42 protein-coding genes, 1 tRNA gene and 3 pseudogenes are annotated in these 49,622 nt (G+C 47.3%); 10 read left to right on the forward strand and 36 right to left on the reverse strand.

Translation table 11 applies throughout. From position 1 onward, the window contains the following. The 5 genes and pseudogenes from GGR07_RS14215 to GGR07_RS06260 all read right to left on the reverse strand — a co-directional run. Window positions 1-478: pseudogene (locus GGR07_RS14215) on the reverse strand (helix-turn-helix domain-containing protein); the annotation flags it as partial. A 123-nt stretch (window positions 479-601) separates the two neighbouring features. Beyond that, entirely contained in the window at window positions 602-1,666 is a 1,065-nt protein-coding gene (locus GGR07_RS06245; RefSeq protein ID WP_034543577.1) for a DUF1848 domain-containing protein, read from the reverse strand. A 116-nt stretch (window positions 1,667-1,782) separates the two neighbouring features. Next, window positions 1,783-2,412 (reverse strand): GIY-YIG nuclease family protein, encoded by a 630-nt coding sequence (locus GGR07_RS06250; protein ID WP_034543578.1) that lies wholly within the window; start codon window positions 2,410-2,412, stop codon window positions 1,783-1,785. Window positions 2,413-2,527: 115 nt separating this feature from the next. After that, window positions 2,528-4,099 carry an RNA-binding domain-containing protein gene (locus tag GGR07_RS06255; protein WP_122056454.1) on the reverse strand — a complete coding sequence of 524 codons (1,572 nt, stop codon included), beginning with the start codon at window positions 4,097-4,099 and terminating at the stop codon, window positions 2,528-2,530. Next, the gene (locus tag GGR07_RS06260; protein WP_034543606.1) at window positions 4,059-4,310 is read right to left on the reverse strand and encodes a helix-turn-helix transcriptional regulator; all 252 of its coding nucleotides are present in this window, start codon (window positions 4,308-4,310) and stop codon (window positions 4,059-4,061) included. Before GGR07_RS06260 ends, GGR07_RS06255 begins: the two co-directional genes overlap by 41 nt. A gap of 501 nt (window positions 4,311-4,811) precedes the next feature. On the opposite strand from GGR07_RS06260, the gene GGR07_RS06265 reads away from it, so the two are divergent. Then, window positions 4,812-5,462, forward strand: coding sequence for a DUF4377 domain-containing protein (locus GGR07_RS06265; protein WP_051990643.1), 651 nt, complete (start codon window positions 4,812-4,814; stop codon window positions 5,460-5,462). 126 nt (window positions 5,463-5,588) lie between these two features. Here GGR07_RS06265 and GGR07_RS06270 read toward each other — a convergent pair. The 4 genes and pseudogenes from GGR07_RS06270 to GGR07_RS06285 all read right to left on the reverse strand — a co-directional run. After that, a pseudogene (locus GGR07_RS06270) lies at window positions 5,589-6,089 on the reverse strand (plasmid pRiA4b ORF-3 family protein); the annotation flags it as partial. A gap of 1,010 nt (window positions 6,090-7,099) precedes the next feature. Then, a complete protein-coding gene (dprA, locus tag GGR07_RS06275; protein ID WP_034543580.1) occupies window positions 7,100-8,218 on the reverse strand; it encodes a DNA-processing protein DprA in 1,119 nt (372 codons plus the stop codon). Next, entirely contained in the window at window positions 8,215-8,616 is a 402-nt protein-coding gene (locus tag GGR07_RS06280; protein ID WP_034543581.1) for an acyl-CoA thioesterase, read from the reverse strand. The genes dprA and GGR07_RS06280 overlap by 4 nt, the downstream gene beginning before the upstream one ends. Window positions 8,617-8,631: 15 nt before the next feature. Continuing rightward, window positions 8,632-9,927 (reverse strand): peptidase U32 family protein, encoded by a 1,296-nt coding sequence (locus tag GGR07_RS06285; RefSeq protein ID WP_034543582.1) that lies wholly within the window; start codon window positions 9,925-9,927, stop codon window positions 8,632-8,634. A 195-nt stretch (window positions 9,928-10,122) separates the two neighbouring features. Between GGR07_RS06285 and dusB the strand changes: the two genes are divergently transcribed. Next, window positions 10,123-11,106, forward strand: a complete 984-nt coding sequence (dusB, locus tag GGR07_RS06290; protein WP_021644610.1) for a tRNA dihydrouridine synthase DusB — start codon at window positions 10,123-10,125, stop codon at window positions 11,104-11,106. 308 nt (window positions 11,107-11,414) lie between these two features. Here the strand turns inward: dusB and GGR07_RS06295 are convergent, their stop codons facing one another. The 4 genes from GGR07_RS06295 to GGR07_RS06310 all read right to left on the reverse strand — a co-directional run bounded on the left by GGR07_RS06295 (window position 11,415) and on the right by GGR07_RS06310 (window position 15,129). After that, window positions 11,415-11,936, reverse strand: coding sequence for an isoprenylcysteine carboxyl methyltransferase family protein (locus GGR07_RS06295; protein WP_034543584.1), 522 nt, complete (start codon window positions 11,934-11,936; stop codon window positions 11,415-11,417). Window positions 11,937-12,218: 282 nt separating this feature from the next. Further along, a complete protein-coding gene (locus tag GGR07_RS06300; RefSeq protein WP_021644614.1) occupies window positions 12,219-13,190 on the reverse strand; it encodes a phosphatase PAP2 family protein in 972 nt (323 codons plus the stop codon). Then, window positions 13,181-14,188, reverse strand: coding sequence for an NAD-dependent epimerase/dehydratase family protein (locus tag GGR07_RS06305; protein WP_034543610.1), 1,008 nt, complete (start codon window positions 14,186-14,188; stop codon window positions 13,181-13,183). The genes GGR07_RS06300 and GGR07_RS06305 overlap by 10 nt, the downstream gene beginning before the upstream one ends. Before the next feature lie 38 nt (window positions 14,189-14,226). Then, window positions 14,227-15,129, reverse strand: coding sequence for a cation diffusion facilitator family transporter (locus tag GGR07_RS06310; protein ID WP_122056453.1), 903 nt, complete (start codon window positions 15,127-15,129; stop codon window positions 14,227-14,229). Between the two features lie 319 nt (window positions 15,130-15,448). Here GGR07_RS06310 and rnr point away from each other — a divergent pair, with 319 nt between their 5' ends. After that, the gene (gene rnr, locus GGR07_RS06315) at window positions 15,449-17,605 is read left to right on the forward strand and encodes a ribonuclease R (protein WP_034543586.1); all 2,157 of its coding nucleotides are present in this window, start codon (window positions 15,449-15,451) and stop codon (window positions 17,603-17,605) included. Beyond that, window positions 17,602-18,081: a pyridoxamine 5'-phosphate oxidase family protein gene (locus GGR07_RS06320; RefSeq protein WP_034543588.1), complete on the forward strand. Its 480-nt coding sequence runs from the start codon at window positions 17,602-17,604 to the stop codon at window positions 18,079-18,081. The genes rnr and GGR07_RS06320 overlap by 4 nt, the downstream gene beginning before the upstream one ends. Before the next feature lie 42 nt (window positions 18,082-18,123). Here GGR07_RS06320 and cysK read toward each other — a convergent pair whose 3' ends face one another. Then, window positions 18,124-19,071, reverse strand: coding sequence for a cysteine synthase A (cysK, locus tag GGR07_RS06325; RefSeq protein WP_034543590.1), 948 nt, complete (start codon window positions 19,069-19,071; stop codon window positions 18,124-18,126). Between the two features lie 476 nt (window positions 19,072-19,547). Between cysK and GGR07_RS06330 the strand changes: the two genes are divergently transcribed. From GGR07_RS06330 to GGR07_RS06350, 5 genes are all read left to right on the forward strand, one after another. Further along, window positions 19,548-20,963 (forward strand): alpha/beta hydrolase family protein, encoded by a 1,416-nt coding sequence (locus GGR07_RS06330; protein WP_122056681.1) that lies wholly within the window; start codon window positions 19,548-19,550, stop codon window positions 20,961-20,963. A gap of 226 nt (window positions 20,964-21,189) precedes the next feature. After that, window positions 21,190-22,293 (forward strand): redox-regulated ATPase YchF, encoded by a 1,104-nt coding sequence (ychF, locus tag GGR07_RS06335; protein ID WP_027326512.1) that lies wholly within the window; start codon window positions 21,190-21,192, stop codon window positions 22,291-22,293. Between the two features lie 197 nt (window positions 22,294-22,490). Next, complete coding sequence (lgt, locus tag GGR07_RS06340) at window positions 22,491-23,315, forward strand: prolipoprotein diacylglyceryl transferase (RefSeq protein WP_172545169.1); 825 nt, start codon at window positions 22,491-22,493, stop codon at window positions 23,313-23,315. Between the two features lie 181 nt (window positions 23,316-23,496). Further along, entirely contained in the window at window positions 23,497-23,760 is a 264-nt protein-coding gene (locus GGR07_RS06345; RefSeq protein WP_051990645.1) for a hypothetical protein, read from the forward strand. Window positions 23,761-23,769: 9 nt separating this feature from the next. Continuing rightward, window positions 23,770-24,615, forward strand: a complete 846-nt coding sequence (locus tag GGR07_RS06350) for a DUF4852 domain-containing protein (RefSeq protein ID WP_051990647.1) — start codon at window positions 23,770-23,772, stop codon at window positions 24,613-24,615. A 487-nt stretch (window positions 24,616-25,102) separates the two neighbouring features. Here GGR07_RS06350 and GGR07_RS06355 read toward each other — a convergent pair. The 8 genes and pseudogenes from GGR07_RS06355 to GGR07_RS06390 all read right to left on the reverse strand — a co-directional run bounded on the left by GGR07_RS06355 (window position 25,103) and on the right by GGR07_RS06390 (window position 31,478). Next, window positions 25,103-25,173, reverse strand: a tRNA-Gln gene (locus GGR07_RS06355). 949 nt (window positions 25,174-26,122) lie between these two features. Beyond that, window positions 26,123-27,415, reverse strand: a complete 1,293-nt coding sequence (tyrS, locus tag GGR07_RS06360) for a tyrosine--tRNA ligase (RefSeq protein WP_027325121.1) — start codon at window positions 27,413-27,415, stop codon at window positions 26,123-26,125. Between the two features lie 153 nt (window positions 27,416-27,568). Then, window positions 27,569-28,120, reverse strand: a pseudogene (locus GGR07_RS14065) (TatD family hydrolase); the annotation flags it as partial. 427 nt (window positions 28,121-28,547) lie between these two features. Then, on the reverse strand, window positions 28,548-28,769 hold the full coding sequence (gene yidD, locus GGR07_RS06370) for a membrane protein insertion efficiency factor YidD (RefSeq protein ID WP_034543612.1): 222 nt from the start codon (window positions 28,767-28,769) through the stop codon (window positions 28,548-28,550). Between the two features lie 167 nt (window positions 28,770-28,936). Next, the gene (gene rnpA / locus GGR07_RS06375; RefSeq protein ID WP_034543592.1) at window positions 28,937-29,320 is read right to left on the reverse strand and encodes a ribonuclease P protein component; all 384 of its coding nucleotides are present in this window, start codon (window positions 29,318-29,320) and stop codon (window positions 28,937-28,939) included. Window positions 29,321-29,336: 16 nt separating this feature from the next. Next, window positions 29,337-30,083 carry a uroporphyrinogen-III synthase gene (locus GGR07_RS06380; protein ID WP_021644634.1) on the reverse strand — a complete coding sequence of 249 codons (747 nt, stop codon included), beginning with the start codon at window positions 30,081-30,083 and terminating at the stop codon, window positions 29,337-29,339. Between the two features lie 4 nt (window positions 30,084-30,087). After that, entirely contained in the window at window positions 30,088-30,894 is an 807-nt protein-coding gene (locus GGR07_RS06385) for a DUF4271 domain-containing protein (RefSeq protein ID WP_021644635.1), read from the reverse strand. Continuing rightward, complete coding sequence (locus tag GGR07_RS06390; RefSeq protein ID WP_021644636.1) at window positions 30,891-31,478, reverse strand: LOG family protein; 588 nt, start codon at window positions 31,476-31,478, stop codon at window positions 30,891-30,893. The genes GGR07_RS06385 and GGR07_RS06390 overlap by 4 nt, the downstream gene beginning before the upstream one ends. A gap of 145 nt (window positions 31,479-31,623) precedes the next feature. Here GGR07_RS06390 and GGR07_RS06395 point away from each other — a divergent pair, with 145 nt between their 5' ends. After that, window positions 31,624-32,112 carry a hypothetical protein gene (locus tag GGR07_RS06395; RefSeq protein WP_034543593.1) on the forward strand — a complete coding sequence of 163 codons (489 nt, stop codon included), beginning with the start codon at window positions 31,624-31,626 and terminating at the stop codon, window positions 32,110-32,112. A gap of 295 nt (window positions 32,113-32,407) precedes the next feature. Here the strand turns inward: GGR07_RS06395 and GGR07_RS06400 are convergent, their stop codons facing one another. From GGR07_RS06400 to GGR07_RS13785, 14 genes are all read right to left on the reverse strand, one after another. Next, entirely contained in the window at window positions 32,408-33,814 is a 1,407-nt protein-coding gene (locus GGR07_RS06400; RefSeq protein ID WP_122056452.1) for an LptM family lipoprotein, read from the reverse strand. A gap of 179 nt (window positions 33,815-33,993) precedes the next feature. Further along, window positions 33,994-35,286 carry a methionine adenosyltransferase gene (gene metK / locus GGR07_RS06405; protein ID WP_021644639.1) on the reverse strand — a complete coding sequence of 431 codons (1,293 nt, stop codon included), beginning with the start codon at window positions 35,284-35,286 and terminating at the stop codon, window positions 33,994-33,996. A 752-nt stretch (window positions 35,287-36,038) separates the two neighbouring features. Next, a complete protein-coding gene (locus tag GGR07_RS06410; protein ID WP_021644642.1) occupies window positions 36,039-37,370 on the reverse strand; it encodes a TlpA family protein disulfide reductase in 1,332 nt (443 codons plus the stop codon). Window positions 37,371-37,382: 12 nt separating this feature from the next. Then, on the reverse strand, window positions 37,383-38,930 hold the full coding sequence (locus tag GGR07_RS06415; protein WP_172545168.1) for a PKD-like family lipoprotein: 1,548 nt from the start codon (window positions 38,928-38,930) through the stop codon (window positions 37,383-37,385). 24 nt (window positions 38,931-38,954) lie between these two features. After that, entirely contained in the window at window positions 38,955-39,632 is a 678-nt protein-coding gene (locus tag GGR07_RS06420; RefSeq protein WP_172545167.1) for a DUF4843 domain-containing protein, read from the reverse strand. A gap of 22 nt (window positions 39,633-39,654) precedes the next feature. Next, the gene (locus GGR07_RS06425) at window positions 39,655-41,088 is read right to left on the reverse strand and encodes a RagB/SusD family nutrient uptake outer membrane protein (RefSeq protein ID WP_122056451.1); all 1,434 of its coding nucleotides are present in this window, start codon (window positions 41,086-41,088) and stop codon (window positions 39,655-39,657) included. A 12-nt stretch (window positions 41,089-41,100) separates the two neighbouring features. Continuing rightward, the gene (locus GGR07_RS06430; protein ID WP_081724049.1) at window positions 41,101-44,409 is read right to left on the reverse strand and encodes a SusC/RagA family TonB-linked outer membrane protein; all 3,309 of its coding nucleotides are present in this window, start codon (window positions 44,407-44,409) and stop codon (window positions 41,101-41,103) included. A 276-nt stretch (window positions 44,410-44,685) separates the two neighbouring features. Continuing rightward, window positions 44,686-45,825 carry a FecR family protein gene (locus GGR07_RS06435; protein ID WP_021644647.1) on the reverse strand — a complete coding sequence of 380 codons (1,140 nt, stop codon included), beginning with the start codon at window positions 45,823-45,825 and terminating at the stop codon, window positions 44,686-44,688. A gap of 67 nt (window positions 45,826-45,892) precedes the next feature. Continuing rightward, window positions 45,893-46,429 carry an RNA polymerase sigma factor gene (locus tag GGR07_RS06440; protein WP_051990655.1) on the reverse strand — a complete coding sequence of 179 codons (537 nt, stop codon included), beginning with the start codon at window positions 46,427-46,429 and terminating at the stop codon, window positions 45,893-45,895. A 70-nt stretch (window positions 46,430-46,499) separates the two neighbouring features. Next, complete coding sequence (gene folK, locus GGR07_RS06445) at window positions 46,500-46,973, reverse strand: 2-amino-4-hydroxy-6-hydroxymethyldihydropteridine diphosphokinase (RefSeq protein ID WP_034543600.1); 474 nt, start codon at window positions 46,971-46,973, stop codon at window positions 46,500-46,502. A gap of 24 nt (window positions 46,974-46,997) precedes the next feature. Beyond that, window positions 46,998-47,300: a hypothetical protein gene (locus GGR07_RS06450; protein ID WP_021644650.1), complete on the reverse strand. Its 303-nt coding sequence runs from the start codon at window positions 47,298-47,300 to the stop codon at window positions 46,998-47,000. A 32-nt stretch (window positions 47,301-47,332) separates the two neighbouring features. After that, window positions 47,333-48,391: a tRNA preQ1(34) S-adenosylmethionine ribosyltransferase-isomerase QueA gene (queA, locus tag GGR07_RS06455; RefSeq protein ID WP_021644651.1), complete on the reverse strand. Its 1,059-nt coding sequence runs from the start codon at window positions 48,389-48,391 to the stop codon at window positions 47,333-47,335. Window positions 48,392-48,399: 8 nt separating this feature from the next. Next, window positions 48,400-49,125, reverse strand: a complete 726-nt coding sequence (gene truB / locus GGR07_RS06460; protein ID WP_034543601.1) for a tRNA pseudouridine(55) synthase TruB — start codon at window positions 49,123-49,125, stop codon at window positions 48,400-48,402. A 300-nt stretch (window positions 49,126-49,425) separates the two neighbouring features. Beyond that, window positions 49,426-49,622 (reverse strand): hypothetical protein (locus tag GGR07_RS13785; protein ID WP_221213949.1); only part of this gene is annotated, 197 nt, incomplete at its 5' end.

Consider the following 49,622-nt stretch of genomic DNA (forward strand, 5'->3'; position numbering starts at 1 on the left):
TACAATCATCTATGGCCGTGAACTGGTATGCTCCGTTTCGTACTTTCATTACATCCAGCTGAACCCTTTCCCCGGGAATTTCTTTACTATATCGGATATAGTCTGACTTTTTACGCCGTTTCACAACAGCTTTGACCTGATGCTTTTTCAGCACACGCCACACCGTCATAGCTGAGAGTTTTATTCTCTTCCTAAGCAGATAGTTGGCAATCCGTTGCGCTCCCTATCTTCTCGTCTCACGCAGATTAAGGATAATGGTTTCAATTTCAGGTGTTATCTTCATGTTGGCAAGTCTTGATGGACGTTTAGACTTATCGGACAATTCCGACTTGCCTTGTTCTTTCTCGCGATTTATCCAACGGTATAACGTGGAACGGGCAATCCCGCACCGAAGGGCAGTTTTTGTCACAGAACCCGTTTCGGCGTATAGCTCAAGCCATTTTTGGCGCATCCGTATTTTCCGTATATCTTCTTTCATGCAACGAAGATACGGATTAAGATTTGCCTACGAAAAGAAAAAGTGTAGCGTATCTATTGATACTTTACAAAATAATGTCATCAATATTATTACATTGTTTTATGTCTTCTGCATATGGCATAATTATCTTCCTGTTATTGTTTCTGCAAATTTATTCTCCAGGTGTTGCTTCCAATTTTGCAATGCCAATTGTTTGGTGGTGTTAGCATAACAGTATTCGCAAAGATGTGGACAGGTGTTGTACTCACCAATGTCCTTAGAGGCCATGCACTCACAGAATTGCCGCTGGCCTTGGTCTTTCTTGTGCTTACTGATGAAGTAATGGTTATGAGGCAGGAGTATTGCTCCTTTGGGCAATTGGGGGTCGCCAAACAGCGTTGGTGCAGGAACTTTCTCTATCTTTACTTTCATGAAGTCCATCAGTTCCTCGTCGTCCCAAGCCAAACGAGTGATGAGGTCTCCATCTATGCAGCGATTATGCTGAATGCCATATTTTGAGATGTCTATTTTTTCACCACAAGTCGCGAGTTGGAAGTTCCAGCCACGCTCACGATTCATAATAGACAGTTTGTCGGCAAACTCTTCCATTTGCTCTGTATCCCACTCATGGTATGATATGCCACTGACTTCAAGATTATGTTTTACCTTCCTATACATGGCAATGTCAGCATAGCTGAATACCAACTTCTCTGTGTAATCTTTCAGTTGGTCACCAATATTCTGAACTTTCCAAAGCAAATCATCCACAGATATGTCATCTGTCAGCATCATGGGGTCAAACCGCCAGATAACAGCACCCTTGCCAAGTTGTTCAACAAGCAACTTGAATGTTTCTATGCGTTTAACAAGAGAAGGCACTTTTTCTAACTTCTCCTGTTCATAGTCATTCAGGGTATATTGAACATAGCATTTAATGCTACGCTCTTTAAGAATATGCAAATATGGCAACAATGGTCGTGGATTCTTTGACCAAAACACAATGAAGCGAGTTTTCTCATATGAAACATACGACTTTACGCCATTGAACGGATTCGTCCATGCGGAATACCCCTTCTGTAAACGATGGAATAACCAATCAGCATAGAATGCCGGAATGTCGGTACTCCTACTTGCAGAAACGATGAGGGGAGCCTGTGCTTTCACAGGCAACCCATCAACGATGATGTCTGTATGTTGCCAGGTTGCCATAATACATTAGAATCTTTTGAATGTTTCGTTTATCTTTTTTTGTTTTGCTTTTCTCCTGCTCTTGGCATATCCTTGCCACACTCATGAGCAAGCTTAGAGGCAGCCTATATATGTCTTCACTCTTCAAATGGATACGTTTCGTCATAGATTTCACTTAGAGGACGGTCGTTGAAAAACCAGTGCGGTGTGGGCTGTATATGCTTGACCTTATAGCCTTTTAGCTTAGCAGAAAGCGCACTAATAGAAGTTTCTTCTCCTTCATAACACACTTTACGCTCTGAAAGAATGGTAACAGAAATTGATGGGGCATCTTTCCATATGAGAATATCGCCTTTCTGCAACCCCATCTCATAGAAGTTGAGTGGTGGACGTTTGGCTTGTGCTTTTGTGCTGGCAGCTTTGTCCTCATCAGTGAGGTCATTTTGTATCTCATCCGTCACTTCTTCCGTCACATCTTCATGATGGAAAAGTTCGAGGATGGCTTGTGCCTGCTCCACGTTGATACGGAAGAACTCACGGTTCTGGTTGATGCGCTGAGGATCAAAAGCTTTATGAAGGGCTTTCTCAATTTTGAGACAATCACTTTTCTTGACCTTGCACGCAAACTTACACTCAAACGGAACAGGAACTCCTGTGGTATAAAGTTCCTTCATCCGTTTATCAATGTCTTCCTGTGTGGTCATGCCTATTTTTACAAGTCCTGGCATCACAGGGTTTGTCAGAAGATAAACTATTCCGTATTCCATATCGTTGTGTTTTTAGAGATATTGTACAGTTTGTCTTTGTTTGTAATGAAATCAAGAACTCTTTCAAATTCGCGCATCAGTGTGTTGCCGTTCTTGTTGGTGAATATATGTGAGTTCATTTTTTACTTCGCCTATATTTTTGATTGCTTGCATTGGGATGCTCAGGATTGGTCATCTCAAGATAACCAGCCTCAACAAGAGCCATGATGTATGTCTGAATATTCTTGCTATGATATGTCACACCTGCCCTTTTAAGAATTTCTTTGCTGCTACGTGGCACACTGCAGAAGTTTACTATATCCCTCTGCTTGTTCGTTATTTTAGGACGTCTAGTGTCAGAGTTGGTATCTAAGCCAGTGTTAGAGTACCTAAGTTTGGTGTCAGAGTTGGCGTTAGAAGTGTCAGAGTCAGTGTCAGAGTATCTAAGTTTGGTGTCAGAGTCAGCATTGAATTGATTACTTTCCGGCCTATTTATAGTGATCACGAACTCATTAGTCCTGTCGTTGTTAGTGAACGAGACTTTCACGTCCTCCGACAATGCACGAAGCATACCACTACCTGCTCCTGTGTAGGGAAGCAAATGAATGGCATTTGTAAAAAGGAACATATTGCGTGGCATGGAAGTTCCCACAACAATATCATCTACAGTAAGTCCATTAGGGAGAGTTCCAGGGCTGTGTATCTCAACCCTGTCGTCAAAGATAAAGATGCGTATAGGAGCTTTCGCATTAAGTGAGCGATGTACCAAAGCATTTACGGTAAATTCAACAAGACTGGTATATGGTATCTCCAATACTCCCTTCGAGTTAAACTCATCCCCAACCTGTATATGACGCAAGTTTCGGGTGAAGAAATCCATAATAGTCTCAAACTGATGAAGCAGATTGCCCTCAATGTCGGCATCATTCACTTTATCACGAAACTGTGTACCACCAAGATTGTTACCCACAAAGCAAATACATTTTGCCGTCATTACTGGAAGCCAACGCTGAGTGTATTTGCCAAACAATAACATGGCAGCCACCGTGATTTTTCCATCGGGACGGATGAAACGTAGGTTACGCAATAGTTTCTCTCCATTGTGCCCACTGGCGATAGCGAAACAGACAGTATCTAAAGAGGCTTCGCGGAATGCATCTCCCACCAAGCCTTTTCTTGTTAGTACCTTTTCGAACTTATTGCCTAGGAAGATTTTGATGGTACTCTCGTCTAAATCTTTGATGGTGGCATCTCTTACTCCTGCTTCATCAGGCGAAAAACTGCCACAGTCAGTCATCATCTCGGCAAGTTCTGCATTGTCGAACACTTTACGTTTGTCTGCACCGTTCTTCACCCACACAACTCCTCGATTGTCATGGTAGGGCTTATTCAGTCCTTCCTTAATATGAGCCACAACAAGGCTTCCGCCATCCACAGAAATTGTTTCCACATCAACAAGGATGGCAGGAACAACATTTTCTGATGCGATATTGCCAAGTGTATTAGTGGTTTCCTGTACTTCCTGATACGATAAAGGATTGACGCTACCAGTTTTGTCCTTCACGCCAACAACCAGTGTACCACCACGTGCATTGCTGAACGCCACCAGTTCGCAACCAATATCATAGTTATCAAGGATCCGCTCTTTGAACTGCACCTTACTGACCTCACCAAGTTTTATCTGTTGGATAATATCTACTTCCTTCATTGTTCAAATGTTTTTGGTTAAGCAGTCTGCCTGCATCAATATTCAAAGCCTCTGCTATACGTAGAAGATTTCTTGCGTCTGGCTGCATGGTATTCGTCACCCATTTGGAAACTGTAGCCCTGTCTTTTCCTAATTGTTCTGCCAGCCATTTACTACTTTTTTGTTCTTCGGCAAGCACAATCTTCAGCCTGTTAATCATTTCTCTTTCCATAAAAGACTCCTTTTCGATGTAAAAGTACAAATAAACCATGAGAATCACGAAGAAATACGCCAAAAAAGAGCATCTTTTTACAAATAATTGGCAATAACATCAATCACATTTCTTGTTTATAGCAGAATATGTGAAAAGGATGGGATTCTATATCTCCCATTCAAATGAGGCAATAACAATATCTACTTCCCTTCATTCCTTCTCTCAATTCTGCGTAAACAATGCGTAAACAAACGATTTCAGTTAGGGGTATTTAGTGAGTTTCATAGAGATAGCAAATTTTGCAACTACTTGATATACAATCAAAATTAATAAAATGAACTGTCACAGACTATCATTTTATCGTTCTCATAATCTGGAGGCCGACGTTTCAAGTCCGGGCTGACCTACGCTGAAAGTTAAGCACTTACAAATCTTTTGCAGGTGCTTTTTTCGTTAAATACGAAAAATTTTGTAGCTTTACACAGTATATTGTTAGTACTTAATTAAAAGCAATCCGTTATGGTTACTAAGATTAAAACAGCATTGCTGGCATTGCTTTCAAGCAGTTTCGTGTTAGTCGGTTGTTTAAGTGATGAAGGTATCGCTGACAAGGTAGATGAAGTTAGAGCTGAGGTTTCAGCAATGACTGCTGTGACCCGTGCCTTGTTTACTGCATATCCCATTGAGGGCATGTTGGTAAAATACAATGGCAGTAGCGACTATGATTACCTCAATTTCGGAGGAATTGAAAATTTCAAGTACGAACGTGGAAATGAATACCGGCTCCGACTTGCAAGAACTACGTTAGCAAACCCGCCTGCAGATGCAAGTATTTACAAATATAAACTTATCGAGGTCCTGTCTAAACAGAAAAAGGGAAACCGAAAAACCATCCGTCTGCTTATTTCTTCAGAAACCGGAGAGTACAAAGGGGGAGAGTTGACTCAGGATATGCCGGCTCCGGGAATGAAAATTAAAGAAGATACAGACGAAGAATGGAGTGTTGTGCCCTTTAATAAAATTGACGGGTTCGAGTATGTGAAAGGTTATAATTATGAGTTATCCGTAGAAAAGATTAGTTTAGCACCTGCCCCTAACGGGAAGCCTCAATGGCAAACCACGCAATATGTATTATTGAATGTCATCTCAAAAATTAATGCTGTCCGGTAAAACTTTCCTTTACGCTGCTATAACTATGGGTAAAGGTAGCTATTTTACCGGATAGCAATAATAACAATTCCGACAGCAAGTGTCAGAAGACACAAATTTATGGATGATGCCTTTTAACTGAAGCAATCACAGCTCCTTCAGGTAATCATTCACCTCGTCTATATCGAAGTTGGTGGGGTCCCAGTTCTCGCCCTCTTCCAGCCCGAGCCATTCCCGGTAACTTTCAACTTGTTCGCCCGACGATTCACGGAAAATCGCTTTCATGTTTTCGTATCCGTACACGCCTCCACAGTCTTCCGGCGGACAGGCGCCTTTCCCTGAAAGGCAAACGGCTTTCTTCTGCTTATCTTCGGAAACAACCTCCAATGTGATTTCATGCACCCAGTCGTCGCCGAAGTCGTAGACATACAGCAGTTTGCGAAGGTTGTCCGAAAAGATGTCGGACAGCTTTACTTTAGAGGCATCCTGAGGCTCGTTGAAGAAGTCGAAGCCTTCTTCTTCGGGCATGGATATGCAAAGACGATGACCGTATTCTTTATCCACAAAATGGAACAGATGATAGTCTTCCCAGCCGAAAGCCGCTTGTATGACCTCATGAAACTTCAGGAAAGTGAAGTTTCCCGGAACGGCAACTTTTCTCTATACGGGAGGTTTGGTTATGCCTTTGATCTGAATTTTAAACTGATATATCATGGCATCGTATTTTGTCCCGCAATATACTGTTTTTCTGAAAGAACTGTGCAATTTCTCTCCTTTTTTTTAACCGTGAGACCATTGCAATTTTCTGTAAAGAAGCTCAAGGCTGATGGTTTTCTCTGCTGTAGTTCACGATTTAAACAGATGTACGGTTGCATTACTCCCTCTACAAAGCCAAGTTTTCGAGATATCTTGGTAGACAGGGTGTGGGCTTCCGGCGCTTACTCCCTGTGCAAAGTCAAGTTTTCGAGACTTCCCGCCGTTGTTTAAAACAGATGTACGGTTACATTACTCCAAGAGCCTAAGGCGAACGCAGGTTTCAAGGACTTCAGTTTAAACAGATATACGGTTATTACGCTACTCCCTCTTGTGACTTCTCCTTCTCCCAATCCATCGTTAAAGAGATGTACTGTTATATTACTCCTACCTGCGCCGCGTTTAAACTGCCGGGGTATCGCTATCCAGTACGGATATGGAGTTTATAGCTCCTACTTGCCTCGCATTTAAACTGCAGGCCGTTACGACTCATGCTTTGGGCAGATGTACGGTTACCTCCGCTTTTCCGCTAAATATCCTGCCATGCACCCCTGCGCTGCTATCCATGATATATTTTCACCGCGAGAACCATATATACACGCAGTCGTAGTCATATATACACACCATGGTAGCCATATATACACACCATGGTAACCATATATACACACCACGGTATCCATATATACACACTACGGTAGCCATATATACACACCACGGTAGCCATATATGCACACCACGGTAATCATATATACACACCACGGTAACCATATATACACACCACGGTAATCATATATACACACCACGGTAGCCATATATGCCTACCGCGGCGGATATATATACCCACCGCAGCGGCAAAGCATACCCGCCGGAGAAGCATACGGCGCAGCTTTTCTATGAGATAATAGTTATAGCAGTTGGTACATTCCTCCGGCCAATACACGGATAATTCCCTTCATCTCCAGCTCGAACAGCAAAGCGCTCATTTTGTGTACGGGGATATCGGCTTCCACCACCAACGTGTTGATTTGAAGCGCTCCTTGCCTTTGCAGGATACGGACAACCGCCTGCTCTTCTTCGGTGAGTTCGGGGAACAAGGCACGCTGAACATTCTCCGCTTTATCTTGACGGACGGGCACGCCCCACCCCATCGCCGACACGAAGTCTTCTGCCGAAAGCAGCAGCGAGGCCTTGTTATCGCGAATCAGCCGGTTGCATCCCTTGGAGTACTCATCGCCTACCCGGCCGGGGAAAGCAAAGCAATCGCGGTGGTAGCTTTCGGCAAGCTCGGCAGTTATAAGTGAACCGCCTTTCTCTGCCGACTCTACTACGATGGTGGCATCGCACATGCCGGCAACGATGCGGTTGCGGCTGACGAAGTTGTGGCGGTCGGGGTTCGTGCCGGAAAGGAACTCCGTCAGCAAGCCGCCATGTTGCAGCATGTCGACGGCGGTTTTACGGTGCACATGCGGATAGATGCGGTCTAACCCGTGAGCGAGGACGCCCACCGTAGGCAGTTCATTCGCCAATGCGGCACGATGGGCATGGATGTCGATTCCGTAGGCCAGTCCGCTGACGACCAGCACATCGGGACACAAGGCTTTCAGGTCGCCCAGAAAAGCATCGCAAAGCCCCTTCCCGTAATCTCCGGCATGCCGTGTTCCCACGAGATTGATGACGCGGAGGGCGTTCAAATCGGCTTCTCCTTTATAAAAAAGAACGACCGGGGCATCCTCGCACTCGCGCAAACGCGAAGGATAGTCTTCGTCGTTCAGCGTCAGACAGCGAATCCGGTTCCGGACGATGAACTCCATCTCGCGCTCGGCACGGGCAATCGCTTCGGGACAGTCCAGCGCTTGCACGATCCTCTCGCTGACCTCCGGCATACGCCCGGGTATCTCCTTACGAAGACGGAACACATCAGCGGCGCTGTGCATTCCGTCCATCAATCTTTTCGCTCCGATATGCCCCACTCCGGGAATCATTGTCAGAGCAATGCCATAGAGTTGTTCTTCTTCCGGGTTCATTTCAGGTAAGGAGCGAAGTAGCTGTCAAACAAGTCGCTGGTATTCAGGCGCCTGTTCACCACGCAAACAGTTTCCACGATGCCCTTCACCACTACCTTATTATCGCTTTTGCGGAAAATATCCTGATAGAACACATACTTGATGCCTTCTTTCTGCAGATAGAGCTTGCACACGCATTCGTCTCCGCTCTTCAACGGAGTCTTAAACGCCATATTGATGCGAGCCACCACAGGGTCTACGCCTTGCCGGTGGAGTTCGGCAAAGTCGATTCCCACAGAGAGCAGGAATTCGTGACGCGCGTGTTCCAGATAATGTTGATAGTTTGCGTTATTCACAATGCCTTGCAGGTCGCACTCATAGTCGCGCACCTTCAATGTCAGTTCGTAGATGTATTCCATTCTTTCTTTATAAAATTATTGTTTCGCTGCCTCCTTGTCGCTTTCCGGGGCAATTCCTTTAAATCTTTTCAGCTCAGCGGTAGAAACCAGTTTGTAGAGTTTGTCGCTCGGACGTATCTTGTCGAGCTTCATCGAGAAATGTTGGCCTTTCTTTACTGTCTGCACCGGCTTCAGCTCCACGCGGGCCTCATCAAGGGTAGCAAACATGGCTCCGGTGGTAGGTCCGGTAATCAACAGCTTATCGCCCACGTTCAGCTCGGCCGCTTCCACCAGAAACTCCGCCACGCCGATGTTCGAGAAGTATTTGATTCCCCGTCCCACGTATATCTTACGCTCCGTAGCCTCCGAGCCGTAATTGCGGCTCCATTCGCCCAGCCGCTGTCCCAGGTAATAGCCGTTCCAGAATCCGCGGTTGAATACCGTCTTCAGCCGTTCATCCCAAGCGGCTATCTTCTCATCGGTAAACGTGCCTTCCAGATTGGCTTTGATCGCCTCTTTGTAGCATTCCACCACCGTGCGCACATATTCGGGACCGCGCGCGCGTCCTTCGATCTTGAACACGCGTACGCCCGCGTCCATCATCTTGTTCATGAAGTGGATAGTCTTCAGGTCTTTGGGCGACATGATGTATTCGTTGTCCACATCCAGCTCTACATCCGTCTCCTTGTCGCGAACGGTATAGCCCCGCCGGCATACCTGCATGCATGCGCCGCGGTTGGCCGAATGGTTCATCTCGTGAAGCGACAGGTAGCATTTGCCCGAAACTGCCATGCAAAGCGCTCCGTGACAGAACATCTCGATACGGATCTGTTCGCCGCCGGGACCGCAGATGTTCTCTTCTCTGATGACACGGTAGATTTCCGCCACCTGCTCCAGATTCAGCTCGCGAGCCAGCACCACGACATCGGCAAACTGAGCGTAAAACCTCAGCGCTTCCGTGTTCGATATGTTCAACTGAGTAGACAAGTGCACCTCCTGCCCGATACGGCGGGCATAGTTCATCACCGACACATCGGCAGCGATCACAGCGGAGATACCCGCCTCTTTTGCCGCGTCGACAATGGTACGCATCAGCGGAATGTCTTTGTCGTAAATAATGGTATTCACGGTGAGATAACTTTTCATCCCGTGCGCGTCGCATGTCTGCGCTATTTCCCGTAAGTCGTCGATTGTAAACGTGTTGGCCGATCTGGCTCTCATGTTCAGATTTTCGATACCGAAATAGATCGAATCGGCGCCTGCCTGAATGGCTGCCGCAAGCGATTCGCGCGAACCTACCGGAGCCATTATTTCAAAATCTTTTATATTCATTCTCTGTGTCAGCAATCATTTAAGCATAAATAATGATACAAAGGTACGAATTTATCCGTATTTTTGCGGAAAATAAATCTGAAAGAAGAGTTTGCAAAAAGGCAAAAGAATCTGCAATCTCCCGTAAGCAAGAGCATTGCGACCTAAAGCCAGAGACAAGGCAACAGACAAAGACGCTAATAAACAAAGGCTTATATGAAGATAAACCATATAGATTTGGGCGAACGGCCGCTGCTGCTCGCCCCGATGGAAGATGTGACCGATCCGGCATTCCGGCTGATGTGCAAAAAGTTCGGAGCCGACATGGTGTACACCGAATTCGTGTCGAGCGACGCACTGATACGTTCCGTGAGCAAGACAGAGCAGAAGCTCAACATCAGCGACGAGGAACGCCCCGTAGCCATACAGATATACGGAAAAGACACCGCAACCATGGTGGAGGCCGCCCGGATAGTGGAACAGGCCAAGCCCGATATTCTCGACATCAACTTCGGATGCCCGGTGAAGCGGGTAGCCGGAAAAGGCGCGGGTGCAGGCATGCTGCAGAACATTCCGCAAATGCTCGATATCACACGCTCGGTAGTGGATGCCGTACAGATTCCGGTGACGGTGAAAACCCGTTTGGGATGGGATGCCGACAATAAAATCATCGTCGATCTGGCCGAACGGCTACAGGATTGCGGCATTGCCGCCCTTACCATTCACGGACGCACGCGGGCGCAGATGTACACCGGCGAGGCGGACTGGACGCTGATAGGCGAGGTGAAGAACAATCCGCGCATGCACATCCCCATCATCGGCAATGGCGACGTCACCACTCCGCAACGCTGCAAGGAATGCTTCGACCGTTATGGCGTAGATGCCGTGATGATCGGTCGTGCCAGCTTCGGACGCCCGTGGATATTCAAAGAAATCAAACATTATCTCAGCACGGGAGAGGAGCTTCCCCCGCTCAGTTTCAAATGGCGCATGGATGTGCTGCGTCAGGAGGTGACAGACAGCGTGAATCTCCTCGACGAACGCCGGGGCATTCTGCACGTTCGCCGTCATTTGGCTGCCAGTCCGCTATTCAAAGGCATACCGAACTTCCGCGACACCCGGATCGCCATGCTGCGGGCAGAGACCCAAGAAGAGCTGTTCCGTATATTTGATGGGATAGAGCAGCTCGGGTTGGAGTGAGGTGAGGATGATCTTTCTTTAAAGATGGACAGACTGCAAATTAAAAACTGAGAGACCGGCTTTTCGGGCAGTCTCTTTATCCATTGCAACGGCATTACTCCCTTATAATGGATTTGCCTCCTTTTGCTTCTGCACGTAACCGGAAGCTGCATACTCGACAGTAAGATTCCAAGATTTTGCCGCCTAAAAGAGGCGGTATATTCGATAAGAGGAAACGGGCGAATTCAGTAAGAAGAGTCAGCGCATTGGATAAAGAGAGCCAATAACAGCCTTTCGTCGCTATCCGCACCTACGATAAACGGAGATTATCACAAACTATCGCCCCAAAGCCCTTTCATGGCGTTCTCTTCCTGCCGGATGCGGATGGCGAGAAATATGCAGTACACGGGCAACCCCGCAGCCAGCGTATACCACGCATTACAGAGCAGAGCCACCCCGATCAGTTCGGGGACAATATTCAGATAATAGTTGGGATGCTTCACCACACGAAACAAGAAACTCTTCTCGATGCGATGATCGGGAAGGATGTAAAGCTTCACGGTCCACACATCATGCAATTTTGCAACGACATAAAACAGCATAAGGTAGGCGAACGCCATCACCGCAACTCCTATCCATGAAGTTTGGTTGAAGCTCACTCCCGTCGCATACGCCTCATATAATGCCGAAAAATAATAAGCGATGTGAGCCAGAGTAAGGCAAAGCGAATTGGTTTTTCCATACTGAACCGCTCCTGCCTGTACGATTCTTTTCTCGTTCCGGATGGAGTAAGATAAAGAAACCAGGCGAAGCACAAAGAACAATGTAAAAGTAATGATTATGTACGTCATGTGACAGTTGTTTATTGATTATAATCCGATTATACAGCTGCTACTCTTTGCAATCGAACAGCAGAATAGCTTACAAAAAGTTTTCAGCCCGCAAAAATATAAAAAATAAAAGAATTCCCAAGCAGATACTCAAAAACCGGGAAACGGAACAAATAATGTATAGGATGCAAATCGGTAACACAACAAGGTCTCGGAATAGACTGCGCCACGATCGTAACAAACAGCAGCGGTAAAACAACAAGGACTTGCCATCCGTTGTGAAAGTTGTTGTGGCTTGATTTCTCACTTAAACATCGGCGTGGCAAACCAGCGTTTGTACATCCACGTCACCACCACGTAGAAAAGGAAGGCGGTGAAGAAACCTACCACGGTGTCGATCACATAGTGCGCCTGAATGTACACCGTAGCGCCGCACAGCAGCATGTAGAAGGGAACCAGACAGAAGAACAGTTTCCGGCTGGCACGCCACGACATAATCATGAGGATGGTGGAGATGCCTACATGCGAACTGGGGAAAGCGGCGGTGGGACGTTCGCCCACTTGCTGCGAACTTTCTACCAGATTGTAGAAAAAACCGTGCTGATAGCCCGGACCGGGAAGCAATTCCTGATGGTGGTTGAAATAATCGCCGATGGAAGGAAACACGCCGTTCGCCACATTGTCGAAACCGATGGCGGGGAAGTAGAACTGCGGGCCCGCCACAGGCACGAATATATAAATAAGGTAGTAAATGAAAAACGAGGTGACGAGCACGAAAGACATCTTTTCGAACCACTCGAAACGGAAAAGGAAGTAGTAGAGCGCCACCACCAGTATCATGGGGTAATAGAAGAAGTATCCCATATTGAAGGCCTCACTCACCACCAGATGCGGAAACGTGTGGCAGAACCAGATAGCGGGCTGGCCGTTGAAGATGAACTGTTCGACGGAAGCAAACAGATGATCGAGATTCGGGAAGAAGCGATTGAACTCGAACGTATCCGGATACCAGTACGAAAGCAGGCTCATCTGAATGGCTATGCGGATAAAAGCCGAGAATTTACACGGTGCCAACCGGTAAAGATACATCAGCAGGAATGTCATGGCGGCAATCATCGCCCTGTCGAGCAGCATATGCCAGGGATGATCCATCCGCTGAAACAGGAACAGAATCAAGACAGAGGTCAACAAGGTGTAGATGAGTGTCGCTTTCTCTACGGCAAACAACCCTTTACGGGATTCCACACGCTTAAACAGGTCCAATACTAAAGCCATCCTTCTTTTTTATACCAGGCAATGGTTTCGCGAACGCCTCTCTCCAAATCGTACTCGGGACGATAGCCCAACTCATTGATGGTGGGAGAGATATCGCATTGCCAGTTGCGTTGTTTCATTATCTTATACTTGTCCGAATTCAGGGTGCTGCTCTTTCCCGAGCGCGCTGCGATGAATTGAGCGAGCAAAGATACTATTTTTAATACAATCAACGGACATTTCACCCGAATAACAAACGGATTGTCCAGTTCTTTCCGTATCAGATCGGAAAAAGCGCGGCTTCGATACACCTTCCCGTCGGTAAGGAAATAAGCCCTGCGCGACACGCCTTTCTCTATGCCGAGGAAGATGGCCTGCACCATGTCTTTCACATACACAAAGGTCAGGTCTTGCCGGCGGAAACCTACGGAAAAGTCGACATGGCTGCGGATAGACTTCGCCATCAGGTAATAGTCGGATTCGCGCGGGCCATACACGCCGGTAGGGCGATAAATGACATAAGGAAATCCGGGAATGCTGCGGATATATTCCTCTGCCCGGAGCTTGCTGCGCCCGTATGCGGTGTCGGGCATCGGCGTGTCGGTCTCACGGATGGGCGAGTAATCGGCTTCGCGTATGGGGCCGAACACGCTGAGCGTACTGATATGGATAAACTGACGCGGAACCATGTCGAGCTCGCGCAGGGTATCTGCAAACAGGCAGGTCTGCCGGTAGTTCACCTCATCGAACATTTGCTCGTCGGGGCATTTGGTCACCCCTGCGCAGTGCACCACATAGTCGAACGCTCCGTTCGCGGCTTTATGCGCCGCCAAGCAAGCCTTGAGCTTATCGGGACGGGCAAAATCGAGTTCCATGAAGTTCAGCGCGGAGTCTTTCAGGTATCTCCTGCTGCTCGTAGACCGTACTCCCGCCCATGTGGTGAACCCTCGCCTCAACGCCTCCTCTACAATGAAGCTCCCAATAAAACCGCTCGCTCCCGTCACTAAAATACTTCTCATATTTACGTCTGTTTTTTTATCGCTTACTTTAATCTGTTTCATTTCAACGGCTCCACGTGGATATTGATCAGCGTCGACCGCCCGAACATCTCCTTCAGCCTGCATTCGATGGCGGTGGTCTTGTCATGAGCTTCCTCCAGAGACATCCGCCCGTCCATCCGCACATGCACCTCGATGGCGTAATAGCTGCCGATGCGGCGGGTGCGGAGATGATGCGGCTCGCTCACTCCGGGAAACGAGAGCAACGTCTCTTCGATTTGTTGTTCCACTTCATCGGGCAGGGATTTCTCCAACAGCTCTTCCACCGAGGGAACCAGCAACTCGACCGATACTTTCATGATGAAGAAGCTCACAACCAGAGCCGCCACAGGGTCGAGCACCTGCCAGCCATCACCCAACAGAATGGCTCCGCCGATACCGATGGCCGCACCCACCGACGAAAGCGCGTCGCTCCGGTGATGCCAGGCATTCGCCACTACCGCCTGCGAGTCGACCTTTCTGCCCACGCGCACGGTGTACCGATACAGGCCTTCTTTAAAAAGGATGGATACAAGCGCCGCAATGAGGGCCACCATGCCCGGCTCGCCCGGCGATTCGCCTTTGACGAAAAAAGCGTAGATGGAAGAAGCGGCAGTCCACAACAGCCCGAACCCCACCGCAAGCAGCAGCAAGCCGATAATGACGGTAGCCATCGTTTCGTATTTCCCGTGTCCGTAGTCGTGCCCCTTGTCTTGAGGTTTGTTGGAAATCCGCACGAAGACAATCACAATCACATCCGTCACGAAGTCCGACAGCGAATGAACGGCATCGGCAATCATAGCGGCACTATGCCCCACGATACCCGCCGTGAATTTGAATACGAGCAACAGCAGATTGACTACGCTCCCAACGATGGTCGCCTTGTAAATCTCACGTTCCCGAACCTGCTTTTCTGTCTCCATGCTGCGATATGATTTGATAAGATAAGGGCAAATGTACACAATTTCCGCACTGCAACCATCAAGTTGCAATCAAAAACAAGCGCCGCCCTTCACTTTTCACCCCATTTGAGTTCATAAACGGGAAAATATAACTATATTCGCCATTGAAACCTCTTCGGGACTTCCGCTTTCGGTATCCGTCATTCCGGCGGGAAGGTTGCCGCAGGCATTTCCCGAATGTTCCGCACCGAACCGGACTCTCCGTTTCCCGCCATCGCGCGTTCATCGGAAAGGAAGAAGAGCCGGTCGGATTGAACTACATAACAGAATCATTTTTATTATGGCAAAGAAGAAAGAAAAGAGAGAGAAAAAAGCAGGCAAGAGAATGGGTAAAAAACAACTTACCGCACTGCTATCAGAGCTTTTCCATGCCAAGACGGGCGAAACCATGAGCATGAAACACATTTTCTCGGAGTTGCGCCTCACCACTCATCCGCAGAAAATGCTCTGCGTCGATATCCTGCACGACTTGGTGGCAGACGATTACCTCAGCGAAGTGGACAAAGGCAAATTTCGCATCAACATGCACGGCACCGAGATGACGGGAACCTTCCAGCGCAAGAGCAACGGAAAGAATTCTTTCCTTCCCGAAGACGGAAGCGACCCTATCTTCATCGCCGAGCGGAACTCCGCCCATGCCATGAACAACGATAAGGTAAAAATCATGTTCTACGCCAAACGGAAACACCGGGAGGCGGAAGGCGAAGTGATAGAGATACTGGAACGCGCCAACGACACCTTTGTGGGCACGCTCGAGGTGGCTAAGTCGTACGCCTTTCTGGTGACGGAAAACCGTACGCTCGCCAACGACATCTTCATCCCGAGAGAGAAACTGAAAGGAGGAAAAACGGGTGACAAGGCCATCGTGAAAATAACCGAATGGCCCGACAAAGCGAAGAACCCCATCGGACAGGTGATAGACATACTGGGGCGTGCCGGAGACAACACTACCGAGATGCACGCCATTCTTGCCGAATTCGGATTGCCCTACGTATATCCCAAGGCGGTGGAGAAAGCGGCGGACAACATTCCGGCGGAGATCACTCCCGAAGAGCTTGCCAAACGCGAAGACTTCCGTAAGGTGACCACCTTCACCATCGACCCCAAAGACGCCAAAGACTTCGACGACGCTCTCTCCATCCGCCCGCTGAAAGAGGGGCTGTGGGAAGTGGGCGTACATATCGCCGATGTGACTCACTACGTAAAGGAGGGAGGAATCATCGACAGAGAGGCGGAGAAGCGGGCCACATCGGTCTACCTGGTCGACCGCACCATCCCGATGCTCCCCGAACGGCTTTGCAACTTCATCTGCTCGCTGCGCCCCGACGAAGAGAAGCTGGCGTACTCCGTCATATTCGACATCACCGAGAAGGGAGAAGTGCAAGCTTCGCGCGTGGTGCATACGGTGATCAAATCCGACCGCCGGTTCACGTACGAGGAGGCGCAGCAGATCATCGAAACCAAGCAGGGAGACTTCAAAGAGGAGGTGCTGATGCTCGACACCATTGCCAAGGCATTGCGCGAGAAGCGTTTCGCCGCCGGAGCCATCAACTTCGACCGCTATGAGGTGAAGTTCGAGATAGACGAGAAAGGGAAGCCCGTGAGCGTCTACTTCAAGGAATCGAAAGACGCCAACAAGCTGGTGGAGGAGTTCATGCTGCTTGCCAACAAGACCGTAGCGGAGAAAGTGGGGCGTGTGCCGAGAAACAAAAAGGCGAAAGTGTTGCCCTACCGCATTCACGACCTGCCCGATCCGGAGAAGCTGGAAAACCTGTCGCAGTTCATCGCCCGCTTCGGCTACAAAGTACGCACCAGCGGAAGCAAAACCGACATATCGAAATCCATCAACCACCTGCTCGACGATATCCACGGCAAGAAGGAGGAGAACCTCATCGAAACCGTCTCCATCCGCGCCATGCAGAAAGCACGATACTCTACCCACAACATCGGGCACTACGGACTGGCGTTCGAGTATTACACCCATTTTACCTCGCCCATCCGCCGTTTCCCCGATATGATGGTGCACCGCCTGCTTACGAAATACATGGACGGAGGGCGCAGCGTGTCGGAACAGAAGTACGAAGCGCTTTGCGAGCACAGCTCGAACATGGAGCAGACGGCTGCCAATGCCGAACGGGCTTCCATCAAGTACAAGCAGGTGGAATTTATGAGCGAACGCCTCGGACAGGTGTACGACGGGGTGATCTCCGGAGTGACGGAATGGGGGCTTTACGTGGAACTGAACGAAAACAAGTGCGAGGGCATGGTTCCCATACGCGATCTGGACGACGACTACTACGAGTTCGACGAAAAGAACTACTGTCTGCGCGGACGCCGGAAAAACCGCACTTACAGTTTGGGAGACGCGATTACGGTGCGTGTGGCGCGCGCCAACCTCGAGAAGAAGCAGTTGGACTTTGAGCTGATCGAGAAATGAGAACTTTTGCGATAGAAGAAAAGGAGCGGATCGAGTCCATCATCCGCCAGTCTGCCGTATGCCATGTAGGCATCACCGATCCGGAAGGAAATCCGTACGTCATCCCCATGAACTTCGGCTACGAAGACGGCATCATCTACCTGCATTCGGGACCCGAAGGCGGCAAGCTGGAGATGCTCGAACGGAACAACCGGGTGTGCATCACCTTCAGCCGGGGGCACGAGCTTGTCTACCAGCACCCGAAGGTGGCTTGCAGCTACAGCATGCGCTCCGAAAGCGCCATGTGCCGAGGGCGGGTGACCTTCATCGAAGACATGGAAGAGAAGCGGCGCATTCTGGACATCATCATGCACCATTACACCGACAACGAGTTCGGATACTCCGAGCCGGCATTGCGTAACGTGAAGGTATGGAAAGTCCCCGTAGAACGAATGACCGGCAAGGTCTTCGGACTACGGGGACATGAGAAACCCTGAAAGCGTCTTGTTTACCACAACTTCACAGCTTGACATCCCGTTTTACAGCGGATAATCCTCGAAAGCGTAGAGAAGGGTAGACAGGTAACGCTCTCCCGTGTCGGGAAGCAGGGCGACAATCGTTTTCCCTTCATTCTCCGGCAGCCGGGCAAGTCGTGTCGCTGCAAATACGGCCGCTCCCGAAGAGATTCCGACCAGCAGGCCTTCCGTACGAGCCAGTTCGCGCCCGGTACGGATGGCTTCGTCGTTCTCCACCCGAACCACCTCGTCTACCACCGCCGCATTGTATGTTCGAGGCACAAACCCCGCTCCGATTCCCTGAATCTTATGCGGTCCCGGCTTTCCTCCCGACAGCACCGGAGAGTCCGCCGGCTCTACGGCAACTACCTTCACCTCCTTCTTGTGAGCTTTCAGCGCTTCGCCCACTCCGCTCACCGTACCCCCCGTGCCTACGCCCGCCACGAAGATGTCCACCTGTCCGTCCGTATCCCTCCAGATTTCCTGTCCGGTGGTACGCACGTGCACGCTCGGATTGGCCGTATTTTCGAACTGCTGAAGGATTACAGCGTCCGGTGTAGCCGCCCTCAGCTCTTCGGCCTTGGCAATGGCGCCCTTCATGCCCTCCGCACCGGGAGTGAGCACCAGCTCCGCCCCCAGCGCCTTCAGCAGGTTACGCCGCTCCATGCTCATCGTGTCGGGCATGGTCAGTATCAGGCGGTAGCCCTTGGAGGCGGACACGAAAGCCAGCCCCACTCCGGTATTCCCGCTGGTGGGTTCGATAATGGTCGATCCGGCGTGCAACACCCCTTTCATTTCGGCATATTCGATCATAGACAGGGCGATGCGATCTTTCACGCTGCCGGCAGGGTTGAACGACTCTATCTTCACCACCAGACGCGCTTTCAGCCCGTTTATTTTGTTGTAGTTGCTCAGCTCCAGCAAAGGAGTATTCCCGACGAGCTCGGTGAGCCTTTTTGCAATCTTTTCCATATTTCTTTAGTTTTCTTATCTTAACCGATTGCAAAGATAGGGAAAGCTCCGCCCGCCGGAAATACCACAGATGTGGTAAATTCGTACTACAAACAGGGGGCACATACCCGCCTTTGTCGACTAAATACCCGCATATACATACCGACTGAATACCCATCGCGTCGACTATATATATTCACCGTGGTAGCCATATATATTCACCACGGTAGCCATATATACTCACCGGACTGACTACATATACCCACCGAACCGGAATATACATACCCGCCGTTCCGGCTACACATCCCCCGTTGCGGGCATATGGATATACCCCACCATATATCTGCCGCGACAACAGAAGTTGATTTCTCAAGCGGGATTCACTGTTTTTTTCGGGAGCGGGCAAAAATTACCGCCAAAGAAAACGGGGATATCTTTCGGAAAAAACTATATTTGCGGATATTCACCTGAAAAAAAGACTTATACGTATGAAACACATGAAAAAACAGATGAAAAAAACATCTCTTTTCATCATCCTCATCGGACTGATGGCAATGGCAGGTCTTCCTTCGCCGGCACAGGCGCAAGACATTACGGGAAGTTGGCACGGAAAGCTGAAGCTGCCCGTAGGTTCGCTCAGCATCGTTTTCCACATCAAGCAGGCTCCCGAAGGCGGATACACCGCCACGCTCGACAGTCCCGACCAAGGGGCGAAGGGAATCCCTACGGAGAAAACAACCTTCGAGAACTCCACGCTCCACATCCGCATACCCACGATCGGGGCATCGTACGAAGGGAAGCTGACGGAGGAGGGAAAGATTACGGGCACATTCACACAGGGGGTTGCCCTCAAGCTCGACCTTGAGAAAGGAGAAGCTCCCCGCCCGAAACGTCCGCAGGAACCCCAACCTCCGTTCCCCTACAAGAGCGAGGAGGTGAAGGTGAGAAACGAGCAGGACGGTATCGACCTGGCGGGCACGCTGACCTTACCCGCCGAAGGACGGAACTTTCCGGCGGTGGTTCTGCTCACGGGAAGCGGGCCGCAAAACAGAGACGAGGAGCTGATGGGGCATAAACCCTTTCTGGTCATTGCCGACCATCTCACCCGGAACGGGATTGCCGTGTTGCGGTGCGACGACCGGGGCATGGGCGCTTCGCAAGGCGACTACGCCTCCACTGCCAATACCGGGTTCGCACGCGATGCCGAAGCAGCCATCGGCTATCTGCGCCACAGAAAAGAGGTCGACTCGCGGAAAGTCGGAATCATAGGGCACAGCAACGGGGCACTGATAGCTTTCGGCATAGGGGCGAAAGACCGTGAGCTCGCATTCATCGTCTCGCTGGCAGGAAGCGCCGTGCGGGGCGACAGCCTGTTACTGAAGCAAACGGAGACCCTCTCTAAGCTGTCGGGAATGCCCGACGCCGGCTGGCAGAACCTCAAACCTATTTTGCGCGAACGCTACACGCTGCTGATGCAGGCCGGAAAGACTCCCGAAAAGCTGCGGGAAGAGCTGCTCGCCCATGTCTACTCGTCAATGCCGCAGCAACAGGCGAATGAAGCGGTTCGAAAGCGGGCGGAAGCCGAAGCGGCAGCCATGACATCGCCTTGGTTTCTGGAATTCCTCAAACACGATCCCGCCGCAGACCTGAAGCGTGTGAAGTGCCCGCTTTTCGCCCTGAACGGAGAGAAAGACGCGCAAGTGGATGCCGAGACAAACCTGAATGCCATCCGCCTGCATACAACGGAAGGTGGAAACAAACGGGTAACGATGAAAGCGTATCCCGGACTGAACCACTTGTTTCAGCATTGCACCACCGGAGCCGTGAACGAGTACGCGCAGATAGAGGAAACCATCAGCCCCGAAGTGCTGAAAGACATCACAGAGTGGATACTGGGCATCACCGCCCGTTAGTCGTGTGACGGTGTCTTGCATCCACAAGCAGCCGGTTCGTGGATAGCCGGCATCGCCGCCTGTTAGCCGTGTGACGGTGAGTTGCATCCACAAGCAGCCGGTGCGTGGATAGCCGGCATCGCCGCCCGGCAGCCAAGAAAACCTGTGCCGAAAGAACACAGTTTGTAAAAGAATGGCTATCTTTGCATGCACAAATTTGAGTTTAAATAAATAACAAAAGATATAAATGGCATTGCAATGTGGTATCGTCGGACTGCCCAACGTGGGTAAGTCGACTCTTTTCAACTGTCTGTCGAACGCAAAAGCACAGGCGGCAAACTTCCCTTTCTGTACAATCGAACCGAACGTAGGCGTCATCACCGTTCCCGACGAACGTCTCAACCGCTTGGCGGAACTGGTTCATCCCCAACGCATCGTTCCCACGACGGTGGAAATCGTAGACATCGCCGGACTGGTGAAAGGAGCGAGCAAAGGCGAAGGATTGGGAAACAAGTTTCTGGCAAACATCCGCGAGACGGACGCCATCATCCATGTGCTCCGCTGCTTCGACGACGATAACGTGACTCACGTAGACGGCAGCGTAAATCCCGTCCGCGACAAAGAGATCATCGATTACGAGCTTCAGCTGAAAGATCTCGAAACCATCGAGAGCCGCATACAGAAAGTGCAGAAGCAGGCGCAGACGGGTGGTGACAAAGCAGCCAAGCAGACGTACGACGTGCTTGTGCGCTACAAAGAGGCGCTGGAACAGGGACGGTCGGCACGCACCGTGACTTTCGACACGAAAGACGAACAGAAGATAGCCCGCGAGCTGTTTCTGCTCACAAGCAAACCGGTGATGTACGTGTGCAACGTAGACGAGGCAAGCGCCGTGAAGGGCAACAAATACGTAGAGATGGTTCGCGAAGCCGTGAAGGACGAGAGTGCCGAGATACTGATCGTGGCTGCACGCACGGAAGCGGATATCGCCGAACTGGAGACGTACGAAGACCGCCAGATGTTTCTCGCCGAAGTAGGACTGGAGGAGTCTGGCGTGGCACGCCTCATCAAGTCGGCCTATAAACTGCTGAACCTCGAAACTTATTTCACCGCCGGTGTTCAGGAAGTGCGCGCATGGACTTACGAAAAAGGATGGAAAGCTCCCCAATGCGCCGGAGTGATTCATACCGACTTCGAGAAGGGATTTATCCGCGCGGAGGTCATCAAGTTCGACGACTTCATCCAATACGGCTCGGAAGCGGCTGTGAAGGAGGCGGGAAAGTTGAGCGTGGAAGGAAAGGAGTATGTGGTGCAGGATGGAGACATCATGCACTTCAGATTCAATGTGTAAGCATGCAAGCCCGATGAAAACATTGAAAGGACGGCACGATTTCCAAACTTCAGATTCAATGTGTAAGCATGCAAGTACGATGAAAGAACGCAAGCCCTTCCCGGAGCAAACGCCGCCGGCATTGCACGGATGAAGGGTTGAGATATAAAAACAGAGGCCGCTCGCCGGCCCGAAATCAATTACCAATCAATAGTCTTATGTTACTATCTATTCACTGGAATCCCAATCCCGAACTCATCAACCTGTTCGGTATCTCCATCCGCTATTACGGATTGCTGTGGGCGGTAGGCATCTTTCTGGCCTACATCGTCGTTCACTATCAGTTCCGTGACAAGAAGATAGGCGAGAAGAAATTCGAACCGCTCTTCTTCTACTGTTTCTTCGGTATCCTCATCGGCGCCCGGCTGGGGCACTGCATCTTCTACGACCCCGGCTATCACCTCACCAGCGGTAGAGGCATTCTGGAGATGCTGCTGCCCGTGAAGCTGCTTCCGGGAGGAGGATGGAAGTTTATCGGATACAAGGGGCTGGCAAGCCATGGCGGTACGCTGGGACTGATTATCGCGCTCTGGCTCTACTGCCGGAAAACCAAATTGCACTATGTGGATGTATTGGACATGATTGCCGTAGCCACTCCCATCACCGCCTGCAGCATTCGCCTGGCCAACCTGATGAACTCGGAAATCATCGGCAAACCAACCGATGTACCCTGGGCGTTCGTCTTCGAACGCATCGACATGCAACCCCGTCACCCGGCACAGCTATACGAAGCGTTGGCCTATCTCGCGCTTTTCTTCGTGATGATTTACCTGTACAGGCGCCACAGCAAGGAGTTGCATCGCGGCTTCTTTTTCGGACTCTGCTTGGCGGCAATCTTCACCTTCCGCTTCTTCATCGAATTTGTGAAAGAAAACCAGGTGTCTTTCGAAGAGCAGATGACGTTCAACATGGGGCAATGGCTCAGCATCCCGTTCATCATCATCGGCTTTTACTTCATTTTTGCTTACGGGAAGAAGAAGTAGACGTTTTTACTCTATAGTTATATAGCGTGGCAGGCACTCTTTTGCCTGCCTGATGAAGAAGAAGTAAATGTTTTTACTTTGTAGAGGTTTTTTAGGCTTAGAAAAGAATAATCATTACAAGCTCTCTTATCCTTAATAAGGAATAGCTTATATTTGTGTACGTTTAATTAAAACTTTGCTTATGGTACTTAAGTATTTAAATCTTTTTATGGCTTTTATGGGCAGCTTAGCCATATCGGAATCTTATGCTCAAAGCTATATTACAGGGTGTAATGGTAAAAATTATGGCATAGGTGATACGCTTGTTGTAGGCAAGCCTGCACTATCAGGGTATTTATTTATACGTACTGTCAACGAACAAGGCGATTTGTCTCCAATGCCTGACAGAGATATTGCAGGTTTGAAAGTGACTATTACTTCTATACCGGAATACGATGAACAATAATATCAGGATATGGGGATTTACGAACAACCCGAAAATTTACAGATTGTCATGGCTGAAGGTGGAGGCAATCATTTCTGTATCAGCCTAAATAAAGCGCTAAGCTGTGGAAATATAATGTCCGATTACATGATTTCGTCTGTTGACGGGGCAGTGGATTTGACACCCTCTATTTTGTATGTGTACGCGCTAAAACTTTATCAAAAAGCTGTTGATGACAAGGTTGTTGATAAATATGCCTCATTATGTGTACCTGATGAATTTAAACAAGCATCCGAAGATCCTTTTGCATTAGATGCTATGCGTAAATCTTACAGAGCTAAATTGCAACAAGAATTATGCAATGCCGACTTTTCAAAGATATTTCGTCTTAAATGCTTATCAGAACTTCAGCCATATGATATGGTAAAAGAATGTTTCCCTTTATCAGAATTTTCTTGTGTTGATGTGCAAACTAAACAGGAAGATGAACTGAGCAGGCTCAAATATTGCTTGTGGGGAGAATGTGCTTTTCTTTTTGCCAATGCTTCTCTCTTTATGTCCTTACCTTCAGAAAAAACACGAGCCAAAGGCTTCTATGGGATGCGGAAATACGCCGGCGTTCCTTCTTATAACGAACCAATGGCTAGCCTGTATGTATATGTTAAGATTAAGAAACAGCCGGTAAAATTGCCGGAAAAGAAAATTTTAGTCTTTTCTGAAGGCCGTAATTTTGATTTTAATTGGTCAACACTGAATAAGGTTTATGGTGAGAGGTCTCTTAATATGGATATTGTTCGAATTGATGCGTATAACGATTTGCTTCCTTTCGTGAATGGTGAAGTAGTCTATAATTACTTAGGCAGCATTGTTTTATAAGATAATTTCGGGGAAACTTACTGGGTGGTGAACATAGCCCTCGGCAAACCGAATTGTTCTATAAGATAATTTGGAGGGAAAACTTACCGGGACACATATATGGCAAAGGTACATAAAATCCCCGGAATCCAACCGGCTTTAGGTTTTACTGAATATCCCGATTTACGTCTCTATATCACTCTTATCATATTGTCTGTGCGACCATCGAATAACATTGGCGGGCAGAGCACGCAGCTGGTCAATAGTCTGTTGAAGATTACGCGCGACTACCATAATGTCAAAACACTCCAACAGGTCAGGAGGGAGCCTTAGACGAACTAAGGCTAAAAGAGTATCATAAGTAGTCACGAGATTTTTTTTGAGGGCAAAGATAGGAGTTTTAGAGAATCCCCACATTAGTTTACTGCTGAGCCCGCTTTGGGTCCCCCAATAAATAAGAGGAAAGCCCCGAGAATTTTGTTTCTCAGGGCTTTTCTGCAATCAGTTGTTGGACTACCAGGATTCGAACCTAGACAAACAGAACCAAAACCTGTTGTGCTACCATTACACCATAGTCCAAACTTATGCGCTTTCTGTTAAAAAGCGGTGCAAAGATAGTGTTATACCAATAAACATCCAAACATTTCACTGATTATTTTCGATTTCTTCACCAATAGTCCGCCATTGCTTCACTGATTATCTTCGATTATTTTACCGATTGGGCTCGATTTCTTCATCCATGACATTCGATTATTTCAAAGATTGCGTTTGATTGTATCAGCGATTGCAAAAAAAGAGGAGGTCTTACGGCCAAATGAAAGAAACGTTACCGGACAATCTGCCTGAAGTGGAACGAGAAGATTTTTGCCCCTTTACTACGAACCGGATAGCAAACCCTTGCAACCATAGATTCTGTACGATACTCTTAAAAACCGAAGACATAACGACGACCTTCCGTTTTTCATACCTTTGCAACCATAGATTTTGACCGATATTCTTTTGAAGTGTTCTGTGATTCGTAAGCAAATCACAGAACACTTCGATGGGCGCACGGGAACGAACCAAATGGTTCAAGCGGGTTCGATTCCCGTACTCACTACAATCATAATGGTTTAGATACTAATATAAAAAATAACACCCAAAGAGATCTCTGAATGTTTCAATGAAAAGCTGTAGTTAATGGCTCAAAGAGACTAAATTGAAAGTAAATCACAACTAAACAGCTCTTGCGGTGTGCCATATTGCTGCTGTACTCAATCGTTCAAAGAGACTAAATTAAAAGTAAATCACAACATATTTTCATTATTTGTAATGGATTGTCCTTAGCTGCACTTAATATAAATTGAACAATAATGACCTTGCAACCGGCAAATCGGCACGGCTCCGATAACAGGTTCCCTACAACAGGCGAACAACTATCCTCACGTCAACGAAGCATGAAAGACAAACAAGCAGTGAAATCGCATCAAGATAAGCCGTGGCGAATGCTTCCTCAAACAGGCAGGCATTCGCCAACAGCAAGCAGTCGCTATTTTGCAATCAGCAGGTAGTAGTTCTTCTTACCGCGCTGAACCAGCAAATACTTGTCGTTCAACAAATCGGATACGGTCACTTCACGGTCGAACGCTTCCAGTTTCTCTTTGTTGAGCGATACGCCACCGCCTTGCACGAGTTTGCGCATCTCTCCCTTAGAGGCGAACACTGCGGCATGGTCTGCAAACAGGTCGACGGCTTTCACACCTTCGGCCAATGCGCTGCGCGACACCTCGAACTGGGGAACTCCCTCGAATACAGCCAGCAGCGTATCTTCGTCCAGTTTGCGCAAAGCCTCGGAAGTGGCGTTGCCGAAGAGGATGTTCGAAGCCTCTACAGCCGCGTTGTACTCTTCTTCGGAATGAACCATCACGGTCACCTCCTTCGCCAAGCGTTTCTGCAACACACGCAGGTGCGGAGCAGCCTGATGTTCGGCAACCAACGCATCGATTTCTTCCCGGCCGATGGAGGTAAATATCTTGATGTAGCGTTCGGCGTCGGCATCGCTCACATTCAGCCAGAACTGGTAGAACTTATACGGAGAGGTATAGCGCGGATCGAGCCAGATGTTGCCCGACTCCGTTTTGCCGAACTTACCGCCGTCGGCTTTCGTAATCAACGGGCAAGTCAGCGCGAACACCTCTCCCCCGTTGGTACGGCGAATCAACTCCGTTCCTGTGGTGATGTTTCCCCATTGGTCCGAACCGCCCATCTGAAGCTTGCATCCTTTGGTTTCGTACAGATGCAGGAAGTCGTATCCCTGAAGCAACTGATACGTGAACTCCGTGAACGACAGTCCGTCGCGGGCCTCACCGCTCAGACGACGCTTCACCGAGTCTTTCGCCATCATATAGTTCACCGTGATATGTTTACCCACCTCGCGGGCGAAGTCGAGGAAGGAAAAGTTCTTCATCCAGTCGTAGTTGTTCACCAGTTCCGCACGGTTGGGTTGGTCCGATTCAAAATCGAGAAACTTCGCCAACTGCTTCTTGATACATGCCTGATTGTGAGCCAGCGTCTCTTCATCGAGCAGATTGCGCTCCGCCGACTTTCCCGAAGGGTCGCCGATCATGCCGGTAGCGCCTCCGATAAGGGCCAACGGCTTATGGCCGCAACGTTGAAAATGGCGAAGCATCATCACCCCGCAGAGGTGACCGATGTGCAACGAATCTGCCGTAGGGTCGATTCCCAGATAGGCTGTAACTTGCTCTTTGCCCAACAACTCTTCCGTTCCCGGCATGATATCTTGCAACATCCCGCGCCACCTCAATTCTTCTACAAAATTCATCGTTATTTTATATTATTTGGTTATTATTCAATCCATAATCCTGCAATAAGCGAAGCCTTCCCGACGGCAAAGCCGCGCAACGTGACTCCGGATTCAGCAGGCGATCTATCCGAAAAGGCAAAATTACGACTCTTTATCTGAATACACAACTCTTTAGCGTTTAAAAAAGACTTTTTGCACATTCTCCCTCAACGTCTCTTGCAGACACTCCGCATCCACCCCGCGGACTTCGGCGGCTCTCCGAATGATGTCGCTGATATCCAGCACGCTTTCATCCGTTTCGAGAAACAGCCGCGAAGCGGGTATCGCCTGCATCGCCTCCCGCGAATAATGCTCGCCCAAAGAGAGATAAAACCCGTGACGAAGAAGCTGGGAAGCCTGCTGCGCCTTCCCTCTGAATCCGTGCCATATCCAAGCTTGAAGGGGCGCCAGACGCTTCTTCACCGCCAACAGTTCATCGACCGCTTTCACACAGTGGATAATGAGCGGCAACCGGCAGTCTTCCGACAGGGCTACTTGGCGCTCGAAGATTTTCACCTGCAACTCCATCGGGGCGGCAGCCAGCTTGTCAAGCCCTGCTTCGCCTATCGCAACGCACGGCCGGTTCTCGGACTTCCGTCGTTCCAACTCCCGCTGAAGAACGTCCCACAACCGCTCCGAATTTTCCGCAGTCAAATCCCAAGGATGAATACCTATCGAGCAAAAAGGCGCGTCGCAGCAATGCGGCGAGCCGGAGGGGTTCTCTGAAAAATCGGATTCTATCGAATGAGAAGACTCTTGGTAGCGAAACTGTGAACCGGAAAGGCCCTCTGAAAGAGAGGATGCTATGGAGCGGGAAGGTGCATCGCTGGAATACGGCGAGCCGCAGGGGTTCTCTGAAAAATCGGATTCTATCGAATGAGAAGACTCTTGGTAGCGAACCTGTGAACCGGAGAGGCTTTCTAAAAGGGGGGCCGCTACAGAACGAAAAGGCTTATCGTAATGGTCTGCCCCTTCTGCCCGCAGACGACAGTTGTAAACAGACTCATCGAGACGGTCGGTGCGATGGGTGTGGATATCCAATATGCGATTTACATCTGCTGCCATATCGTTGGTTTTTGAGAGGTGAGGAATTGATTGTCGGTATGAATATCTAAGGAACAGGATCATAACCCGAACCGCCCCAAGGATGGCAGCGCAGGATGCGCCTCACGGTCAAATACAGCCCTTTGAACGGTCCGTGTTTCTTGATGGCTTCTATCGCATAGGCGGAGCAGGTAGGCGTAAAACGGCATGAGGGAGGCGTTAGCGGAGAGATGCAGAGGCGGTAAAAGTAAATGGGGAGTAGGAGTACGAACGAGAGTGCGCGCTTCAATCCCTTTCCGAAAGAAGCATATATGGAAGAAAAGAGTCGCGCTATTACTTGTCTGTATTTCGAAACATTTCCGAAAAAAGCATATACCGAAGAAAAGCGATTGCGGACTGCCCGTCGGGGATGTCCCGGACGCCTTCGGGAAGAAGCACCTATCGAAGAAGAGGCTTTCATTCGGGAAGCGTTTCGGAAATGCGCAAAAGCGCCGTTTTCATCTTATCCGCCAGCTCGGAAGTAGTTACGAACTCATCCGACAAATAGATAAAAGCAATGGCGAGACACTGTCCGCGGCGCAGCAATTCGTCCGTCAGCAAGTGCTTGTTCTTCCGGTAAGCTTCGCGTATCTGCCGCTTCACACGGTTGCGCCGCACCGCCCGTTTGAACTTCCGCTTCGACACGCTGATCAGTATCGAGGCCGGTTGCTTCGCTTCTTCGAGCGGCATATATACAATGCGTATCGGAAAGATGGAAAACGATTTGGAAGTACCGCTTTCGAACATCTTTCCGATTAAAATCTTACTATTCAGCCTTTCGGCTTTACGCAAAGTATACACTGAGCTTTTAGTGAACTTATTTATTGTTTTCCTTGATAAACATATCCAATGCGGCAGTCATCGAAGGAGCCTTCACGGTAGGCGCTTCAAGGTCGAGACGAAGTCCGGCGTCGCGCACAGCCTGAGCGGTAGTGGACCCGAACGTACCGATTTTGATATCTTTCTGGTCGAAGTCGGGGAAGTTCTTCTTCAGCGAAGTCACTCCGGACGGGCTGAAAAACACCAGCATGTCGTAATCGAACTCCTCATCGGGCGCGAAATCATTGCTCACCGTGCGATACATCACCGCTTCGGTATGAGTGATGTGGTGCTTGCTCAGCAGATTCTTCACATCGTCGTTGTGTACATCCGACATCGGAACGAGGTATTTCTCCGTTTTGTGTTTTACAATGGAAGGCACCAAGTCCTCAATCTTCCCGGTGTTTCCGAAGAAGATTTTCCGCTTGCGATACTGGACGTATTTCTGGATATACAATGCAACAGCTTCGGTCACGCAGAAATATTTCATCGTTTCCGGAATAGTGATCCGCAACTCCCCGCACAAATGAAAGAAATGGTCGATCGCATGGCGGGATGAGAAAATAACGGCAGTGTGATCGAGAATTGAAATCTTCTGTTGCCGGAATTCTTTAGCCGAAAGGCTTTCAACCTTAATAAACGGCCGGAAATCGATTTTTACGCCATACTTCTCCGCAATGTCATAATAGGGAGACTTCTCTGACGCAGGCTTAGGCTGCGAGACTAATACTTTCTTAATTTTCAACGTCCTAAAATTTTATTAGCAATAAATCGTTAATGTGTATCATGCTCTGATAGAGTAACAAACAGGGCATAATTTCTAGAGCGCAAAAGTACAAAATTAAAAGGAAAACATCGGTGATTTGACGAGAAAAAAGCTTTATCCACTTATAAAGCATCAATATTTTAGTAAAAAAGAAGATAATCGTCCCGAAAATGACCAATTTGAAAAGACTTAATTCGAAATAAACCAGAAAGAGAACATACGGAAAAAGAGCGAATCCAAGGTAATAAACAAGAGTAAAATAAGACTCCAGCCAGACCCCCGTTTTATTTTTGTCAAAAAATATCCATCCCAGAAACATGTAGATCACCCACTTTGCCAGAAAATAAGCCAAACAAATGCCGACATAGACGCCCAGCAGCAAAAGCGGCGGAATGCGCTCCGGCAAAACCGGACGCACGATGTGGAAATAATTAAGGAGAGACACGCCCGCCAACACACAGGTTTGCGCCACCAATACGATTAGGTAACGCACTTCGGCCGCTGTCGAGGTATCGAAAATACTGGTTCGCTCGCGATGCAGCAGAAAAGCATTTATTTGCTGGGTAAGGAATTTCTTCCCTCGGGCCAAAGCCACGGAAGTGAGAAAAAAACAAGCGAGCAATATCAGAGCCACGTTATCATCCGTGCGAAGAGAATAAGGGAGGGGTGTACCCTCAAAGCCGGGATTACGCTCCTGCACCGACTTATATTCGGTCAGCCGCAACGTATCTGTCGAAACAAACCTGTCGCGATAGAACAGAGGCAGCGTATCCGGCATTCCTTCTCTCATAAAGCTGCGAATTTACGGATGGAGACATCCCAGAGCGAAGTGCGATACAGCAGATCGACAGCCTCTTCAGGTGTTTTCGCCACTTTCCATATATCGCCGTGCTGGCGGCGCATGAAACTTTGGTCGATAGCCCGTTCGAGCATTTCGAGCAGGGGGTCGAAGAAGCCGTTGGTGTTGAGTATCACTACGGGGTAAAGATATAGCCCCAGTTGCTTCCACGTAATCACCTCGAGCAACTCCTCCAACGTTCCGCATCCTCCCGGCAGAGCGATAACCCCATTGCTCAGGTCTGCCATCTTCTGCTTGCGCTCGTGCATCGACTCCACCTCGATAAGCTCGGTGAGCCCCGTATGGTGCCAGCCCTGCTCTACCATGAAGTGAGGGATCACTCCCGTCACCGCCCCTCCGGCGGCAAGCGCGGCATCCGCCACTGCCCTCATCAGCCCGATAGATCCCGCACCGTTTATCAGGCGGATTTGTTGCTCGCCAAGCAAACGGCCGAGGGATTCGGCGGCTTCGAAATATATGGGGTCTATCCGGGTACTGGAGGCGCTATATACGCATACGGAGTTAATCTGATTCATTGCTTCCTCTGGGTTTAATGTTCTTACTCGCAGGCAAAAGTACAAAAAAACGGGCGATTATCCGCACTCGATGCAAGAATATGATTGCAACACATTCTTTGCCTCCCCTTACATGAACCTGAACAAAACGGCAACTGGTGGATAGGTGACGTGGATACTAATTACTTGCCCCTCCTTATATGAACCTGAGTCTGACGACCAAAGACGTCAACTCATCGAACACATCAGTGCAGGCATCCCTCGCATCAACCTCAACCCGACGACCAAAGACCGTCAACTCATCGAACACATCGGTGCAGGCGTCCCTCACATCAACCTCAACCCGATGACCAAAGACCGTGAACTCATCGAACACATCGGTGCAGGCGTCCCTCGCATCAACCTCAACCTGATGACCAAAGACCATCAACTCATCGAACACATCGGTGCAGGCGCCCCTCGCATCAACCTCAACCTGATGATGCCAAACAACGTTATATCCAAATGCGACTTTTCAGGCAGAGAGCCGTACCCCTCCTTTGCCAACGGCTCTTACACTCTTACAACGACACCAATGAAAGAGGCTTTAAGGATATTTGGGAAGAACCTAACGCAGGTGCATTGCTTGCCGATGTTCTCCATTAGGAGACTCTAAGAATATTTGGGAAGAATTCCTTTTACAAATCGCCCTTAGCTTCTTACGAGAGAGAGCACTTGTGGAAGCACTTTGCCAGATGAGGAAGGCACTCCCCTATGCAAGCGCATCGACATTCTTCACCTGCGAAAACGAGAGCTGTAATGTCGACATACGGAAAAATCTCCGGCGGCATCAGCAGCTAAGAGCACAAATGTTTTTCAGAACCGCGACGTCGATATACGGAAAATCCCCCGCTTTGTCCGGGTGGAGCGGGGGATTTTGATTAAATGATTACAGCTAAAAATGCGTAGCTTTACTTTGAAGGAATGTGTATCGGTAATGTAAAAACGACATTATTATCGCTCAATGATGTTTCATTGGCATATAGAAGCTTAATGCCAAGGTATAGCATCTTTCTTCCTTCATCTTTTAAAGAAGCGGAAACCAGCTCAAACTTTGGTCGCTCCAAATATATATCCATCACCTGTCCCACTTCTCCTATGAGTAATCTAAGATCACTATCCCAAACAAGGTCATACCATTGCCCTTCTCTTTTAATGCTGAAATTCACTTTCATTATCCAATTCTCAATCTTGGCCTTAATTTTTTCTTTCACATCGCCAACGGGTGTATTGATATCCACATATTTCTTCATCACCTCTTGTACATCGGTATTGAACAGAGGAACCAATTCATCTTTCAAATCTTTCAGCAGCTTGAAGCCACCAACTTCTTTGGAGAAAATAGCAAGTGCTCCTCCGTCTCCATGCACAGACATTAATTTGAAATCGAGGGTGAGCTTACCCTCCGATTCATTAGCATTATTCGCTCCTACACATTGAACAGCGTACAACTTTTCATCATATCTAATAGCTCGTCCACCAAACAGCGCATAGTTTTTCTCTACTCCTTTCACATACAATCCTTTCGCAAAATCAGCATCAACCGTCACTTTTCCGGCGTAGTAAATGTTTTTATCTATACTGAGGCGGATGGGAGAATCACTTTTTGCCCCGCTGTAAGTCAGGTTGAAAGAGATTTCTCCTCCCCCATTCGAGTTGTATTTCATATCCGATATCACAGACTTCCTGATGTCTTCTTCCGTGTAGTAGAAGGCCTTCCCGTCGAAATCGGTGGAATAGAACTCTATCGCCTCGCTAAGGTATTGGGCGGTAAACTTATCGGTTTTTTTCTGGCGCAGCAGATAGTCCAGATCGAATTTGGCGTATTTGTCTACCCCGGCTTTCCACTTACCTTGCACACGCTTTCCCATATTGTAATTATCCGGACGCTTGTTGAATCCGTCGAACGTCAATGTCGTATCGAAAGCCTTATCGTTCACTTTACCTTCCAGATACAGCACGAACGAGCCTGCTGTTTCGTCTTTGCTCTTCACCTCTACTTTGGTGACTTCGATGTTCTTATCGCCTATCTTCTGAACTCCCTTTGCCGTGCGGGTACGTGCAATAGCCGTATTTACATCCTCGTATCCGAAACCAAAATAAGTCGCCATCTCTTCCTTCGTCACGGTTGGAGCCGGATCAGGCTGCCCGGAATCCGGTTGGTCGGGATTGGGGGTGGGATTATCGGAATCGGAGTTTTCCGAGTTGCCGGACTCCTTCTGCTGCTCCGGCGCGGGTTTGGGCAAATCGATGGGATCGTCTTTTCCACAAGCCGCCAATGCGGCACATACGAATGCTAATAACAATGTTTTTTTCATCTTGAAACTTTTTTCTTTTTACCTTAATTTTTACTTCTGCGACGGAAAACGAACAAAAGCCTTTTGCCTGCAATCCGCCTAATCAAAAAAAATCCGCAACCTTACTCCCGGTCAGGAGCAAAGCTACGGATTTTCAATATTTATATGATAACAACAATCAATCGCTAAACGAATTTAATTTATAAGCCGAAAGCGGCTTTGATTTTATCTACATAATCGAGCTTCTCCCATGTGAAGAGTTCCACTTCCACAGTTTTAGCTCCCTCGTAGCGTGAGGCGAATTTCTTCGTCACCACCTGAGGCTCGCGTCCCATGTGTCCGTAAGCCGCCGTCTCCTGATAGATGGGGTTGCGGAGTTTCAGACGCTCTTCGATGGCCTTCGGGCGAAGGTCGAACAGCTGGTCGATCTTGCGGGCTATCTCGCCGTCGGTCATTTTCACGTGGCTGCGTCCGTAAGTGTCTACGAATATGTTGATGGGGCGTGCCACGCCGATGGCATAGCTCACCTGAACCAACATCTCGTCCGCCACGCCGGCAGCTACCATGTTCTTGGCAATGTGACGTGCGGCATAGGCTGCCGAACGGTCTACCTTGCTGGGGTCTTTGCCCGAGAACGCTCCGCCGCCGTGCGCGCCCTTGCCTCCGTACGTGTCGACGATGATCTTGCGTCCCGTCAAACCCGTATCTCCGTGAGGACCGCCGATAACGAACTTACCGGTAGGGTTCACGTGGTACGTGATGCGGTCGTTGAACAGCGCCAGCACTTTATCGTGATGAATGGAAGCGATGACGCGGGGCATGAGTACCTCAATCACGTCGCGACGAATCACGGCCAGCATCTCTTCGTCGGCTTTCAGCGCGGCAGCTTCCGAATCATCGGCAGGCTGTATGAAGTCGTCGTGCTGCGTAGACACCACAATGGTGTCGATGCGCACGGGCGTACCGTTGTCGTCGTATTCAATCGTCACCTGACTCTTTGCGTCGGGGCGAAGATAAGTCATCTCCCTGCCTTCGCGGCGAATATCGGCCAAAGCCAGCAGAATGCGGTGAGCCAGATCGAGCGAAAGCGGCATGTAGTTTTCGGTTTCGTTCGTCGCATAGCCGAACATCATCCCCTGATCGCCCGCTCCCTGTTCCATCGGGTCCTGACGTTCTACGCCGCGGTTGATGTCGGGGCTTTGCTCGTGGATGGCCGAGAGCACGCCGCAGGAGTTGCTTTCGAACATGTATTCGCCTTTGGTGTAGCCGATTTTTCTGATCACCTCACGCGCGATGAGTTGCAGGTCGACGTATGCTTTTGTTTTCACTTCACCCGCCAGTACCACCTGTCCGGTCGTCACCAGTGTTTCGCAAGCTACTTTCGAGCTGGGGTCGTAAGCCAACAGCTTGTCAAGCACGGCATCCGATATCTGATCGGCTACCTTATCGGGGTGTCCTTCCGACACCGATTCGGATGTAAATAAGTATCCCATATCTTCTTTTTTAGTTTATAAACTCCTCGTTAAAAAAAATCAATAATAAGGCATGCAAGAGGGGAAGAAGAGAAGAGCATATTGCAATAAATCACTGAAAAACGGGAGTAAATAATCGTGTTTTAGCATTTTTTTCGGTGGTTGCAAGCTGCTCAAATCTATCCACACTTTCATTTCGGGGGACAAAGATAAGGAGAATCGCACAAAACACACACATATTCGCCCCCAATATACACACTTCTTATCTATATTTCCGATATTTTTGCAGTAGCCGATGGGAAGAATATTCTTGTTCGATGGTACACCGGCTATGCCGTGCGGGACTGCAACATGCAAGAAGAAGAAAGCTATACAGTCAGACAGACAGCTGGCTTGTGCCTCTATCATTTAGTCGCTGACGAGGAAGCAGAGAGCTATACAGTCAGGCAGACAGCAATATATGATGTTTTAGATGCTAAGGCTGTAGGAAGCAGAAAACTATACAGTCAGGCAGACAGGCGTTTGTCGGGTATAGGCGGATACACTTTTTGCTGTCGGGATGGGGGATGTGTGCGAAGTATACATGGGGGCATGTGAGTATATATGGATAGCACGGTGAGTATATATGGTCAGCATAGATGAGCATATATGGCCAGCGCGGTGAGCATATATGGCCAGCATCGTGAGTATATATGGTCAACAAGGCAGGAAGATATGAACATAAAAGAGCCCTTTTTTTCAATCCCCCGCAGGAGAAAAGCCTCTTGGACTCTTTATTGAAATAAAGAGTCCAAGAGAGCCACAGTCTTCGGTTCAGAAGGTCTGGACATTTTTACATCTACTATTTTTCCTTCCGGATCGATCAGGATAAAACGGGGTATTAAAGAGATCTGATAATCGCTGCGAAATGTAGGATTCTTGCCCGCATACAACTGAACTCCTCCCAAATTATCGGTTTTCACCTTTCTCTTCCAAGCAGCCTCGTCATCATCAATGGAAATACCGACAAAATGAATCGGCTTTTCTCTATACCTTTCCTCCAACTGTTGCAGTAAAGGAAGCTCCCGGCAACAGGGAGCACACCATGTAGCCCATACATCTATATAAACATATTTCCCCGACAAACCGGAAAGGGCAACCTGTTTTCCATTAATATCGGAAAACCGAAAATCCGGTGCTTTCTTCCCTTTCGCCAGACGCGAAAACTTCTGATAAATTTCATCAAACTCCGCTTTTCGGGAAAGATTGTTCACTTTCTCTTTATAGACAGGCAGAAATTCTTCAACATCTTTTGCCCCAAAATTTCTGACATGTCCGTACATAAAAGTATGGACCAGATAATCAGCGAGTCGGGAATCCCTCACAGAGTCTTGTATATAATGCAATGCGTAGCGCAACTGCTCCAATGGTTCGTTTTCGGTAAATTTTTCAGCTAATGACCGGATATAACTTTTAAAAGTTTGCCGATATTCCCACAACTCGTAGGCTTCCTCATCCTCCCTCATTGCTTTCTCCACTTGTCGGTAATAGTTTTCTTGGGGAGAGTACTCATTCGTTTTCAGCTTTCTGGCACGATGAAGCGGATAAGCTTGAAGCATATTACAAGCCTGATAATACAGCCGCTTTCTCTCCAACGGCTTAAAACTCTCAGGCAGCGGAAGCGAGTCAAGATGAGATTGCAATCTATCCGGCAGCTGCTCCCATTCTTCCAAAAAAGCGCTCTCCGACTGATCGTAATTCAGATTCAAGGTATTTAGGAATCTTCCGTTTAAATATTCATTAATAGTTTTTCCATCTCCATCGAACTCAAGACGGCCGTCAGCATATTTATTCATGCTCTGCTTCCCGCCCGGAATAAGATAGAAATAATTGATACTGCGCGGCCCATATAAAACGGCATATCCGGGAGACAGCAAGGCGGGAACTTGAATAGTTCCCACCCCCGATTCGTCCAACACGGCTTGGTATGATGAGTCTCGGAAAGTAACTTGTATCTTTACCTGCCTGAATGACTCAAAATAAAAAGCTACTTGGGCGAATACTTGCTCTCCCCATTGAAAACACAGAAAAACAAACCCTATTTTTAGAATAAACAGTTTTTTCATTGGAAAATATTTTTAAGAACCATATTTCGGGAAATTATACTCCATGTCCAGAATTCTTCCGAATCCACTAAAGACCTTCTCCGAAGAAGTGTCGATGGCTCCATTGCTTACGTTGACATAATACATATACACCTTTCCTTCTTTTGCACTTTCATTATAAGTAGAAATTATCAAAATCTTATTGTTGTAAGGATGCGAACGAATGAAGCGATCGACACAAGGTTTGAAGATTTTCATACCGGTGATCTTTTCCTCGCTGTTAGCCAAAGAGTAGACCTTCTTGCCTATATTGGCGCCCATATAGTCATATTGATAAATATCCCTGTCTGTGGCATAATAGAATACCGGGCCTAAGTTTCCTACGGCAAAATAGTTGGCATTTTGTATCTCAGGACAGTTTGATGCACTATACATCGCCTTATCCACATTGGTTTTCGCATCAAAATTAAACGCATACAAAGTATTCGTATGAGTATCCCAATCTTCAAACAATCCATACTCGTAGTTATTAAAACCTGTATCCATATATCGCAGCTTGGCACGCATATTCTTTATGTTGAACACCGAGCCGGAAGCATTGTCCGGCATTTCCTGAAGTATCCATGTAGAGCCTCCGCTCTTTTTGGGAAAGCATAAGAAACGCCCGCCCAATTCATCATAGATAATAGCCAGATAGTAATCGAAAAAACGAGGAGCATAAGAAGCTGATTTATAAGATATTCCATCTTTCAGAATAGGTTCGATATACGTAGTAAAGCCCATTGAGCTGATGGCGCTATATTCATAAAAACGGCCGTTGGAGATAATGGCGTCATAACCGTATCGCCCGGGACTCCAATAATAATGGTAGAAAATATAATTCTCCGGCTTCCAGTCGCTCATATCCGACATCAAAGTAGAAATGTCGAACGTCTTTTGCATGGTAATGGCATCCAAGCGAGCTCCTCCCTTATCGGTCAGAACCGTCACATTCTGATAACGTCCCAAACAGAAAAAACTACCGATCTTGACACCCTTTCCTTCCAACTGCTCTTCGTTGACCGTTTTGTAAACATCATGCAATATCTGGTCCTTATCTACCCGGTCGGAAAAATAAGGACTCATAATCATATCGAAATCAGTTTTTCCGTCTTTCTCTTGCAAAACCATCCACCCTTCGGTAATAATCCCCTGTACAACCAAAAGGATCTTTTTGTAAGTATCTACCCCCGATTCTTTATTGCGACAGGTGAGTACCAGCGAATAAGATCCCGGGATTTCGGTCACTGCATAAGAAAGGTTCTTTGTCTTGCAGATAGTTTTCTGCTTCCAGACACCTCCGACTTCATTTGACCAAAGACGCCAGCTAAATTCATAATCATTTTCGTCGGCGCCATCCAGTTTGATGTCCACCGGCAATTCCAACGTTTTGAATTGAGTGGCATATACCGTATCTTTTGCCTCAAGAGCGACGCCGGGCAACTCGGAATAATCATAATTCCCGCGATCGTCATAACAAGCGGCCAGACCTATCATCAGTCCGATAAGGCATAGCCCGAATTTTAATATATTTTTCATCATTGCACGTGTCTTTACCATTAATACTTAGAATGTCACCACCAAACCGTTTTCATCAGTCAAAGGTTCTCCCGGATGTGCTTTGTTATATTCATACAACGCTTTGATCAATACACCTTTCCAATAGATCTGCTCCGAAGTGCTCCATTGGTTATAGTTCGTAGCAACCCCTGTATGCAAAATAACGAACTCATGCTTTACACGGCTGTACTCGTTGAAAATCCATCCCACAGGTTCAGCCAATTCGTTAGTTATTACAACTCTGAACATCGACTCGTTGACCGGGGCCTCAGAGAAGTAATTGTTAGCACATAAACGCAGGGCAACAACTTTGCTTTCCGCATCCGAACTTGCATTTTTTCTCACTTTAATCTTTACGCTACCGGCAATGGCATCTGCCGGCAATCTGCACGGTTCAATCACAAAGTCATTACTCTCTATAGCCGTTGTCTTATCCTTCACAGCCTCCACCGCAACTTCTCTCGGTTCAGAAGAGCTTATACCTATCAGCTTGAACGGTATTTCTACAATATCCTCTTTTACTCCCGGATGCAGGCCAAAAGAGTAAACCGTGCTGTCTTTCCCTGCCGGAGAATAAACAAACCGTAAAGAGGCTACATCAGTGTCATATCGCAAGTAGCCGTCTTTGGTACAACTTGCCGTCAACAGCAGCAATAAACCTGTCGCATAACCGAATCGTTTCATATATCGTCTCCTTTTTCTTTTTTTAATTTCTGCCACCATATTCCTTTTCCCTATCAGGCATCGGAAGTACATAAAATCCCTTACTGAAAGGAACCGTTACATTAGGTATCTCCTCAATATCCAACCGCTTGCAATATAAGAACCACTGTCCTTCACCGATAAACTCTTTCCGGTATTCTTTTCCGATAATGGTTTTCAACATCACATCAGTCGTCCCCTCTTCGGAGAGCATGCTTCCTTCATCAAAACCCCTATGCCTGCGCAATGTATTGATACAGTCCACGGCATCTTTCTTCGAGGCTGCGCATTCAGCCGCAATCAGCCACATCTCACTGATCCTGAGCAATGGCTGGCGATTGTTATAGTCGGAAGAAACCTGCCACAACTTAGTGCTACCAACATAATAACTTGACAGTGTTTCAAAATAATAATTATGCCGCCAATCAAAACCATACAAGTCGGTCTCAAATATTTCTGCACATACTTCCGCAGACATGATAAGCAAATTACCCGCAGTGCTGCTTTCTCCTTCTTTCAAATATCTTTCCGTCAACGACTTCAACCTTGTATTATTGAGCATAAAGATACACTCCGACTTAAAAATCCCGTCACGTGTTTCACGTGTATTGGTGGTAACATTGCTACTTGCTACCCAAGGATACTTGCCCGATCCGATTACTTCACGGGCATATCGCGACGCATTACTTTTATCATCTTTATAAAGATAGGCACGAGCCATCAAAGCACAAGCAGCATAGTAGTTGAAATGAAAATCACGTGTACCCAAGAAATCGGTAGCAGAATGGCCTGTCTTTATAGGGTCTGCCGCCAATAACTCCAATGCACGCTTCAAATCCTCAATCACCAGATCAATGCTCTCGGAAACGGTAGATAGCGGAGTGACCTCCTTCGATACTCCTTTCACATACGGGATGGCCTTTTCACCGGCACCGCTCGCATAGCTCTTACCAAACCACCGGAGCAGGTCGAAATGCAAAAAGGCACGCAAAGCATAGGCTTCACCTTCATAGACTTTTTCTTCTACTTCGGACAAAACTCCCCGATGTTCATCAATACCCTGCAATAAGATATTGACATTGGCAATCGCATTATACATACTGCTCCACACATTGTTGATCACCCCACGGCTGGCAGTACTCCCGTATTCAAACCGGTGCAGATGATAGTAAGTACCCGCCTCTTGTTTCCAAACATATTGTTGTCCCAAAGCATCTGCCATACCAAAAGTAAGGTTTGCCCCATATAGATTTTCAGCGCAAAGCGCAGTATAGATTCCTGTCAACTGATCTTTAAACCCATTTTTATAGCTGAACAAATCATCATATTTCACTTCAGACTTCGGACTGACGTCCAACCAGTCCTGACACGAAACACTTAGCAAAGACAAAAGCAGTATTCCAAGTATTCTTCTTATTTTTTGTATTTTTGCCATCATATCTTAACTATATTAAAAAGTTGCCTGTAAAGAAACCGAGTAAGTGCGGGCGAATGGATAGTCCAATCCTCTTTCCACCCTCACGGTAGATGCACGAAAAATATCGTTCATATAGAAACTGACCTTCAGTTGTGCGAGTTTAAGCCGGTTCAGAAAAGCTGTATGACGAAAATCATAGCCGACATTCAATATAGAAAAACGCAATTCATTCAAATCCTGAATAAAGCGAGAACTTGGTTTAGTCGTCTTATAAGGGCTATAAGAAAAATCAACAACATCTCCCGGTTGCTTCCAAACAGCATTATATATCCGCTTATCTACGTTCAGGCCGACATAGGCATTTTCCACACGGTTTACCAAAGTCTGGTTATACATTTGTCCTCCCAACTGATAATAGAAAGACATGTTCATGAAAATTCCTTTATAATCTAAGTTCAATCCGAAGGTACCTGTGCATTTCGGCATGGCATCTCCACACACAACTTGGTTCTCCGCTCTCCATTCTGTTGTCGTTTTTCCATCTTTAGTGAGGTATAATTCATCTCCTGTGGCCGGATCGATACCTAATGACCGTACAGCCCAAATAGCGTTCATTGATTCTCCTTCAATAAAATGAAGCTGAGGCTTGTTCGTTTTGCCGGCTATAATTTGACTATCTACTTCATCATTGTAGTTTTTCAAGGCATTTGATATTTTTTTAAGCTTATTCGAGTTTTTGGCAATAGAGAAAAATGCGCTTAAGTAACGATTATCTGCCGGATTATACAGAAGGTGCGCATTCAGCTTCAGCTCCATACCTCTGTTTTCAGTACTTCCCAAATTTTCCATATAACTTAGAAATCCCATAGAAGGCGGAATCGTAAGCGCCAAAAGTTGGTCTTCGGTCTTCTGTATATAGTAATCGTAACGAATACTCAGACGGCTAAAGAGATTAATATCAACCCCAATATTATAATCTTGGGTTTTCTGCCATTTCAAGTTGTCGTTGGGCAAAGTCATCAGGTAAGAGCCTATCCAATTATCATAAGCTTGCGTCTGATAATAACCGAAAGTGGCCAATGCCTGATAAGAACTGAAATTTTGCGCTCCGGTATAACCCGTAGAGGCTCTTACTTTAAATTGCTTCAACCAAGTAGCGTTTTCCATGAAATGTTCTTTATGCAAATTCCAACCCACACCTGCGGCCCAAAAATGTCCCCAACGGTTTTCTTTTCCAAAAAGAGAAGAAGCGCTGGCGCGATAAGAAAGATCGGCCAAATAACGATCATCATATGAATAGTTCAAAGCCGATAGTACACTGATCGAACGATTAATGCTTTCGTTTCCGGAAAAAGGTTGATTCGGATCCGGTTTCAGACCGGAGGCAATGAAGTTGATACGGTCATTGGGGAAGCCTATAACTTTAAATTTAGTAGTTTCTGACTGATTTTGCTGCATGTTCCAACCTACATTAAACAATAGCTGGTTTTTATTCAAAAGCAAAGAATAATTTGCCGTGACATCGGCCGATACAGAACTGATCTCTCCATCAGATTTGCTATAACTTCCCTTATCGAAAGAACGATCTTCGGAATAATTAAAAAAATAAGTGTGAGAGGCAGGATAAAAGTCTTCCCGTCTATTGAATGTTTTCGACAATCCCAGCCGCCCCGTCAGCTTCAATGATTCAAGCAACTGCCACTCTATATAAAAGTTATTAGTCAGATTTGTGTATTTACCGAGGTTTCTTGTACCAATAGTAACATTCCACAATGGATTTCCTTTGGTAACACCGACTAGGCCTCCACCACCTGTTGAACCTGCTATTTGCTTCAAGCTACCATTCTTATCATACGGTGTCCAGTATGGGTTCAACTCTGCATACTCAGAAAAAGAGCCATAAGGAGAATCATCTGCATGATTCAAAGTGGCATTGAATTGATTACGAAACAATAAATTCTTATAACGATAGGAGAGAATAAAACCTCCGGTGAACGTTTTACGACCAGAGCCTTTCATAATACCCTTAATATCGTTGTAAAGTAAATCTACACCATAACGAAGGCGTTCATCACCACCTTCCAAATAAACAGAATGCCGATGTCCGACGCCGGTACGCAAGGGTTGTGCCAGCCAATCGGTATCTACGCCACGTGCTATTTCGGATTGTATATTATTCAAATATTGTTCCCAAAACCACGGGTCGGAATACGAACCATGCGCTTTATCCACTTCAAACTTCTCACGGGCATTACAAAGATTATATCCGGTCAGATCGGGAATAGTCAGGTTCAAATCTCCCTTATAAGTGATTCTCAGTTTACCGGCTTCAGGCTTACGGGTTTCTATAACCACAACCCCATTAGCTGCTTTGGAACCATAAATTGCTTTTGCAGCAGCATCTTTCAACAAGACAATAGTCTCTACACGGTTCATATCTAAGTCGTAAATAGCAGTAACATCGGCCTCAAAACCATCCAATATAAACAACGGCTGGTTAGGATTCCCATTATACGTTCCTTTCAAATCAGGCATTGACTGCTGCCCACGCATTCGAATTTCAGGCATGGCATTCGGATTGGAACCTAAGTCCATATTCTCTACAATCTTGAAAGCCGGATCTATATTCTTCAAATTTTGCAATAAGTTTTGACTGCCGTTTCGCATCAATTCTTCTTTTCTAATAACAGTAGTAGCACCTGTGAAACTCTCTTTTTTACGCTCAAATATACCGTTAACAACTACTTCATCCACACTCTGCGTATCATCTTTCATGGAAATAAAAAGTGGCTTCCCTGTAAAAGACACAGATACAGTCTTCATCCCGATATAAGAAAACTTCACCTCCGTTATTTCCGTATTATAGGGAATTACAATATCAAAATTCCCATCAACATCACTGACGCCAGCCACAGAAGGGTCATTGGTAAGAATATTCACACCGGGTAAAGAGACTCCGGCAACATCCACTACACGACCTTTTATACGTTTCTGCTTCGTTTTCTGCAAAGCTGAAACCGTGACATATATCCCGTTAATCTTATAAGTTAACGGATAAGAGGCTAAAATAGCATTCATCACCTCATCAATTGTTTTCGATTTAATTTCAACTGTTACCTTAAAATGCTGAATCTCATTATAGGTAAACAAGAATTTGAATTTAGTCTCTTGTTCTAGCTTTTTCAGTACAGTTGACATGGCCTCATTCTGACATACCAAATCAATTTTCTGTGAAGTACTTTGCGCTAACACACTTTCACTCCCAATACTTCCGGTAAAAAAGAAAAGTAAGAAGAATAAAAACCATTTACGGAAGCTTCTCGAAAAACAAAAACTTTTCATAAACAATGATTGATTAAAGGTGACTTTTAATTAAATACGAAAAAAGAAAGCGTTTAGTCCCACTAAACGCTCTTTATTTTATTTTTCAAAACCTTTATTTTTGAAAAGCTATAATTTACGCCATCCCTCACTTGCGCAAAACGATTCATTTCACTTGCTCTTTAAGAGCGATGCTTCGTCTATCACAGGATGCGCTGCAAGCAGAACGATTCATTTCATTTGCTTTCTAAGACAAACGCTTATCTCAGCTTATTTCAATAGCAGTTCGATTGTCCTTTATTGGATTGCATTATTTTTCCATTTCACTGTCAACTTATTCTCTCCTTTTATAACAGAAAGATACTCATAAGCATTTAAATTCTCAATTACTTGATCGATATTATCGCCCCGCTCCGCAATAAAGTGTAATCGCAGATTCATAAGTGAGGGGTCCTGTTCTATCTCAACAGAAAAATTATACCAACGCCCGAGATCGCGTAAAATATCAGTAAGCGACACATCATCATAATAAAAGTAACCTTCCATCCACTGACTATAGTAGCTTGTATCGATTTTTCTCACTTGATAGCCATTCTCGGTACAAACAATGTCATCACCGGGAGTTAAAGTTACTTCCTCATTTTTATGCGGCAATCGTACGCATATCGAACCACGTACCAGTGTTACATGCGTTTCGGAATCTTTATAAGCTTTGATATTAAACTCTGTCCCTAACACTTGTGTTGTCATTTTATCAGTAACAATAATAAAAGGTTTATGCTCATCAGGTGCTACTTTGAAATAAGCTTCTCCGTCAAGTGTCACGACACGGTTCTTACCGGAAAAACGGGAAGGAAAAGAGAAACGGCTGTCTGCGTTAAGCCAAACTTCCGTACCATCGTTTAAAAGTATCTTATAAACCTTACCCCGGGGTATGGAAACAATATTATGACGGACCTTCTTGACATTTACATGAGTATAATCGGCTTCCCTTGCCGACAAAACAGCACCTTGCCGTTCTATACGAGGAACTGTATTATTAATTACCACCATCCGTTCTTCAGATACAGTGTTCTCTGATTCCTCTAAAACAACTTGCTGATCATCAGGGATTGAAGTTATCAATAATTCCATTTCTTGGCGTCCTTTCACTCTTTGTACCTGATGATCTGGCAAAACAAGGAAAACTGCCCCCAATATCATTGCAGCTGCCGAAATTCCACCGATAATATAATAGGCAAGAAACTTCTTTTTACGTTTAACAGTCAATAAAGTCGACGGTATCGAATGCTGAAATTTCTTCCACTCATCATCAACAGAAGGCTCTGTAAAATGGCAACGCAATAATGCTTGTTCACATTCGTAATCCAAGCCCTCTTCCAGTGCTTGATATACTTCTTTATCAAATTTATTATCTTTATTATTTGAGTCATTCATAAAGCTTACTTCCTCATAATATAAGATATTTATAACATTATCTATTACGAACCGGTTAATAACTTAGTCACTGCCTTTTTTTATATTTAACGGAAAAATATTGCCTGATAATATTCAATCCTTTCATCACATGCTTACGTACACCACTCTCCGAAAGTCCTGTTATTTCGGCTACCTCTACGTATTTCTTCTTATATATATAACATTCCTCCATTATTGTCCGAGTAAGTGGGGGCATCTGCTTTATCAAACTCATAATCTTCTGAATACGCTCTTCACTTTCCCTCCAATCATTTTCATTCCACTCTCGAAGCATCGCAAGATAAGAATCAGTTTTACCGACTATCATACCTAAACGACGAAGATAATCAATGCAAAGCCGTTGAAGATGAGTGTACATATAAACCTTTGCCGTTTCCATACGTAAAGTTTCAATATTTTCCCACATAAAATGAAAAGTATCGCTTACTAAATCTTTGCAAATTTCACTATCAGGAATAAAATGAAGGGCATAATAATAAAGACTGGAATAATTTTCTTTGAAAAGCGTCTCAAATTTATCTTTCAAAGTATCTGACCGACTGTTCTCTTTTTCTTCCTCCATACCGACTTTCGGGTATCTGAATAAAGTAGATAAATTACAGAATAACAAATGCAAATGTAGAAAAAGAAAATCAATCTTCCAATAATTCCCTAACCGTTTTTCCCAGAACGGGATGCAGCAGCTGCGGCGCAATTTCCGCCAAGGGCCGAAGCACGAAGTCACGTTCCGCCATCAGCGGATGGGGAAGAGTGAGCCGCGCTCCCGAAGGAGAGACGTCGGAAACAACCCAATCGTCGTAGAGCAGGAGGTCGATGTCGATAAGACGGTCTTTGTAGGCTCCATTTACCGATTTCTGTTTACGCCCCAGTCGGCGCTCCACAGACTGCGTACGCTCCAGCACATCCAAGGGCAGCAACCGGGTTTCTACACATGCCGCCGCATTGAGAAAGCTGTTGTCCGATGTAAAACCCCACGGGGCGGTGGCATAAAAAGCAGACAGGGAAACGACTTTCCCTATCTGCTCTTCGATATGCTTCAGCGCCAGGCGAAGGTTTCGCTCCTTGTCGCCTAAATTGGTTCCCAGACTGATATATACTCTGTGCATAGACACGCTGTTTCGCCTTTCTTCTTATTTCAGCGGAGAGAAGAACTCCACTTTCCCGCATCGCGGACACACATACAAATCAAAAGCCTCTTTGTTCTGAAAGATTTCGAACAGGTTGCCCAGCATACCCGTCTGAAAACCTTCATGAAACTTGTAGCTACCGGAGTAGAGCATGTGCGTGTGGCAGCGCAGGCAGTCCAGGCTCCGTCCGCCGTCTTCTCCTTCGGGCAGCTCGATGATTGCTCCTTCGGGAAAGCTGTAATTGCAGTTCCAGCATATTTCAAAGCTGTCTTCCACCTCTTCGTGGCAAATGGGACATATCTTCATCACACGGGGTTTTGTTATACAAAAGAAAATGTTTATTTATCCAGAATCAGCATCGCGTCGCCGTAGGTGCCGAAACGGTAACCTTCTTTCAGCGCCACGTCGTAGGCCCCCATCACCTGTTCGTAGCCGCCGAAAGCAGCCACAATCATCAGCAGGGTGGAAAGCGGCATGTGGAAGTTGGAGATCATCGAATTGGCCACCGTAAATTCGTAGGGAGGGAAGATGAATTTGTTGGTCCAGCCTTCGAACTCTTTCAAGTGCCCGTCGGTGCTCACGGCACTCTCGATGGCGCGCATCACGGTAGTGCCCACGGCGCAGACGTTCCTGTTGTTGTCTTTGGCACGGTTCACGGTTTTCACCGCCTCGGCATTCACGAACATCTGTTCGGAATCCATTTTGTGTTTCGTCAGGTCTTCCACATCGATGTCGCGGAAGTTGCCCAGCCCGGCATGCAGCGTAATGTAAGCGAAGTCGATGCCTTTTATCTCCAGCCGTTTCATCAGCTCGCGGCTGAAGTGCAGATTGGCCGTCGGCGCAGTCACCGCCCCTTCGTTGCGGGCAAAGATGGACTGGAAGCGTTCGGCGTCTTCCGGCTCTACCGGACGGTTGATGATGGTGTGCGGCAGGGGAGTTTCGCCCAAGGCATAGAGTGCCTTCTTGAATTCCTCGTGAGATCCGTCGTACAAGAAGCGGAGCGTACGTCCGCGCGAAGTGGTATTGTCGATCACCTCCGCCACCATCGAGTCGTCTTCGCCGAAATAAAGCTTATTGCCGATACGTATCTTGCGGGCGGGATCCACCAGCACATCCCACAGCCGGAGGTCTTGATTCAGCTCGCGCAGCAGGAACACCTCTATGCGCGCGCCGGTCTTCTCTTTGTTTCCGTACAGGCGGGCGGGAAACACTTTCGTGTCGTTGAAGATAAACACATCCTTATCATCAAAATAATCCAAAACCTCTTTAAACAGTTTGTGCTCAATCTTGCCTGTGTGGCGATGCAATACCATCAGGCGAGATTCGTCCCTGTACTTTGCCGGGTGCAAAGCGATTTTCTCTTCGGGTAACTTAAATTTGAATTGCGATAACTTCATAATATGTCTTAATTTTTAGATTCTTCCTCTGTTTCTATTTCCTGTTTGTCTATCCACTCTTTGAAGTATTCGGGGTTCAGGCAGTCCTCCAGCCGGACATCTCCCACACGCGTGCGAACCAGTTCGGTGAGATGCGCCCCGCTATGGAGCGCTTCGCCGATATCGCGCGCCAAAGCGCGGATGTAGGTTCCTTTGCTGCAAACCACCCGTATCCGTATCTTCGGTTCGGCATCGTCCAACCGGCATTCGAGCAGCTCTACTTCATCTATAACAAGCCGCTTCGGCTTTAGTTCAACTTCCCGCCCTTTGCGCGCCAGCTCGTAAGCACGCTTGCCGTCGACCATGCAAGCCGAAAAAGCGGGAGGTACCTGTTCGATGGTTCCCACAAAGCTTGCCAACACTTCTTCCACCCGCTCCCTCGTGATATGTCCGGTAGGATAAACGGCATCTATCTCGTGCTCCAGATCGTACGACGGAGTGGTCGCCCCCAGCCGGAGCGTAGCCACATACTCTTTGGTGTGATACTGGAACTCTTCAATGCGCTTGGTAGCCTTTCCCGTACAGACGATCATCACCCCCGTAGCCAGAGGGTCGAGCGTTCCGGCGTGTCCCACCTTCAGTTTCTTCACTCCCATCCGGCGGCAGATATGGTAGCGGGCATGCCCCACCACCTTAAACGAAGTCCACCCGAGGGGCTTATTAAAATACAATACTTCTCCTTTCTTAAAATCCACGTTTTTTGTTGTTTTCGTTCCAATGAATCAATTGTTCCACTCAACCGGCTTTAATCATTGCCCAAGTTCGGCGAGAAGGATTTCGGATAAATCCCGCATCCGACCGGCGATTTCAGACTTTTAATCTTAATCCTAAATTCAATCTCAACTTCAATATCGACGGCCTTACTACTATTTCTCTAACAATTGGTACAGACACCGATAGAGAAAGCTTTCAGGGCCTCTATATTCCTTCGCAGCTTCTCATGCTTTCATCACTAAGCCACCGATAGAAAAGCTTCACTGCTTCGATACTGCTTCTCAGCTTTTCGTCCTTCCATAACGAACCCGCCAATAGAAAAAACTTCGCAGGCTCAATATCACTTGGCGGTTTCTCATGCTTTCATCACTAAGCCACTGACAGAAAAGCTTCACTGCTTCGATACTGCTTCTCAGCTTTTCGTCCTTCCATAACGAACCCGCCAATAGAAAAAACTTCGCAGGCTCAATATCACTTG

Origin of the sequence: Bacteroides pyogenes (genome assembly GCF_014196225.1) — a bacterium.
Classification (GTDB): domain Bacteria; phylum Bacteroidota; class Bacteroidia; order Bacteroidales; family Bacteroidaceae; genus Bacteroides; species Bacteroides pyogenes_A.

Coding starts and splice junctions, on each gene's coding strand:
- GGR07_RS06245 (WP_034543577.1), bottom strand. CDS start 1,666: ATGGCAACCTGGCAACATACAGACATCATCGTTGATGGGTTGCCTGTG.
- GGR07_RS06250 (WP_034543578.1), bottom strand. CDS start 2,412: ATGGAATACGGAATAGTTTATCTTCTGACAAACCCTGTGATGCCAGGA.
- GGR07_RS06255 (WP_122056454.1), bottom strand. CDS start 4,099: ATGAAGGAAGTAGATATTATCCAACAGATAAAACTTGGTGAGGTCAGT.
- GGR07_RS06260 (WP_034543606.1), bottom strand. CDS start 4,310: ATGGAAAGAGAAATGATTAACAGGCTGAAGATTGTGCTTGCCGAAGAA.
- GGR07_RS06265 (WP_051990643.1), top strand. CDS start 4,812: ATGGTTACTAAGATTAAAACAGCATTGCTGGCATTGCTTTCAAGCAGT.
- dprA (WP_034543580.1), bottom strand. CDS start 8,218: ATGAACCCGGAAGAAGAACAACTCTATGGCATTGCTCTGACAATGATT.
- GGR07_RS06280 (WP_034543581.1), bottom strand. CDS start 8,616: ATGGAATACATCTACGAACTGACATTGAAGGTGCGCGACTATGAGTGC.
- GGR07_RS06285 (WP_034543582.1), bottom strand. CDS start 9,927: ATGAATATAAAAGATTTTGAAATAATGGCTCCGGTAGGTTCGCGCGAA.
- dusB (WP_021644610.1), top strand. CDS start 10,123: ATGAAGATAAACCATATAGATTTGGGCGAACGGCCGCTGCTGCTCGCC.
- GGR07_RS06295 (WP_034543584.1), bottom strand. CDS start 11,936: ATGACGTACATAATCATTACTTTTACATTGTTCTTTGTGCTTCGCCTG.
- GGR07_RS06300 (WP_021644614.1), bottom strand. CDS start 13,190: ATGGCTTTAGTATTGGACCTGTTTAAGCGTGTGGAATCCCGTAAAGGG.
- GGR07_RS06305 (WP_034543610.1), bottom strand. CDS start 14,188: ATGAGAAGTATTTTAGTGACGGGAGCGAGCGGTTTTATTGGGAGCTTC.
- GGR07_RS06310 (WP_122056453.1), bottom strand. CDS start 15,129: ATGGAGACAGAAAAGCAGGTTCGGGAACGTGAGATTTACAAGGCGACC.
- rnr (WP_034543586.1), top strand. CDS start 15,449: ATGGCAAAGAAGAAAGAAAAGAGAGAGAAAAAAGCAGGCAAGAGAATG.
- GGR07_RS06320 (WP_034543588.1), top strand. CDS start 17,602: ATGAGAACTTTTGCGATAGAAGAAAAGGAGCGGATCGAGTCCATCATC.
- cysK (WP_034543590.1), bottom strand. CDS start 19,071: ATGGAAAAGATTGCAAAAAGGCTCACCGAGCTCGTCGGGAATACTCCT.
- GGR07_RS06330 (WP_122056681.1), top strand. CDS start 19,548: ATGAAAAAACAGATGAAAAAAACATCTCTTTTCATCATCCTCATCGGA.
- ychF (WP_027326512.1), top strand. CDS start 21,190: ATGGCATTGCAATGTGGTATCGTCGGACTGCCCAACGTGGGTAAGTCG.
- lgt (WP_172545169.1), top strand. CDS start 22,491: ATGTTACTATCTATTCACTGGAATCCCAATCCCGAACTCATCAACCTG.
- GGR07_RS06345 (WP_051990645.1), top strand. CDS start 23,497: ATGGTACTTAAGTATTTAAATCTTTTTATGGCTTTTATGGGCAGCTTA.
- GGR07_RS06350 (WP_051990647.1), top strand. CDS start 23,770: ATGGGGATTTACGAACAACCCGAAAATTTACAGATTGTCATGGCTGAA.
- tyrS (WP_027325121.1), bottom strand. CDS start 27,415: ATGAATTTTGTAGAAGAATTGAGGTGGCGCGGGATGTTGCAAGATATC.
- GGR07_RS06385 (WP_021644635.1), bottom strand. CDS start 30,894: ATGAGAGAAGGAATGCCGGATACGCTGCCTCTGTTCTATCGCGACAGG.
- GGR07_RS06390 (WP_021644636.1), bottom strand. CDS start 31,478: ATGAATCAGATTAACTCCGTATGCGTATATAGCGCCTCCAGTACCCGG.
- GGR07_RS06400 (WP_122056452.1), bottom strand. CDS start 33,814: ATGAAAAAAACATTGTTATTAGCATTCGTATGTGCCGCATTGGCGGCT.
- metK (WP_021644639.1), bottom strand. CDS start 35,286: ATGGGATACTTATTTACATCCGAATCGGTGTCGGAAGGACACCCCGAT.
- GGR07_RS06410 (WP_021644642.1), bottom strand. CDS start 37,370: ATGAAAAAACTGTTTATTCTAAAAATAGGGTTTGTTTTTCTGTGTTTT.
- GGR07_RS06415 (WP_172545168.1), bottom strand. CDS start 38,930: ATGATGAAAAATATATTAAAATTCGGGCTATGCCTTATCGGACTGATG.
- GGR07_RS06420 (WP_172545167.1), bottom strand. CDS start 39,632: ATGAAACGATTCGGTTATGCGACAGGTTTATTGCTGCTGTTGACGGCA.
- GGR07_RS06425 (WP_122056451.1), bottom strand. CDS start 41,088: ATGATGGCAAAAATACAAAAAATAAGAAGAATACTTGGAATACTGCTT.
- GGR07_RS06430 (WP_081724049.1), bottom strand. CDS start 44,409: ATGAAAAGTTTTTGTTTTTCGAGAAGCTTCCGTAAATGGTTTTTATTC.
- GGR07_RS06435 (WP_021644647.1), bottom strand. CDS start 45,825: ATGAATGACTCAAATAATAAAGATAATAAATTTGATAAAGAAGTATAT.
- GGR07_RS06440 (WP_051990655.1), bottom strand. CDS start 46,429: ATGGAGGAAGAAAAAGAGAACAGTCGGTCAGATACTTTGAAAGATAAA.
- folK (WP_034543600.1), bottom strand. CDS start 46,973: ATGCACAGAGTATATATCAGTCTGGGAACCAATTTAGGCGACAAGGAG.
- GGR07_RS06450 (WP_021644650.1), bottom strand. CDS start 47,300: ATGAAGATATGTCCCATTTGCCACGAAGAGGTGGAAGACAGCTTTGAA.
- queA (WP_021644651.1), bottom strand. CDS start 48,391: ATGAAGTTATCGCAATTCAAATTTAAGTTACCCGAAGAGAAAATCGCT.